We start from the raw sequence: 56,541 nt of genomic DNA, 5'->3' as shown, positions 1-56,541 counted from the left end.
ACAGACAGGCGGTGGTGCCTGCCTGTCCGGACTGACTGACGAGCCCTGGCTCAATTAAAGTTGAGCAAAAGCACCAAAAAACTACCTTGAAGGCCTCTCATGGGGCCTTTTTGTCATTTCAGTCGTGATTTTTGCTCACATTTTGTGGTGTTGTCTCACCAGTCGGGCATAATGCCCGCGCAAAAAGCGGGTTTGCTCAATTTTATTTGAGCCCGCTTTGATTATCCTTGCCCAACGTTGACCGGATGACCCCATGACCGAGGTAGCCCCCTTGCGCGACGCCAGCACACTGACCGATGAAGAGCGCCATCTGATCGCCAGCTTCGAGCCTGCGGTGGCGGCGCTGTCCGCCCTGTTTGGCCCGGGCTGCGAGGTGGTGCTGCACGCCTTTGACAGCCTGCACGCCTCCGTCATCAAGATTGCCAACGGCCACATCACCGGCCGCCAGGAGGGAGCGCCGGTCACCGACTTCGCGCTCGACAAGTTGCACAGTGCCGCCGGCAGCCAGTGGAGCAGTTATTTCTCCCGCACCCGGGAGGGCACCCTGCTGAAATCCTCGTCCATCACCATCAGCAACCGCGAGGGCAAACCCATCGGCATGCTGTGCGTGAATTTCAGCCTGGACACGCCCCTTGGCAGCCTGCTCGACACCTTTGCCCCGCCCGCAGTGCCCCCTGCCCACGGCACCGAAACCTTCGCCAGCTCGGTGGATGATCTGGTGGCGCAGGTGATCGCCAAGGTGGACAGGGATCCCGGGCTGGGCAGCAGCGTGCGCAACAAGGCGATCGTGCACCGGCTTTACGACATGGGCATCTTCGAGATCAAGGATGCCGCCCAACTGGTGGCCGAGCTGCTCGGCATCTCCCGCCATACCGTTTACCTGCATATCCGCAATCACAAGGCGGAACTGGCCGAACAACAATGACGAGCCCGCACGCGGGCGCCATGAACATGAGACACATCGCAATGAACGCACAATGGACCGACTTTATTACCCTGCTCAAGCGTGAAGTGGTGCCGGCCCTCGGCTGCACCGAGCCCATGTCGGTCGCCCTGGCGGCGGCCAACTGCCGCAAGCTGCTGGGGCAGGTACCGACCCGCACCCGCGTCTGGGTCAGCGGCAATCTGTTCAAGAACGGCATGGGGGTCGGGGTGCCCGGCACCGGCATGATCGGCCTGCCGGTGGCCGCCGCCGTCGGCATCACCGGTGGCAACCCGGATGCCGGGCTGGAGGTGCTCAAGAGCCTCACGCCGGATCAGGTCGAGGCGGCCAAGGGGCTGCTGCCCACCATAGAGGTGGATGTGAAGGATGTGCCCGACGTGCTCTACGCCGAGGTGCTGGCCGAAGTGGAGGGGCACAGCGCCCGGGTGGTGATCTGTACCGACCATACCCGCATCGTGCTGATGGAGAAGGATGGCGAGGTGCTGATGGTGCAGGACAGTGCCCCCGGGGTGCAGATCCAGCCAGCCAAGGCCGGCAAGCCCGCCATGACCCTGAAGGAGATCGTGGCCTTCGCCCTGGAGGTGCCGCTGGCCGAGATCGACTTCATCCGCGAGGCGGCCACCATGAACCAGGCGCTGGCGGACGAAGGGCTGCAGGGCTATGGCCTGCGCATCGGCAAGATCCTCACCGACCAGGTTGAACGCAAGCTGCTTTCCGACGATCTGATGACCCTGGCCATGCGCCTGTCGTCTGCAGCCTCCGATGCGCGGATGGATGGCGCCATGCTGCCCGCCATGTCCAATTCCGGTTCCGGCAACCAGGGCATTGCCGCCACCATGCCGGTGGTCGCCGCGGCCCGCTTCCTCAAGGCCGATGACGAGCAGCTAGCCCGTGCCCTGGTGATGAGCCACCTGGTGGCCATCTACATCAAAGCCTACCAGAACAAGCTCTCCGCCCTGTGTGCCGCCAGTACCGCCGCCATGGGATCGGGGGCCGCCATCACCTGGCTGCTGGGGGGCCAGTTCGAGCAGATCAGCCACTGCATCAACAACATGATTGGGGATGTTTCCGGCATCATCTGCGACGGCGCCGGCAGCGCCTGCTCCATGAAGGTCTCCACCTCCACCTCGGCGGCGGTGAAATCCTCGCTGATGGCCATCAACAACCTGCGCGTGCCCCAGAGCGAGGGGATCGTCTCGGACGACGTGGACCAGACCATCGCCAACCTGGGCCGCCTCTCCAGGGAGGGGATGCTGGATACCGACATCGAGATCATCAACATCATGCGGGCCAAGCAGCAGGGTAAGCACCAGTGACCCCGGAGTGCCGCCGTCGGCCATAAAAAAACCGGAGCCAGTGGCTCCGGTTTTTCATTGTCCGTTCGCTACTCAGCCGCGACCGAGACGGTTGTCCGGGTAGTTCTTGGCCAGCACTTCTCGGGCATGCTGGGCCAGGGTCGGCATCTTCAGCGTGTCATAGGCGTTGACCATGATTTCCAGCGCCTTCTCGGTCTCCACCGTGTCGGGATAGGTCTCGACGATCAGCTTGGCGCGGTTGGCGGCGGCGATCAGGGCGTCACGCTTGACGTAGTACTCGGCTACCCCCAGGTCATAGCGGGCAAGACGGTTCTTCAGGCCGATCATGCGGGCACGGGCATCGGCTGCATAGCTGCTGTTGGGGTAATTCTGCAGCAGGGTCTTGAAGTCCTGGAAGGCCTGACGGGCGTAGGAGGGGTCCTTGTCATCCCGATTGATGCCGAGGAAATCCTGGAAGAAGTTGTAATCCGCCGCCATGTTGGTCAGGCCGCGCATATAGAAGACGTAATCGATGTTCTTGTGCGCCGGGTTCAGGCGGATGAAACGGTCGATGTTGGCGATCGCCTGGGCGGTATCATCCTGCTTGTAGTAGGCATAGATGAGATCGAGCTGAACCTGGTTGGAGTAGGCACCGAACGGGTAACGAGAGTCCAGCGCTTCCAGCAGTTCGATGGCATTGAGGTAGTTGCCGGTATCCAGTTTGATGCGGGCTTTCTGGTACAGAACTTCCGGCGGTTCGTCGGGAACCTTGGGTTTGGTGCTGGAACAGCCAGTGATCAGGGTAGCGACCAAGGCGAGCGACATCAGCAGGTGAGACTTCTTTCCCATCAACAACATCCGGTCCATTTCCACGAAATTGGCAAAGTATCCGTTATGCTTGGCTAAAAGAAAAGCTAGAATACCCGGATTATTTCGAATTGATACCCCCGCTCAAGAGACCATACATGAGCCAGCATATTGAACTGACAGGCGAATTTCAGGATCACCAATTCGGGCAGCGACTCGACCAGGCCCTGGCCGAATTGTTTCCCGACTACTCCCGCACCCGCATCAAGGAGTGGATTTTACAGGACAGAGTGACCCTGGACGGTCAGGTTGCCAATACCCCGCGCGAGAAAGTGGTGGCCGGGCAGCAGGTGCATGTGAATGTGGAACTGGCAGACGACACCCGCTGGGATGCCCAGAACATCGAGCTCAACATCGTCTATGAAGACGAACACATCCTGGTGATCGACAAGCCGGCCGGCCTGGTGGTCCACCCGGGCGCCGGCACGCCGGACGGCACAGTGCTCAACGCCCTGCTGCACCGCTACCCCGGCATCGCCGAGGTGCCTCGTGCCGGCATAGTGCACCGTCTGGACAAGGACACCACCGGCCTGATGGTGGTGGCCAAGACCATTCCGGCCCAGACCCACCTGGTGGAGGCGCTGCAGGCGCGCCAGATCACCCGTGAGTACGAGGCCATCGCCATCGGTCACATGACTGCGGGCGGCACCGTCGATGCCCCCATCGGCCGTCATCCGACCCAGCGTACCCACATGGCCGTGGTGCCCAATGGGCGCGAGTCCGTCACCCACTACCGGGTGCACGAGAAATTCCGTGGTCACACCCGCCTGCGGCTGCGGCTGGAGACCGGTCGTACCCACCAGATCCGCGTGCACATGGCCCACATCAAGCATCCCCTGGTGGGGGATCCCGCCTACGGCGGCCGTCTGCGTCTGCTGCGCAACGCCACCCCAGAGCTGACCGAGGCCCTGCGCAACTTCCATCGCCAGGCACTGCACGCCACTATGCTGAAGCTGGCCCACCCCATCACGGGTGAGGTGATGGAGTGGCACTCCCCCACGCCGCAGGACATGGTGGATCTGATGGAGGTGCTGCGGGCGGATACCCTGGCCAACCCGGACGATCTGGTCTGGAACTGAGACAGCGGCAGTTCTGCGACTATTCCTGCCGCAACCTGCCCTCCATGATCTGACACGGGGCCCCTTGACTGGTTGCAGCCAAGGGGCCCCGCTTTCATATGACCGAAAGGAGCCACAGATGAACTGGATCGAACCCGACTGGCCCGCGCCGGGCAATGTCAGGGCCCTGTCGACCACCCGAAACGGGGGCCTGAGCGAGGGGGTCTTTGCCGGCCTGAACCTGGGGGCCCACGTGGGAGACGAGCCGGCCAGGGTCGAGGCCAACCGCACCTTGCTGCAACAGGCCGCAGGGATCCCCGGCCCTCTCAACTGGCTCAACCAGGTGCATGGCACCGCCGTGCATCCCGTGAGTCGCGAGTATGGGGGGGCGCCGGAGGCCGATGCAGCCTGTGCCCGCGAGGCCGGGCTGGGCTGTATAGTGATGACCGCCGACTGCCTGCCGGTGCTGTTCTGCGATCGGGCCGGTACCGTAGTGGCGGCCGCCCATGCCGGCTGGCGCGGGTTGCAGGGGGGCGTGCTGGAGGAGAGCATCGCGGCCATGGGCTGCGAGCCGGGGGTGATCCTCGCCTGGCTGGGCCCGGCCATAGGCCCTGCCGCCTTTGAGGTGGGCGGCGAGGTGCGCGACGCTTTTATGGCGGAGCAGGCGGAAGCGGCTGCGGCTTTCGTGCCTTCTCCCAACGAAGGGAAATGGCTGGCGGATATCTATCAGCTGGCCCGGCTGCGGCTGGCCCGTGCCGGCGTCACCGCCGTTTATGGCGGCGAGCACTGCACCTTCAGCGATTCCGAGCGTTTCTACTCCTACCGCCGCGATGGCCAGACCGGTCGCATGGCCTCCATCGTCTGGCTGGCCCCCTAACCTCTTCCCCGCCCTGCATCTTGCCGGGCGGGGGATGCTGCCTCCTTCCCGCTTTGCAGAAAAAATAACCAGGCCTGCCCCTTGAAATAGCCCGTACGGGCCTCATCTTTCATCTCAGAAAGTTATGTTGTTTGCCGCGCAAGCGGCGTCTGTCTTGAAGGGGGAGTGCAATGCGCCTCGATCGCCTGACCAGCAAATTCCAGATTGCCATTTCCGATGCCCAGTCTCTTGCACTGGGTCGTGACCACCAATTCATCGAACCCGTCCACCTGATGAGCGCCCTGCTCAATCAGGACGGCGGCTCCATTCGTCCATTGCTCGCCCTGACCGGGCTCGACATCAATGCCCTGCGCTCGCGCCTCGGTGAGGAGCTCGATCGCCTGCCCCGCGTCAGCGGCGTGGAGGGGGACGTTCAGCTCTCCAACGGCCTCGGCCGGCTGCTCAATGTCTGCGACAAGCTGGCCCAGCAGCGCAAGGATCAGTTCATCTCGTCCGAGCTGTTCGTGCTGGCGGCCCTGGACGAGAAGGGGACCCTGGGCGAGCTGCTGCGCGCCCAGGGCCTGACCAAGGAAAAACTCGAGCAGGCCATCGACAAGGTGCGCGGCGGCAAGAAGGTGGAGGATGCCAACGCCGAGGAGAACCGCCAGGCGCTGGAGAAATACACCATAGATCTCACCGAGCGGGCCGAGCTCGGCAAGCTCGACCCGGTGATCGGCCGGGATGACGAGATCCGCCGCACCATCCAGGTGCTGCAGCGCCGCACCAAGAACAACCCCGTGCTGATCGGCGCCCCGGGCGTCGGCAAGACCGCCATCGTCGAGGGGCTGGCCCAGCGCATCATCAACGGCGAGGTGCCGGAAGGGCTCAAGAACAAGCGGGTGCTCTCCCTCGACATGGGGGCCCTGGTGGCCGGGGCCAAGTATCGCGGCGAGTTCGAGGAGCGGCTCAAGGCGGTGCTCAGCGATCTGGCCAAGGAGGAGGGCAACGTCATCCTGTTCGTGGACGAGCTGCACACCATGGTCGGCGCCGGCAAGGGCGAGGGGGCCATGGACGCGGGCAACATGCTCAAACCCGCCCTGGCCCGTGGCGAGCTGCACTGTGTCGGTGCCACCACTCTGGATGAGTATCGCCAGTATGTGGAGAAGGATGCCGCCCTGGAGCGACGCTTCCAGAAGGTGCTGGTGGAGGAGCCCTCGGTAGAGGACACCATCGCCATCCTGCGCGGCCTGAAGGAGCGCTACGAGCTGCACCACCACGTGCAGATCACCGACCCCGCCATCGTCGCGGCGGCCCAGCTGTCCCACCGCTACATCGCGGATCGCCAGCTGCCGGACAAGGCCATCGACCTCATCGACGAGGCGGCGGCCAGCATCCGGCTGCAGATCGACTCCAAGCCGGAATCCCTGGACCGCCTCGAGCGACGCATCATCCAGCTCAAGCTGGAGCAGCAGGCGCTGATGAAGGAGGACGACGACGCCAGCCGCAAGCGCCTCGATCTGCTCAATCAGGAGCTGAGTGAAAAAGAGCGGGAATACAACGAGCTGGAAGAGGTGTGGAAGGCCGAGAAGGCCGCCCTCGCCGGTACCCAGCACATCAAGGCGGCGCTGGAGCAGGCCCGTCAGGATCTCGAGGTGGCGCGCCGCGCAGGCGACCTGGGCCGCATGTCCGAGCTGCAGTATGGCCGCATCCCCGAGCTTGAGAAACAGCTCGACCTCGCCACCCAGGCGGAGATGCAGGAGACCAGCCTGCTGCGCAACCGGGTCACCGACGTGGAGATTGCAGACGTCCTGGCGCGCTGGACCGGCATTCCGGTGGCGCGGATGCTGGAGGGGGAACGGGAGAAGCTGCTGCGGATGGAAGATCAGCTGCACAGCCGGGTGATCGGCCAGGAGGAGGCGGTGGACGCCGTCTCCAACGCCATTCGTCGCTCCCGTGCCGGGCTGTCGGATCCGAACCGTCCCATCGGCTCCTTCCTGTTCCTGGGCCCCACCGGGGTGGGCAAGACCGAGCTGTGCAAGGCGCTGGCGGAGTTCCTGTTCGACACCCAGGACGCCATGGTGCGCATCGACATGTCCGAATTCATGGAGAAACACAGCGTGGCCCGTCTGGTGGGGGCGCCTCCGGGATACGTGGGTTACGAGGAGGGGGGCTATCTCACCGAGGCGGTGCGCCGTCGCCCCTACTCGGTGATCCTGCTGGACGAGGTGGAGAAGGCCCACCCGGACGTGTTCAACATCCTGCTGCAGGTGCTGGACGACGGCCGCCTGACCGATGGTCAGGGCCGCACCGTGGACTTCCGCAACACCGTGGTGATCATGACCTCCAACCTCGGTTCGGATCTCATTCAGGAGCACCACTCCGAGAAGGATTACGACGAGATGAAGGCCATGCTGATGGAGGTGCTGACCCGCAGCTTCCGGCCGGAGTTCATCAACCGGATCGACGAGACCGTGGTGTTCCACCCGCTCGGCGAGGAGCACATCAAGTCCATCGCCCGCATCCAGCTCAAGAGCCTGATGAGTCGCCTGGAGTCCCAGGGCTTCGAGGTGGAGGTGAGCGAGGAGCTGCTGACCAAGCTGGTGCACGCGGGCTTCGACCCCGTCTACGGGGCGCGGCCCCTCAAGCGGGCCATCCAGCACAAGGTGGAGAACCCGCTGGCCCAGGCTCTGCTCTCGGGTCGGGTCATCCCCGGCAAGCGGCTGCTGCTCGGGGCGGACAGCAACGGTCTCACCATGACCCAGTAACCGGTTGGTCGATAAAAAACGCAGGCTCAGTGCCTGCGTTTTGTTTTGAGGGAAAATCTGATGCTCACCTTTTCCGTGCTGGTGGATGACGATGTTCATCGGCCAGGCTGTCTGCCCGAGCGGGGATTGGCGCTGCTGCTGGAGTGCGACGGCCTCAGGGTGCTGTTCGACAGCGGCCGTGGCCGTGCGCTGTACCACAACGCCACCGTGATGGGAGTCGATCTCGCTTCCCTCACTCATGTGGTGCTGTCCCACGGTCATTACGACCATGTGGGCGGGGTCGGCTCGCTGCCCCGCTATGCCACGTCCATCCCGCTGATCGCCTGTCCGGATGTGTTCAATGAGCGGGGCTACTTCCTGCCAATCCCCTTCTGGCGATGCAACCTCTATCGCCTGTCGGGGGAGCTGGCTCAGGAGTCGCTGGCGGCCAAAGGTTTGCTCCCCCACTGCTCGGCCGAGCCGGTGTGGCTCTCTGATCGTCTGGTGTTCCTCGGCAGCATTGTGCGGCGCGACAGGGCCGCCCCCTCGCTGCTCGGCTACATAGTGCGGGGCGGACAGGTGGAGAAAGACCTTATCAGCGATGATTCGGTGCTGGCCTATAAGAGTTCCAAAGGTCTTATCGTCTTTATCGGCTGCGGTCACGCCGGGGTCGAGAACATCATAGCGCGGGCCAGGGAGGTGTGTGGCGAGGAGCGGATCCACGCCGTCATCGGCGGCCTGCATCTGAAGTTTTCCGGTCCGCAGCGGGCGGCGGCGCTCGGCGCCTATTTGGAAGAGGAGGCGGTGGAGAAGCTGTTTGCCTGCCACTGTACCGGCAGCAGAAAGGCGGGACTGCCGCGTCAGCACTCGATCGGGGCCGGTTTCGAGTACAGTTTTCCGACATAAAAAACGGCAATCCGAAGATTGCCGGGAGGAATGTATTCAATGCGACCTGGCGTGGGTCGAGCGGGTCGCAGGGGCAAGCCCCGTTTTCGCAGAGGGCCGTCGAAGATGGCCTCCCGCTTACAGCCTGTCCGGACTGCGCTCGCTCAGTCCGCACTGCCACACTTGCTGGCGTCCGGCGGGCATGCCGCCGGGCGCCATCCGTTCGTTACAGCATGCCGGGGATGCGCTCCTTCATCTCGGCCGGCCAGACGCCCACCTGCACCTGACCGATATGCTCTTTTTGCAGCAGCAGCATGGCCAGACGGGATTGGCCGATGCCGCCGCCTATGGTCTGGGGCATGCGCGCTGCCAGCAGATCCTGATGCCAGTCGTACTGCAGGCGGTCCTCGTCCCCCGTAATGGCGAGCTGGCGGCGCAGGGCCTCGGCGTCGACCCGGATCCCCATGGAGGAGATCTCGAAGCTGTCTTCCAGCACCGGGTTCCACACCAGGATGTCGCCGTTCAGGCCGGCCAGCCCCAGCTCGCTCTCGCTGCTCCAGTCGTCATAGTCCGGGGCGCGCACGTCGTGGCGCTCACCGTGGGACAGGGCACCGCCGATACCGATGAGGAAGACGGCGCCCAGCTCTTTGGCGATGGCGCGCTCGCGCCCCTTGGCGTCGAGATCCGGGTAGCGGGTCAGCAACTCTTCGCTGTGGAGGAACTGGATCTCCGCCGGCAGGAAGGGGGTCAGCGCGTGCTCGGCGCAGACCGCGCGCTCTGTGGCCTTGATGGCGGACCAGATGCCGCGCACGGTTTCCTGCAGGTAGGCGAGATCCCGGCGCTCGCTCGGCATCACCTTCTCCCAGTCCCACTGGTCCACGTAGACGGAGTGGATGGGGGTGAGGCGATCCTCGTCCGGACGCAGCGCCTTCATGTGGGTGTAGATGCCTTCGCCCGGGCCGAAACCGAAGCGACCCAGGGTCTGGCGCTTCCACTTGGCCAGCGAATGCACCACTTCGTAGCTGTGCTGCGGCAGGGTCTTCACCTTGACCTGCACCGCATTCTCGTGGCCGGACAGGTTGTCCTGAGTGCCATCACCGACCCGGCTCAGGATGGGGGCTTGTACCTCCATCAGGCCCAGTTGCAGGGCGAGTTGGCGGGAGAACATCTCTTTGACGAAGCTGATCTGTTGTTGGCTGCGAATGTAGTGCTGTTTCATGCTGAATGACCTGTCTTGAACCCGTTGAATGCGGTGATTCTTCAACAGATGGTGCAAGTAATTCAATATTCGGTAATAGAAATAGGCTTTATATATTTTTTTCATCAAAATATGCGTGTAATTAATGAGGTATCGTTAACGGGAGTGCGAAAAAGTGTCAGAAAATTATCGGATCGATAATCTCGATCAGGCCATCCTCACAGCCCTGATGGAGAATGCGCGTATCCCCTATGCGGAGCTGGCCAAGCAGCTGGCGGTCAGCCCGGGCACCATCCACGTGCGGGTGGAGAAGATGAAGCAGGCGGGGATCATCGAGGGGACCAGGGTGCAGGTGAACCCCAAGAAGCTGGGTTACGACGTCTGCTGCTTTATCGGCATCAATCTGAAGAGCGCCAAGGATTATCCCTCGGCCCTGGCCAAGCTGCAGGCGCTGGATGAGGTGGTGGAGGCCTACTACACCACGGGCCACTACAGCATCTTCATGAAGGTGATGACCCGCTCCATCGACGAGTTGCAGACGGTACTGATCCACAAGATACAGACCATCGACGAGATCCAGTCCACCGAGACGCTGATTTCGCTGCAAAACCCGATCCTGCGGGATGTGAAGCCTTGAGTCGGGTGGTCTGAGGGGGGCGTAGAGCTCCCTCTCCTGTGCGAGACCCTGTTCGCGCAGCAGAATGCGACCCTGTGGGCTATGACACCCTGACCGGTGGATCAGGGTTCGATATAGGGGATGCCGTATTTGTCGTAGAGGGCTTTGAGCCGGCCGTCCCGCTTCATGTGCAGCAGTTCGGCATCATAGGCGGCCATCAGGGCCGGAGTGTCGGCATCGGCCCGGGAACGGGTCCAGACATTGAAGTAGGGGCTGGTCTTGAGGGGTTTTGGCAGGTAGTCGAGCTTGCCTTCCAGTCCCTCCTCTCTTATCTGGGTGAAGGCGGTGACCAGGGACATGGGTACCACGTCGATGCGACCGGCGATGAGTTTGCGCAGTTGCAGCTGGTTGATGGGGATCTCCTGGAAGTGATAACTCGGGTCTGTCATGGCCGCCGCGAGCTCGGGGGTATAGGAGAAGTCCCGGGTGACACCGATACGCCAGGGTTTGAGATCCGTCAGATGGTCATAGTGGATCCGGCCTGCGGACTCCTTGCGTATGAAGAAGTGCCAGCTATGGAGCATATGGGCCTGTTTGGGGTAGAGCAGATAGGCCTCCCGCTCCGGTTTGTAGGAGTGGGTCAGCAGCAGGTCATAGAAGCCGCTTTCGGCATTGCGGGTGAGCCTGGCCCCCGAATCGATGAGCTCAATCCTGATGGGGGTATGGAGCGTGCCGAAGATGGCGGTGACGAGATCCACATCCAACCCGCGAGGGTGTCCCTGTGCATCCAGCCACTTGAGAGGGGGCTCCAGGATGCCACCAATGACCAGCTCCCTGGCTGACAGCCAGCAGGGCAGCAGCAAGCAGAATACGAGCAAGCGTCGCACGTTACATCTCCTGAGCACTCGGTACGGGGTCGCATCCGGCAGGGACTGTGACCGGCACCTATCTAACTAGAGACGACCACGGATGGCAAACCCTGAAATGGGGAGGGGACAAACGAACGGTGCCGGTGGGAGGGGGGCGGGCTGCCTCGACAGGCCGCCCCGTGGCAGAGTCGGGCGGGATGGACCAGCCACTCGCCGGCTGTGGGCGGGAGGGTGGTCGGCATGACACGTGTGCGAGGTGGCCTGCTTCAGGTTGCCTGACACTGTTTCATCTGGGTGTTGAGGGCCTGCATCACCTGACGACGGCTGATGATGCCCGTCACCTTGCCTCCCTCCATCACTGGATAGACCTTGGGTCTGGCCCCGGCCATCTGGCGGGCGAGATCCACGATGTTGTCATCAGGAGAGACGAACAGCGGGGTCCGGCTCATCAGATCTTCGACCAGAGTACGGGTGTCGCAGTGATAGCTGCCCGTGAGCAGGGCGGGAATGCAATCCTGCTCGGAGAGAAATCCGACGAGGTGCTGATGGTCATCCAGTACCGGCAGGCCCCCCAGGTTTGCCCGATGGAGTCTGTCCAGCGCCTCGGCCAGACCGAGGCCGGGGTGCAGTGAGTGGGTCAATGGCTGCATATGATCGCGAATTTGTAGCATGATGGTGGCTCCATGGGGGTCGATGGGGCCACTATGCCCGGTGGCCGTGACAGGGGGCCAATGGGTTTTGCCTCGGACATCGATAGGTCATGGCCGATGAATGGGCCCTCCGTGCGATCCTGCATGGATCGGGGAGGGCGACAACCACAAGGAGAGGGTATGCGTGCATTGGTAACGGGCTGTGGCCGTCGCCTGGGATTCTATCTGTGCGAGCAGCTGGTGGCCGCTGGCTGGCAGGTGACGGGCAGCTATCGCAGCGAACGGCCCGAGCTGGATCGTCTGCGAGACGTGGGCGTCGAGCTGGTACAGGCGGACTTCACCCGGGAAGAGGAGGTGGGCGCCGTGGTGACGGCGCTGGCGGCCCATGAGGATCTTGCCCTGATCATCCACAATGCCTCTGCCTTCGAGCCCCAGGCGGCGGATCCTGCGGTGCAGCTGGCCCAGTTCGATCAGTTCTACCGGGTACACATGGCGGCTCCCTTCCAGCTCAACCGGGCGCTGGCCCCGGCCCTTGCCCGCCAGCCCAACGGGGGCATCATCCACATCACCGATATCTACATCCATGCCCCGGCGTCCCAGTTTGCCGCCTACGTGGCCACCAAGGCGGGAGCCCATTCCCTGGCCATGAGCTTTGCCCGCGAACTGGCACCCGCCGTGCGGGTCAACACCATAGAGCCTGGCCCCATCCTGTTTCTCGACGAGCACGGGGATGACTGGCGCCAGCAGGTGCTGGCGAAGACGCCGCTGGCACGGGAAGGGGGTCTGGAGCCCATCTGGCTGGCGGTACAGATGCTGATGAAGAACGACTACATGACCGGGGCCAGCATCCGGGTGGACGGGGGGCGCGCCCTCGCCGTCATCTAGGGCAAGGCGGGCCGCCATGACATGAGGCGCCTTTGGGCGCCTCATGTGTGTGAACGGCTCAAGGGTGCCGGATGGCGGCGTGTCGGGAAGGGGGGCCGGGGTGGCCGTTGCCGGGAAGCAGGGTCTCGTCTTGCTGGCAGAGATGGATGGGGGCCTGGCCGATGCGCTGCTTCGCAAACACCTTGCTGCCTGGCAGGCCGAGGGTCACCTTGCCGGAGTCCACACTGCCGCCCTGATACATCTCCGCCAGCAGATCCCCCAGGTAGGCATCCACCCCGGCCTCGGCGAAGTCATCCCGTTCGCCGCAGGCCAGTATGTCGATGTCCAGTGGCCTGTCCGTCACCTTGCACAGGGGGTTGCTGCGATCCCGGCCATGGGCCAGCTCCATGGTGACAAACTCGGCCTTGAGCTGGGCGGGGGAGAGGTCGCTCTGGACGACGAACAGGCAGTTGAGGAAATCGTGGCGCGAATGCATGCCCACGGGCTTGGTCTGGATGACGGAACTCAGGTGAAGGCGACCAAAGCGGGCCAGCAATTCGGCTACGGCCTGACTGACGTGCAGGGCGGGGTCGAGATTGGATCCAATGCTACAGAGGTAAAACATGCTTTCCATTCCTTGGGTTGGGCTCGTCTGAAATATATACGCAGCTCACGGTTATGGGATTCACTATGAATTAACATGTCGTTATCTGTTGTGATCCAACGCTGATTGGCAGAAAGGAGGTTTGCATGAGCGTAGAAATGAAATGGGCACTGTTGGCCGCGTCAGGGGCCCTTGCCATGATCATTGTCATCTGTGTGGCGTCCGTCGGCCTGGCGTGAATCCGGCCTCGGTGAGCAATCAAACCGGCTTTATGGCCGGTTTTGCTTTTTGGGGCAGTGCGGATATGCTGGCTCCCCCATGACGAATCGAGACCGCAGAAGATGACCAAGGTTCGGCCCCGCTCCCTGCTCCAGGTAGTACTGATGGGCTTCGTGCTGGTGCTGATGCCCCTGGGGGGCATGATCTGGCACGACAGTCAGGCTCTCTCCCACCTGGGCCAGCTCACCAGCGACGAGATGGAACGTGCGGTGCGGGACACTCGCCGGGCGACGCTGCTCTCCACCCAGGCCATCGATCTGGAGCGCACCCTGCGCCGCTATGCGGTCCTGGGTGATGACCGCATCCTGGCCAGTTATCGGCAGCAGCTGGTGCGCTACCGGGAACTGCTCGCGACTCATCAGGACTCCATTCCGGATGCCGAGGTCTACGGAGATCTCGAGGCGACGCTGGTCTGGCTCGATGGCCTGCAGGATCTGCGCAAGGCCAGGCAGGAGGCGACCAGCCCCCGTTTCACCGACTTCAACGAACTGAACCAGCAACTGGAAGTGGTCACCCGCAGCCAGGTGGATGAGCACGTGACCCGCATGCGGGGCGCCATCGTGGAGCTGAAACAGCAGATCTGGTGGGTCAGCGGCTTCGTGGTCGGGCTCAGCCTGCTGCTGGTGTTGCTCTTTACCTACCTCATCATCCACCCGGTACGTCAGATTGAGTCGCGGATCCTGAGTCTGGGCGCAGGCGTCGAGCCGGATCAGCGCCCGGTGGATGGCCCGGCCGAACTGGTGCTGCTGGGGGAGCGGATCAGCTGGCTGCACGACAAGCTCAAGGAGCTGGAACAGCAGAAATACCAGTTCCTGCGCCACGTATCCCACGAGCTGAAAACCCCCCTTGCCGTGCTGCGGGAGGGGGCTGATCTGCTCTCGGAGCAGCTGGTGGGGCCCCTCAACGGGGATCAGCAGGAGATCTGCCAGATGCTGGAGGAGAACAGCCGCCGTCTGCAGACCCTGATCGAGCGGCTGCTCGACTTCAATCGCCTCAGCCAGCAGGAGGTGTTCACCCTGTCCGAGGTGCCCCTGGCGCCCTTGTTGTCAGACTTGTCCGAAGAGTACCGGCTCGCGCTGGAATCCAAGCAAATCAGTGTACACTTGCCGCCCGAGCCCATCAGCCTGCGGGCAGAGCCCTACCGCCTGCGACTCATCCTCGACAATCTCTTTTCCAACGCAGTCAGCTATGGCGCCAGGGGCGGACAGATCTGGATCCGCGCCGGGGCGGGAGCGGGCGGCGGCTGGCTGGAGGTGGCCAACGAAGGGCCTGTCATCCCGCCAGACGAGCGGGAGCGCATCTTCGAGCCCTTTGAACAGGGCAGCATAGTGCGCCAGGGATTGCTGAAAGGCTCCGGCATGGGCCTCTCCATTGCCCGTGAGTCTGCCATGAGTCTGGGCGGCGAGCTCAGGCTGATCGAGGATGCCCAGGCGGATGTCTGTTTCCGGCTGGATTTGAACGTGCGCCCGAGCTGACGGGCGTGGCGGCGACCCCGCAGGTGCGGGTGGCGCCTTGACACCGAATATTGAGAGGAGCGGGCAGGTGCCTGTTCCCCACCAGGATCTGAAGTGACATTCAAGATGAAACGATTTGTGATTCCCGTATTGATGATAGGCCTGCTCGCTGGCTGTTCCCTGCTGCCTTCTACCAGCCTCACCGAGCCTTCCCAGGAGGCGATCGCCAGGCGGATGGAGTTTGCCAACAAGGAGATGCAGGTGCGCCTGCAATACTCGGACTGGCTGCTGGCCAGCCATCCCCAGCAGCGGATGCAGGAGCGCCAGCGACTGGCCGGCGCCACCGACCTCGAGAGCCGGGTCAGCCTGGCCATGGTCAACACCCACCCGTCCGAATCGGTGGCCAGCCGCCGGGCCGGGCTGGATCAGCTGAAAGCTCTGTTGCCGGAGCTCGGTCTCGATGCCCAGGCCTTCCTGCGCAGCTGGATCGCCCTCGGGGAGGAGCTGCTGGTGCGAGACAGCCGCCGCGACGATCAGAGTCAGGAGGTGAAGCGTCTGCGCCAGCAGATAGAGCAGCTCTCCGCCATCGACGAGCAGCTCAACCAGCGTAAGCTCAATGGGGGAGGTCAGCCATGACAGCTTCGGACAGCGCCGCAATGACCGCGTTTTTCGCCAAGAGGGGGTGAGAGCATGAGCCGTATTCTGCTGGTGGACGATGATGCCAGCCTGCTCAAGCTGATGAGCATGCGCCTGCGCAGCCAGGGTTACGAGGTGGATACCGCCGACAGCGCCGAAGGAGCGCTGGACAGGCTGCGCCAGCAACGGGCCGACCTGGTGCTGAGCGATCTGCGCATGGGGGGCATGGACGGGCTGGCGCTGTTCGAGCGGATCCAGTCCCAGTGGCTCGGCATGCCGGTGATCATCATGACCGCCCACGGCACCATTCCCGACGCCATCCAGGCGACCCGCTCCGGGGTGTTCAGCTTCCTCACCAAGCCCATCGACAAGGACGAGCTGCTGGTCACCATAGAGCATGCTCTCAGCCTGACCCGTCCGAAGCAGCAGCAGGAGTGGCAGTCCCTCATCCAGACCCGTAACCCGCAGATGGAGCAATTGCTGATCCAGGCGAGCAGCATCGCCACCATGGACGTGCCCGTGCTGATCCTGGGTCCCTCCGGCGTCGGCAAGGGGGTGATGACCCAGGCGCTGCACCAGGCCAGCCACCGCCGCGACAAGCCGCTGCATACCATCAACTGTGCGGCTCTGCCCTGGCCCGCGCTGGACTTGCAGCTGTTTGGCGAGGATGGCCAGTCCGGCCTGTTTGCCGAGGCCAAAGGCGGCACCCTCTTCCTCGACGAGATAGGGGATCTGTCGGAGTCACTCCAGGCCAAGTTGCTCCAGGTGCTGGCGGAGTATGGTCAGGGCACCCCCGAGGTGCGGGTCATCAGCTCCAGCCATCAGGATCTGGTGACCGCCATGGAAGAGGGGCGTTTTCGCGAGGATCTCTTCTACCGCCTCAACGTGGCCAACATCACCCTGCCGCCTCTGAGCGCCCGCAGCGAGGACATCCCCCTGCTGGCCCGTCAGGCGCTGGACGATTACCGCAACCGTCACCCCGATTGTGCCGCCCTCGGCTTCTCGCCGGAGGCGCTGGCCCTGCTGGCCGCGGCGGCCTGGCCGGGCAACGTGCGCCAGCTCTGCGGAGTGGTGGAGCAGCTCGCCAGCCTCTGCTGCAGCCCGGTGATAGGCGCGGCCATGGTGGAGTCGGCCCTGAGTGGCGGTGGTGGCGGCATTCCCTCGTTCAACGAGGCGCGGGCCGAGTTTGAAAAGGAGTACCTGATCCGGCTGCTGCGCACCACGGAGGGGAACGTGACCCTGGCGGCCAACATGGCGGGGAGAAACCGCACCGACTTCTACAAGCTGCTGAATCGGCACGGCATCGAGGCGGCCAACTTCAAGTCGAAGGGATAGAAGGGATAAATGACAGAGGGGCGGCCCGTCGATGACGGGCCGCCCCTCTGGTTTCCGACAGAATCGGTTACCTTGTCAGGCTTAGGGGCTCAGGCCGGGTCGCTGACGCCGTCGGTGGAGAGGGTCTTCTGGGAGAGCCAGAGGCCGCTCGCCTTCATCAGATAGCCAAACAGGGCGCCGATGATGAGGGAGGGCAGAATGAGCCGCCACTCGCCTGCGGCGCCGAAGGTGGCACAGCAACCTGCGAAGGTGCCGGGAATGTAGGCGAGCCACTGCTGCCTGGCCTGCACGCACATCAGGGTGGCCACCACCCCTGTCATCAGATAACCCGCCATGCCGGCCCCCCACCAGGTCTCCCCGTGGATCAGCAGGAGTGCCCACAGCATGCCGGTGGTGTTGCACAGCAGGGTCTGCAACAGCGCCTTGTAACCGCCACTCGAGGCGAAGTAGCTGGTGCAGCCGAGGAAGCCGACCCAGGAGATGAGACCGAGTGCGGCGGCCAGTCCACCCCAGACGGCGGAGAGGATCCCGGTCGTGATGGCGATGGCGAACAGTGGGCTCATGGCGTGACTCTCAGTGGTTGAATCCGGAAAAGGAGGCAGCCTACTCCGCGGTAGAGCGGCAGCAAGCGGGGGCCGGATTGTGTGTGATCCCGGTCACTCTTTGCAACTCTGGAATACGCTTGCGCTCGCGAAAAAAATTCATTGGAGGCGCCGCAGACCTTGTTCCATAGTTAGAGGCCCTGTCCTGCTCATGGAGTGAGTCTGATGGTGCCAAACGTGATCGTTCCTCTGCTGGTGTTCGTAGTGCTCTTCCTGGCCGGTACCATGGCCAAGGCACTGCCCCTTTACCAACTCATGTAATTCTGTGTGAAATAAAACTCGGCCGGGGCGGGTCTTATGGTTGTCAACCTCATCGTCCCGGGAGTTTTTTCATGTTGATCAAGCGCCGTACTTCTCATCACCCCACCGAGCAGGATGTCACGCCGGAAACCGTCTATCAGGATCGTCGCCGCATCCTGAAAGGGCTGGGCCTGGGCGTCGGTGCCGCCACCCTGGCGTTTCCGGTGAAGGCCAGCCTGCTGGATCTCTTCTCACCGGACAAGCCGGCCACCGTGGCCCCCACCAGACCCCTCGACATCCGTGCCGCGACCCGGCCAGAGGGATTGATCCTCACCCCCGAGGAGAAGGCCACCACCCACAACAATTTCTACGAGCTGGGGACCGACAAGGGGGATCCGGCCCGCAACGGCCATTACCTCAAGCCCGAGCCCTGGACCCTGAAGGTGGAAGGGGAGGTAGCCAAACCCTTCACCCTGGATGTGTGGGATCTCATCAACAAGAGCACGCTGGAGGAGCGCATCTATCGGCTGCGCTGCGTGGAGGCCTGGTCCATGGTGCTGCCCTGGAGCGGCATTGCGCTGGCTGATCTGATCCGCCGTGCCGAGCCCACCAGTCGCGCCAAGTTCGTGGCCTTCGAGACGCTCTATGATCCGGAACAGTTGCCGGGGCAGGCCTCCCGTGCTCTGGGGGGCGGCATCGATTATCCCTATGTGGAGGGCTTGCGCCTTGACGAGGCCATGCACCCCCTCTCCTTCCTCGCCATGGGGCTCTATGGCAAAACCCTGCCCGCCCAGAACGGGGCTCCCATCCGGCTGGTGGTGCCCTGGAAATACGGCTTCAAGAGTATCAAGAGCATCGTCTCCATCCGCCTGGTGGAGGAGATGCCCCCCACCACCTGGAACCTGCTGGCCCCCAACGAATATGGCTTCTACGCCAACGTCAACCCGAACGTGGATCACCCGCGCTGGAGCCAGGCGAGCGAGCGTTTCATCGGCGAGGGGGGCATCTTCGGGGCCAAGCGCCAGCCTACCCTGATGTTCAATGGCTACGGCGACGAGGTGGCGTCCCTCTATCAGGGGATGGATCTGCGTAAATGGTATTGAGACTGACGCGCTGCCCGACTGATCTCTTGCCGCCTTTTCCCCTGGTGGGAGAGGGGATGAGAAGCGGGAAAAACATGACGGGAACTGCAATATGATGCCGAGACTGAAAACAGCCCATGTCAACGGCTTGCGGGCGCTGGTGCACCTTGGTTCGTTCGGCTTTCTGCTCTGGCTGGACTATGCCGTGCCAGCCGGGTTGCTGGGGGGGGATCCGGTCCAGGGGCTGACCCATTACCTTGGCAAGGGGGCCCTCCACCTGCTGTTGCTGACCCTGCTGGTGTCGCCGCTCGCCAAGCGCTGGCGCCAGGGGCAGCTCATCAAGTTGCGCCGCCCCCTCGGGCTCTGGTGCGCCGCCTGGGCGTCCCTGCACTTCATGGTCTGGCTGGGGCTGGATCTGCAGTTCGACTGGGGGCTGATTGGCGGCGAGCTGGTGAAGCGCAGCTACATAGTGGTGGGCATGGTGGCGCTGCTGCTGTTGCTGGCGCTGAGTATCACCTCGATCCCGGCCCTGTTGCGTCGCATGGGGCCGGCCTGGCAGAAGCTGCACAACTGGATCTACGGGGTGGCTCTGCTGGTGCCGGTACACTACTGGTGGTCGGTCAAGAGCGGCTGGCAGGAGCCGCTCATCTATCTGGTGCTGGCCTGCGCCCTGCTGTGGCCACGTCGGGAAAAGCTGCTGCGCCCCTGGCGCAGGCGAGCACAAGTAGCCGGGAGGGGGGCGGCGCAACAGCCGTCACGCCCATAGCAAAAGAGGCCTATTCGGCCTCTTTTTTGGTGATCTCGCCGGTGTTGGCATCGACCTGCAACTGGACGCGCTGATCGTCGGCATTCAGGGTATCGACCTCGAATTTGTCCCCTTCCAGCTCCACTTCCCGAATGTCGTGATACCCTTGTGCCAGCAACAACTTGACCAGTCCGGCCATGTCGAGACGTGTCTGCGCCGCCCAGCCAAAGGTGGAAAAGAGGCACAAGATCAGCAGGATACTGCGTGGGATCATATTCATTCCGGATTCATGGCTGGCACACTATAAACGGCATTATGTTAGGTTTTGAGAGATGAATCACCCATGAATAGCGCGCTGCCCCTGCTTGGATTGCTGCTGCCGATGCTGGTTCAGGCGGCCCAGCCGAACGAGGCCTTGCTGCAACAGGCGGTCAGCGAGGGGCGGGTCCGCCCATTTCATGAGTTGATGGAGGTGGCCTCCCGCCTGCCGGTGCGCGTGCTGCGCGTCGATCTGGGTGAGGAGGATGGCGTCTGGCTCTACGAGCTCAGGCTCATCGACGAGGAGAACAGCGTCATCAAGGTGGGCTACCGGGCTGACAATCTGGAGATGGTGTGGCTCAAGGGTCACCATCTGGAGCGCCTGTTCGCTCCGCGCCCGCCCCCGGAAGAGGAGTAACGGCGTGAGTCCGCGAACCTACCGCCGTCCGGTTCGTCCCCCCAACCGTTGCCGGTGCCGGCACAACCCTGTTTTGGATACCCATGTATGCGCATTCTGATAGTTGAAGATGAAAAGATCCTCGCGGGCCAGCTGGCGGAACAGCTGCGTCTGTCCGGTTTCGTCACCGATCTCTGCCACGATGGCAACGAGGCGGGCTTTCTCGGCGAGACCGAACCCTATGACGCCATCATCCTGGACCTCGGTCTGCCCGGTCGCGACGGCCTGAGCGTACTGAAGGAGTGGCGTAGCAAGGGGATGGACACCCCGGTGCTGGTGCTGACCGCCCGTGGCCAGTTGCACGAGAAGATTGAAGGGCTCAACGCCGGGGCGGACGACTACCTCACCAAGCCCTTCCAGGTGGCGGAGCTGGTGGCGAGGGTGCAGGCGCTGGTGCGCCGGGCGGCGGGGAACGCCAGCTCCATCCTCGAGATCGGTGGCGTGCGTCTCGACATGGCGGCCTCCCAGGTATGGTACGAAGGAACCCCCATCAAGCTCACCGCCCACGAGTTCCGGGTGCTGGGCTACCTGATGCAGCACAGGGGCAAGGTGGTGTCCCGCAGCGAGCTGATCGACCACATCTATGCCCAGGATTTCGATCGCGACTCCAACACCGTGGAGGTGTTCATCGGCCGCATTCGCAAGAAGACCCACGCCGATCTCATCGAGACGGTGCGCGGCCTCGGCTACCGGATCAACGAATGACGCGACCGCAACCGATGGCGGGGTGGGTTGAATGAGGCTGGTACGCACCCTGCGAGGTCGGCTGGTGGTGATCGCCATGGTCTGGTGCGGTCTCTTCCTGTTCGCCACCGGCTTCAGCCTGCAGACCATGATGCGCAACTACTGGCAGGAGGCGGAGGCCGATGGCCTGCGCCTGCAGCTCTACGATCTGCTCTCCCGCCTCGAGATCCAGCCGGACGGCATGCCGGTGGTCACCGAGCCCATGGCCGACCCCCGTTATCGCCAGCCCTACTCCGGCTACTACTGGCAGCTGGAGCTGGGGGAGACGGTGGTCAGTCGCTCCCGCTCCCTGTGGGATGCCCATCTGAGTGCCCACGGCCTGAAGTCGGCTTTCGGCGATCCGGATCTCTTTGTCGGCAAGGGGCCCAACAAGGAGCCCCTGCTCATCATGACCCGTACCGTGCTGCTGCCGGGGTCTGATCGGGTCTTCACCCTGGTGATGGCCAAGGACAGCAGCGCCCTGACCCAGACCCTGAAGAAGACCCGCATCAGCCTCTTCCTCGGCCTCGGCTTCGCCGCCACCGGCCTGGTGCTCGGCTTCATGTTCCAGATCCTCTACGGCCTGCGCCCGCTGCACCTGCTGCGCCGCGAGCTGAGCCGCGTCCATCAAGGTCATCAGGAGGGGTTCCGGCTGCGCTACCCCCTGGAGATCCAGCCGCTGGTGGAGGACATCAACCGCCTGCTGCACCACTATGGCGAGCTGCTGCAACGAGCCCGCTCCCACACCGGCAACCTGGCCCACGCCCTCAAGACGCCGCTCAGCATCATGCGCAACCAGGTGACCCAGTTGCCGCCGGAGGATCAGGCAGCCCTTGGCGAGCAGCTCGACCAGATCCAGCGCCACATCGACTACCACCTCGGCAAGGCGCGGGTGACCGGCGCCGCCAAGATCCTCGGGGTGTCGACCCCGGTGCGGGCCCGGGTGGAGTACATCTGCCGCGCCTTCTCCCGCCTCTATCCCGGCAAGACGGTGGACTTGCAGGTGCCGGTCAATCTGGCGGTCGGGGTGGAGGAGCAGGACTTCGACGAGATGGTGGGCAACCTGCTGGAGAACGCCTTCAAGTGGTCCGCCAGCGAGCTGCGCATCTCCAGCGCCGAGCTGGGGGGCTGGATCACCCTGCGCATCGAGGACGACGGTCCCGGCATGAGTGAAGATCAGATCGCCAAGGCGGTGCTGCGGGGGGTGCGCCTCGACGAGAAGGTGCCGGGTTCCGGGCTCGGTCTCAACATAGTGTCAGATCTGGCGGAGGCTTACCGTGGCAGCCTCATCATGGGGCGGGCCGAGCTGGGGGGGCTCGCCGCTTCCCTCTCCCTGCCCAAGGTGGCCAGGGTCGAGTGACGGGGGGCCCCTTTTGTGCCGCCGTGCTGGCAAGGGTGCGGCACCCGGCATAAGATACGTCTCTTGTTTCAGGTGTAGGAAGGGTAGCAATGACTGACGATCCTTGGGCTTTGTGCCATCTCGATGATTCGTTCGATGCCTCGGTGCTGGGCACCAAGGGGGCCCAGATCCAGTGGTTCGAGGACAGGGATGCCCTGATCCAGTTCCTGCTGGAGGATTTTGTCGACCTGCTGGCCGACGTGGGCGAGCTGGACGAGGATCAGACCGAGAGTGCCCGCGAGCGCTTCACCCTGCTGGTGGAGCAGAGCCTGGATGATCGCACCCTGATGGATGCCATCAACGATCTCGCCTCCGGCCTGCGCCGCATTGCCTGGCTGGGGCCCCTCTCCGAACTGGCTGAGTTGAGCGACGACTTCGCAAGCGGGCTGCGAGCCTTCTTCTGGAGCCAGTATGACGGTGACGAGGATGACCCCGAGGCCTGGGTGCCGGAAGATCTCTGGCCCCAGCTGGTGGAGTGTGCCGAAGAGTACATGGTGGAAGGAGACTTCTGAGCCACCTTGTCCGCGCTCTGGCTGCAAGGCGGGTGGAGTATGCGGAAGAGTATATGGTTGAGGGTGACTTGTGATTCTGAGCCACACCACAAACTGCGATAAGAAAACGGCGCCTTGATGGCGCCGTTTTTGTTGCTCAGTCCTCTACTCAGCCGTTGGCCGGTACCTCGTGCGCCGTGTTGGCGAGCACTGGCCCGATATACTTCTCTATCTGCAATTGGGCCATGTGGCCGCAGTTGCCCTGGGCCAGACTGGACGAGCCCTCGTCGAAGGTGAGGCAGTTGACGTTGCCGTTCTTGCAGATGCTGCCCGCTTCGCCCGGCTTGGCCGGGTCATACCAGGCCCCTTCACACACCCGCACTACCCCGGGCCGGATATCGGCGGATATCAGGGCCCCCACCAGGATCTGGCCGCGCTCGTTGAAGGCCCGCACCAGATCGCCATCCTGGATGCCACGGGCCTTGGCGTCGGCGGGATGGATCATGATCGCTTCGCGGTCGGCGATGGCGAACTTGTCCCGCAGCGGGGTGTTGTCGAGCTGGGAGTGCAGCCGCTGGGTCGGGTGGGAGGTGTTGAGCGACAGCGGATAGCGCGCCGCCACCTCGCTCTTCACCCACTCCTTGGGCTCATACCACTTGGGATGACCGGTGCAGTCGGCATAACCCATCCCCGCCACCGTGTTGGAGAAGATCTCGATCTTGCCGGACGGGGTACCGAGCGGGTTGAGCAGCGGGTTTTCGCGAAAATCGGCGTGACGGATCCACTGGCGGTTGGCTTCCGGGATCGGGAAGCGGATGTAGTTGTTGGACTCCCAGAACATGTTGAACGGCGGCAGTGCCACCCGGGCGCCACGGGCCTGGGCCGCCATGCCGTCGTACATCTGTTTGAGCCACAGCATCTCGTCCTTCCCTTCGGTGTACTGCTCCTGCACGCCCAGCTTGGCGGCGATGGCGCTGAAGATGTCGAAGTCGTTGCGGGCTTCAAACTGGGGGGGGACGCACTGGTGCATGGGGAAGACGTAGCGCTGGGAGTAGTCGCCCCCCATCTCCAGGTCGTTGCGCTCATAGCTGGTGGTGGCCGGCAGCACGATGTCGGCGTGCTTGGCAGTCGCCGTCCAGTAGGGCTCGTGCACGATCACGGTCTGCGGCTTGCGCCACGCCTGCAGCAGGTTGTTGGTGTCCTGATGGTGGTGGAAGGGGTTGCCCCCCGCCACGTAGACCAGCTTGATGTCCGGATAGGTCACCTTGCGGCCGTTGAAGTCGATGGTCTTGCCCGGGTTGGCAAGGCAGTCGGCGATGCGGGCCACCGGGATCGGGGCCGGGCTGTTCTTCGGCGCATTGCCAGCGGAGATGCCCGCCAGAATGCCGCCCTTGGCGGTGGGGCTGCCACCGGAGGAGTAGTGGTAACTGAAGCCGTAGCCGCCCCCCGGCAGGCCGATCTGGCCCAGCATGGCGGCCAGAGTGACCAGCATCCAGTTGGGCTGTTCACCGTGGTGCTGACGCTGCATGCCCCAGCCCGCCATGATCATGGTGCGCTTGGCGGCCATGTCGAGGGCCAGCTGGCGGATCACCTTGGCATCGACGCCGCAGACGCTGCTCGCCCACTCGGCGCTCTTGGGCTGGCCGTCCTCTTTGCCGAGCAGATAGGCGAGGAAGGTGTCGAAGCCGACAGTGTAGCGATCGAGGAAGGCCTGATCGTGCTTCTTCTCGCTGTAGAGGGTGTGGGCCACCCCCAGCATCATGGCCACGTCGGTGTAGGCGTTCGGGGCAATCCACTCGGCGCCGACCAGCTTGGCGGTCTCGTTGTAGACGGGGTCGATGCTGATGACCCGGGTGCCTTTCTCTTTCAGCGCCTTGAAGCCGGCCTGCCCCTCGTGATCCGGCATGTTCCAGCTGTTCTTCAGGGTCACCTGGGCGTTGACCCCCCAGAGCACCACCAGTTCGGCGTGTTCCACCACGTTGGGCCAGGCGGTCTGCTGCTCGTACACCTCGATGGAGCCCATCACGTGGGACATGATCACCTGGGCCGCGCCGGTGGAGTAGTCCCCGGCATAGCCGGTGAAACCCCCGGCCAGGTTCATCAGGCGGTGCAGCAGGGTGCGGCTGTTGTGGAACATGCCCACGCTCTTCCAGCCGTAGGAACCGGCGTGGATCGCCTGGGGGCCGAAATCAGACTGGACGCGCTGGATCTCGCCGGCCACCAGGTCGATGGCCTTTTCCCAGCTCACCCGTACCCACTCGTCGGCACCGCGCAGCTCCGGTCTGGCGCCCGGGCCGTGCTCCAGCCAGCTTTTGCGCACCATGGGGTACTTGATGCGGTTCTTGGCGTGGACCTGGAACGGCGCCATGTCGATGAGGTCATTCGGTGCCGGATCGTCGGCCACCGGCTGGACCCGCACCATGCGGCCCTCGGAGACGATGGCCTCGAAGGCTCCCCAGTGGGCGCCGGTCAGGATGCCCTTCTGGGCGGGCACCAGGGTGGGGAACTGCTCAAGGGCCGTGCTGACGGCCTTGGCCAGGGCGCTTTTCGGGAAGAGACCGGCCAGCAGGGGCAGGGCGGCACAGGCCCCCAGCCCCTTGAGCAGAGTACGGCGGGAGAGGTTGGTCTGTTGGTCATTGAAAAAAGTCATGGGAGAGTCCTCTGTTCCTGCCTTAATGGGCCGCGCTCATGTCGCTGGCATGTTTCTGCACGTATTGGGTGAGCATGCGCGCCTGCTCCGGGGTGAGGGAGGTACGAGACTCCATCCCCTTGATGACGCCGATCCACTGGTTGGCGTTGAAGTGATCCAGCGCGGTGAGGCCGTGACAGCCGGTGCAGTTGTTGGACATCAGGGTGGAGGCGTATTGCCACAGCTTGCCCTGGTCGCCGATGAGCTGGCTCTGGTCAACCCAGGCGGTCAGGCTGACCTGATGCCAGGTGAGGTTGGTGGCGCTGTCGGTTTCGCTCTTGCCGGTCACGAGGGCTTTTCTGGCGGCTTCGCCGACCAGCACGCTCAGGATCCGTTTGCCGGGGGCGGCGTAGAACACCTCGCTCACACCGTCCTGCTGCCAGCCGTCGATGCGCACCTGGGTGCGGCCGTTGTCGTTGGCCAGCACTTCCACCTGGGTGGAGGGCATCAGGGTGCCTTCGTCAGTCTTGGCGCCGGCATCCAGATAGAGCGGAGTGGTGGCGATGGCATAGCGGGTGGTGACGGTGGTCGGGGTCTGGGCCGCGGCGGCGGCCAGTTCGCTGGCACCGGCGGCGGCCAGGCCGCTCATGTCCGGCATGATGTGGGCAACGCCGCGGTGGCAGTCGATGCAGGTCTGACCCTCCTTGATGGCGACCGGGTGCTCGGCGCGGGCATTGGGGCGCTGGGCCAGGATGTCCATGGCGGCGTAGCTGTGGCAACTGCGACAGGTGGCGGAGTCATTGGCCTTGAGCTGATCCCACACGGTCTGGGCCATGCGCAGCTTGTGGGCCTCGTATTTCTCCGGGGTGTCGAGGGTGCCGATCGCTTCGTGATAGATGTCCTTCACGGCGCGGATCTTGGTCCAGAGATAGGCGGCGGGTTCACTGGGGATGTGGCAGTCGGCGCACTCGGCGCGGATCCCCTTCACGTTCTGGAAGTGGACGCTGCCCTGATATTCGGCGAGCGGGGTCTGCATGGAGTGGCAGGAGACGCAGAACTCGGTGGAGCTGGTCTTGTGCAGCACGGTGACGGTGACGCCCAGTGCGGCGATCCCCAGCAGGGCCCCGAGCAGCAGAAGCCAGAACCAGGTCTTTCTCAACAGTTTTCTAAGCATGGTGACGGTGTCCTTCGAATTCGGGTATTACCAATATAGTAGTAGTCCCAGGATTCTAAGGGTTGACCTCGGTCATGGTTTTAATTTCGACATATAATTGATTTTTGGTTTTGTTATTTGTTTTGTCATGATTTTTTGAATTTAAATCTCACTTTACCCATCCAGTTGGAGCGGGATGTGCTGTGGTGAGGGCGATGCCCAAGCCGGGGCGAGGAGGCAGTACGCCACCCCGGGGCTTGGGGTTTGTGGCGAGAGGATTGTATACTGTTCACATATACAGTATTCAGGTGTATCCATCATGCGACTCTTTATCGCCGAGAAACCCAGCCTTGGCCGCGCCATCGCCGATGTCCTCCCCAAACCGCACAAGAAGGGGGATGGTTTCATCGAGACGGCGCAGGGAGACGTGGTGACCTGGTGCATCGGCCACCTGCTGGAGCAGGCCGAGCCCGATGCCTACGATGCCGCCTACAAGCAGTGGCGCATGGAATCCCTTCCCATTGTCCCGACCCAGTGGCAGCTGGTGGCCAAACCCAAGACCAAGGCCCAGCTGGCCGTCATCAAGGGGCTCATCAAGCAGGCGGACTGCGTGGTCAACGCCGGTGACCCGGACAGGGAAGGGCAACTGCTGGTGGACGAGGTGATCGACTTTCTCGGCTATCCCAAGACCAAACCGGTTCAGCGCTGCCTCATCAGCGATCTCAATCCCCCCGCCGTGCGCCGCGCCCTCGACAAGCTCAGAGACAACAAGGAGTTCGTGCCGCTGGCGGTGTCGGCGCTGGCCCGTAGCCGTGCCGACTGGCTCTATGGCATCAACATGACCCGGGCCTATACCCTGCTTGGCCGCAAGGGGGGCTGCAGCGAACTGCTGTCGGTGGGTCGGGTACAGACCCCCTTGCTCGGTCTGGTGGTGCGCCGGGATCTCGAGATCGAGGCCTTCGTTCCCAAGCCGTTCTACGAGGTGATGGCCCATCTGTTGACCCAGGGCAACGAACGTTTCACCGCCAGGTGGCTGCCATCGGAGGCATGTCTGCCCTGGCAGGATGAGGAGGGACGGGTGCTCAACCGGGCGCTGGCCGCCAAGGTGGTGGAGCGGATCCAGGGGCAACCCGCCCGGGTGGAGGCGGTGGAGGAGCAGGCGCGCAAGCAGGCGGCGCCGCTCCCCTACAACCTCTCCAGCCTGCAGATCGACGCGGCCAAGCGCTTTGGCATGGATGCCAAGCGGGTGCTGGATATCTGCCAGAGCCTCTACGAGCGGCACAAGCTCATCACCTATCCCAGATCCGACAGCCGCCATCTGCCGAGCGAGCACTTCAACCGGGCCGGCCAGGTGCGGGAGGCCATCGCCAGCACGGCCCCTGCGCTGGCCAGGGCGGTCGCCGAAGCGGATGGCAGGATCCGCAGCAAGGCGTGGAACGACAGCAAGGTGGATGCCCACCACGCCATCATTCCCACCGAGAAGAGGGGGAAGGAGGCGAGCCTGGGGGCCGACGAGGCGAAGCTTTACGGCCTGATTGCCCGCCAGTATCTGCTGCAGTTCTACCCGCCGTTCGAGTACAACGACAGCAAGGTGTTGCTGCGCATCGCCGGAGGGCTGTTCCAGGCCAAGGCGCGCCGCATCCTCAAGGCGGGCTGGAAGGCGCTGCTCGGAGTGGAAGAGGATGACGAGGAGGAGGCGGGAACCCTGCCTGCCCTGAAAGAGGGGGAGGAACTGCTGTGCGAGCGGGGGGAGCTGCTGGAGAAGATGACCCAGCCCCCCAAGCCGTTTACCGATGCCACCCTGCTGGCTGCCATGACCGGCATCGCCCGTTATGTGCAGGATCCCGAGATCCGCAAGACCCTGCGGGAGACCGACGGTCTGGGCACCGAGGCGACCCGGGCCGGGATCATCGATCTGCTGTTCAAGCGCCGCTTCCTGGTGCGCCAGGGCAAGAGCATCAAGGCCACCCCGACCGGGCGAGCCCTGGTCCAGGCGCTGCCCACGACCGCCACGACACCGGACATGACGGCACTGTGGGAGCAGAGTCTGGGTCAGATCGCCGAACGTCACGGCAGCTACCAGCAGTTCATGGGGCCGCTCACCGAGCAGCTCAACGGCCTGATCGAGGGGGCGCGGCAGGATTCCGGCGCCAGCTTCAGCGCGCTGCCCAAGGCGGCGCCCGGTGACAGCAAGCAACGCTTTGCCCGCCGCAAGCGGACTGGGTCCACCGCCGCACGCCCCCGCACGAGCACGGGCAAGAGTGCTCGTGCGGGGAAGAGTCCTGGAAAGAGCACTGGTAAGGGGACGACCAGGGGCAAGGCTGCCTGAGGCTGGTGCGCGCCGTGATCACATAAAAATAAGAAGAGGGGCCAGTGGCCCCTCTTTGCATGGATGGAGCGGCTTACCCCGTGTAGACGCTCTCTTCCGGATAAAGGATGCGGGTCTCCACCGGGCGGGCCAGCATGATGGCCAGGGTGAGGGGCCCCAGACGACCGCAGATCATCACCAGCACCAGGATCAGTTTGCCCGGTTCGCTCAGAGAAGCGGTGATGCCGGTGGACAGTCCCACGGTGGCAAAGGCCGAGATGGTCTCGAACATGATCTTGTCGAATGATTGCGACTCCGTGAGCATCAGCAGGAACATCGCCAGCATCAGCACCATGGTACTGACGATGATGATGGCCAGGGAGCGGGTCACTATCTGGGGTGACAGGGTGCGGCCGAAGGCGGTGACATGGGGGCGCTTGGTCAGAAACGCCCGGGTCGCCAGCAGGACGACGGCAAAGGTGGTGACCTTGATACCGCCCCCGGTCGAGGTCGCCCCGGCACCGATGAACATCAGCATCATCATGAACAGCAGGGAGGCCGGTACCATCTGGCCGATATCCACCGTGTTGAAGCCCGCCGTGCGCGCGGTGGCCGACTGGAAGAAGGCTGCCAACCACTGGCTCCCGAAGGAGGCGTTGCCCAGGGTGCCAGGGTTGTTGTGCTCCAGCAGCCAGAACATCAGGGTCCCCAGCAGCAGCAGGGCAGGGGTCATCAGCAGCATCAGCTTGCTGTGCAGTTTCAGCTTGCGCCAGCGGCGGTTGCGCACCAGGTCGACGATGACGGTGAAGCCTACCCCCCCCAGGATCAGCAGGGCCGGTATGGTCAGGCTGATGATGGGGTCATCCCGGTAGTCCATGAGGTTGTTGGCAAACAGCGAGAAGCCGGCGTTGTTGAAAGCCGACACCGCGTGGAAGAAGCTGACGTAGAGGCCGTGGCCCCAGCCCATGTCGGGCACCCAGCGAATGGCCATGATGGCGGTGCCGATCAGCTGGGCAATCAGGGCGAACAGGACGATGCGTTTCACCAGCTGGACGATGTTGACGGATCCCTCCTGGCCCAGTGCCTCCTTGGCCAGCACCTGCTGGCGCAGCCCGACCCGCTTGCTGAACATGGCGATGAGCAGCAGTGTCATGGTCATCTGGCCGAGACCACCAATCTCCATCAATATCAACAGGATGATCTGCCCCTGCAGGGTGAAGGCGGTGCCGGTATCCACCACCCCGAGGCCGGTCACGCTGATGGCGGAGGTGGCGGTGAACAGGGCGTTGATGACGGTGACCTCACCCTTGTGGCTGGAGGGCTGGACCAGAAACAGGGTACCAACCAGCAGGATGATGAGGAAACTGCCCAGGATGAGCTTGGCCTCGCTCCAGCGGGAGTTGTCTTCCCGATGCAGGGTGAAGGCGTAGTTGCTGCGCCAGTTGATCATAGGGTGTCGAGCCAGTGATCGATGGCGTGCTTGTTGCCGGCCAGGATCAGGATGTCACCGAGTTGCAGCTCCATCTTGCCGGTCAGGACGTTGTGCAGCACCTCACCCCGCTTGATGGCCAACAGCTGGAAATCGCTTTGCTGCAGCAGGCGCAAGTCGGCCAGGGTGCGGGTGTTTTGCTGCAAGCCGATCACGAACTCGGTCAGCACCATGTCGTGACCCAGCTCCAGGTAGTCGAACAGCCGGTTGTCCAGCATGCTCTGGGCCACCCGGCGGCCCATGTCCCACTCCGGGTTGATCACCTTGTCCGCGCCCACCTTCTGCAGGATCTTGGCGTGGAACTTGTCGCGGGCCTTGACCCAGACCTTCTTCACGCCCGCCTCTTTCAGCACCAGCGTGGTCAGGATGCTGGTCTCCAGGTTGTCGCCGATGGCGACAAAGACGATGTCGAAATTCGCCAGGCCCAGTTCGGCGACCGTGGCCTCGTCGGTGGCATCGGCCACGATGACGTGGTTGCAGAGGGTGGCTATCTGGCGGGTCTTGCTCTCGTCGATGTCGATGGCCAGTACCTCGGCATTCTGGCGCTGCAACTCTTCGCACAAGGCGCTGCCAAACAGGCCCAGGCCGATGACGGCGAATTGATTGTTCATGCATGCTTCCTCAGCGGGATGAAGGGGTTACTCTACTCCAGAGCCCTGAGTCCGAAAAGTGTCCGGGTTTTTTGTCCCGGGGGATCTGGGGTAAACTGCGCCCTTGTCCTTGTCGGAACACACAGATGAAACTCACCCCCCACGCCTCCCTGTCGACCCTCAATACTCTGGGCCTGGATGCACACTGCCTCTGGCTGGCCGATGTGACCCGGCCGGATGATCTCGCGCAACTGCGGACCAACCCGGAGTTGGCCACCTTGCCGCGCCTGGTGCTGGGAGGAGGAAGCAACATCCTGTTCTGCGATGACTTTGCCGGTCTGGTGATCCACAACGGCCTGAAAGGGATCACGCTGCACGAGGAGTCCGAGCACTGGCTGCTGCACGTGGCGGCAGGTGAAAACTGGCACAAGCTGGTATGCCACGCCCTGCAACAGGGCTGGCACGGGCTGGAGAACCTGGCACTCATTCCCGGGACGGTCGGGGCGGCCCCGGTACAGAACATCGGTGCCTACGGGGTCGAGCTGGCCAGCGTCTGTGCCTACGTGGAGGCGTTCAACTGGCAGAGTGGCGAGGTTGAGCGCATCGCGGCGGCCGATTGCCGGTTCGGTTACCGTGACAGCATCTTCAAGCACGACTATCAGGACTCCCATTTCATCACCGCCGTCGGTCTGCGCCTGTCCAAGGCATGGCGTCCGGTCGCCGGTTATGGCCCGCTGGCGGCGCTGGGGGATACCCCTTCGCCACAGGCCATTTTCGACACCGTCTGTGCCACCCGCATGGCCAAGCTGCCGGATCCGGCGGTGCTGGGCAACGCGGGCAGTTTCTTCAAAAACCCTGTGGTGCACGCTGCCCTGGCCGAGACCCTGAAACAGCAATACCCGCAGATGCCCTGCTACCCCGCAGCAGAAGGGCAGGCAAAGCTGGCTGCTGGCTGGCTCATCGATCAGTGCGGTCTCAAGGGGTTTGCCATCGGTCGTGCCGCCGTGCATCAGGAGCAGGCGCTGGTGCTGGTCAATCTGGGGGGCGCCAGCGCCATGGAGCTCATCGCGCTGGCGGCCCACGTCCGCGACAGCGTGGAACACCAGTTCGGTGTGGTGCTGGAACATGAGGTGCGCTTCATGGGGCGCAGTGGTGAAACCTGGCTCGACGAGATACTGGCATGATCCTGACCCCCGTCAGACAGACCCTGATCACCCTGCTCAGCGACGGCCAGTTCCATTCCGGTGAGCAGCTGGGCGAGCGCCTTGGCATCAGCCGGGCGGCGGTGAGCAAGCACATGGCCGCGCTCAAGGATCTGGGGCTGGATCTCTTCAGCTTGACCGGCAAGGGCTATCGGCTGGCGGTGCCCATGGCCCTCTATGACGAGGGGCGGCTGCAGGCAGAGGCACCGATGGCACCGGTGCACTGCTTCCCTGTCATCGACTCCACCAACCAGTACCTGCTGGAGCGGGTCAACACCCTGAGCTCCGGCGAAAGCTGTCTGGCCGAGTGCCAGACCGCCGGGCGGGGACGTCGTGGCAAACCCTGGGTTTCTCCCTTCGGTTGCCAGCTGATCCTGAGCATGTACTGGCGGCTTGAGCAGGGCATGGCGGCCGCCATGGGACTGAGTCTCGCGGTCGGCGTGGCGGTGGTCGAGGCGCTGGAGTCCCTCGGTTATCCCGGGGTCGAGCTCAAGTGGCCGAACGACCTCTATTACCAGGGCCGCAAGCTGGCGGGCATCCTGGTGGAGATGAGCGGCAGTGCGGGTGCCAGCTGCCATCTGGTGATCGGGGTCGGCCTCAATCTGGCGATGCCGAGTCGGGAGGGGGAGAAGATCGATCAGGCCTGGTCCGAGCTGCGCCATATCCAGCCCGAGCTGGTGGATCGCAACGAGCTGGCCGCCTGCGTGCTGCTGCACCTGCAGCAGGCCATGCAGACCTTCGAACAGACGGGACTGGCGAGTTTCGTCGAGAGCTGGAACCGGCTCGACCACTTCGCCGGCCAGCCGGTGAAGCTGCTGATGGGAGAGCAGGTGATCCGCGGGATTGCCCGGGGGATCGACGAACGCGGAGCCCTGCGTCTGGAGACGGAAGAGGGGCTCAAGCTCTATCTGGGAGGGGAACTCTCCTTGCGGCGGGGGGACTGAGCCCATACGCTCATGACGACTGAATGAAAGAGGGGGCCTGCGGGCCCCCTCTTCCATGTATGCACTGCGACAGTGGTCACTTGCGCAGCTTGATCTGCTCGATGGCGTGCTCATTGCCCTTGGTGAGGATGAGGTTGGCCCGCTCCCGGGTCGGCAAGATGTTCTCTTGCAGGTTCAGGTAGTTGATATCCTGCCAGATGTTGTTGGCGATCTCGGTCGCCTCGCTTTCGGCCAGCTTGGCGTAGTGGTGGAAATAGGAGTCGGGATCCGAGAAGGCGCCGTTGCGGAATTTGAGAAAACGATCGATGTACCAGGTGCGCAGCAGCTCGGCATCGGCATCCACATAGATGGAAAAGTCGACGAAGTCCGACACGAACACGCGATGAGGGTCCTGGGGATAGTCCATGCCGCTTTGCAGCACATTGAGCCCTTCTAGGATCAGGATGTCCGGCTGCTCCACCACCTTCTTCTCGTCGGGCAGGATGTCATAGATGAGGTGGGAGTAAACGGGGGCCTCGACCTTCTCGTGGCCGGCGCGGATATTGGCGACAAACTCCACCAGATGGCGGATGTCATAAGACTCGGGGAACCCCTTGCGGCGCATCAGGCCACGGGCTTCCAGCTCCTTGTTGGGAAACAGGAAGCCGTCGGTGGTGACCAGCTCCACCCTGGGGTGCTCCGGCCAGCGCTCCAGCAGTGCCTGAAGGATACGGGCCGTGGTGCTCTTTCCCCCCGCCACGCTGCCGGCGATACTGATGATATAGGTGCCCTTGCCGCGGGACTGACCGAGAAACTGCTCCAGCACCCGGCTGCGGCGCTGCTTGGCCTTGACGTAGAGATTGAGGAGACGGGAGAGGGGCAGATAGATCTCTTCCACTTCCCGCAATGACACCTTCTCGTTGATCCCGCGCAGGGTCTGCAGATCGTGCTCGGTCAGGGTCAGGGGGACCGCATCGCGCAATAACGCCCATTGTTCGCGGGTGAATTGCAAATAGGGGTTATGCTCTGTCGTCATGGTGTCATCACTGTTTCTTGGGCAGGGCGACCATACACCAAGGGATCGGGAGCGACAAGGGACGCGTCCGGTCGGGACGGAGAAGGCGCGTTTTTTTGCCTGGATCCTGGCATAAATGCACATTTTGCAAGGTGCAATGGTTGCATCCCCAAAATCCTTACCATAAAATGCGCGACGCTTGGATGTCTGTCGTCTATTTGCCGAGCAAAAGCGACAAAAACAACGGGTGCAAGCAGAATTACCGTTGTGGCATTTATGCAACTGGAGGGGTTCCCGAGCGGCCAAAGGGATCAGACTGTAAATCTGACGGCTCTGCCTTCGAAGGTTCGAATCCTTCTCCCTCCACCATATTTCTCTGCGGTTTGAGTTCTTTGGGTTAGAGAAATGCGGGCATCGTATAATGGCTATTACCTCAGCCTTCCAAGCTGATGATGCGGGTTCGATTCCCGCTGCCCGCTCCAAGATGCTGATATGGCTCAGGTAATTCTGAGAGCCACACCTTAGGGTGAGTTCGGCAATCGAACCAGCCTGTCAGCACCAACCTCTCTACTCCCCTTGATTCAAATCCATCATATAAACTGTTCTGTGGTTAGCTTGCCACCGCGTACTCAGCGTTAGTTTAGAGGGACGATCATGTCTAAAGAAAAATTTGAGCGTAATAAACCGCACGTTAACGTGGGTACCATCGGCCACGTTGACCACGGTAAAACCACCCTGACCGCCGCCATCACCAACGTGCTGGCCAAGCACTTCGGTGGTAAAGCTTTCGCCTTCGACCAGATCGACAAGGCACCGGAAGAGCGTGAGCGTGGTATCACCATCAACACCTCCCACGTAGAATACGACACTGCTACCCGCCACTACGCTCACGTAGATTGCCCGGGTCACGCCGACTACGTTAAAAACATGATCACCGGTGCTGCCCAGATGGACGGCGCAATCCTGGTAGTAGCAGCGACTGACGGCCCGATGCCGCAGACTCGTGAGCACATCCTGCTGGGTCGTCAGGTAGGCGTTCCGTACATCATCGTGTTCATGAACAAGTGCGACATGGTAGATGACGAAGAGCTGCTGGAACTGGTCGAGATGGAAGTTCGCGAACTGCTGTCCGAGTACGACTTCCCGGGTGATGACCTGCCGGTAGTCCGTGGTTCCGCACTGAAAGCGCTGGAAGGCGAAGCTCAGTGGGAAGAGAAGATCCTGGAACTGGCTGGCCACCTGGACACTTACATTCCGGAGCCGGAGCGTGCCATTGACCAGCCGTTCCTGATGCCTATCGAAGACGTATTCTCCATCGCAGGCCGTGGTACCGTAGTTACCGGTCGTGTAGAGCGCGGTATCGTCAAGGTTGGTGAAGAAGTGGAAATCGTTGGTATCAAAGATACCACCAAGACCACCTGTACCGGCGTTGAAATGTTCCGCAAACTGCTGGACGAAGGTCGTGCAGGTGAGAACGTTGGCGCGCTGCTGCGTGGCGTGAAGCGTGAAGACGTAGAGCGTGGTCAGGTACTGGCCAAGCCGGGCACCATCAAGCCGCACACCAAGTTCGAATCCGAAGTGTACGTGCTGTCCAAAGAAGAAGGTGGTCGTCACACCCCGTTCTTCAAGGGCTACCGTCCGCAGTTCTACTTCCGTACTACCGACGTGACCGGTACCATCGAACTGCCGGAAGGCGTAGAGATGGTCATGCCGGGCGACAACATCAAGATGGTTGTTACCCTGATTGCGCCGATCGCGATGGACGACGGCCTGCGTTTCGCCATCCGTGAAGGTGGCCGTACCGTAGGTGCTGGTGTTGTAGCCAAAGTTATCGCTTAATCTTGGCTTACATAAATAAAGCAAAGCCCCTATAATAGGGGCTTTCTTATGCAGGGGCGTAGTTCGAATTGGTAGAACAGCGGTCTCCAAAACCGATGGTTGCGGGTTCGAGTCCTGCCGCCCCTGCCATATACCTCGTCTCGTACGGGGCTTTTGTGTCTTTGGTTACGTCAGATACAGGTGGGTTGTATGAGTGTTAGTTCTGAGGGTCAGGGCGGAAGCAAGGATACCCTGCTTTGGGGCCTGGTTTTCATCATCCTGGCGGCCGCTGTAGTGGGCAATTACCTGCTGAGCGACGTTATTGCTGCCGTCCGCGCCCTGGGTGTGGTCGTTGTCATCGCTGCTGCCGGTGCAGTGGCCCTGCAAACCACCAAGGGCAAGGCAACACTGGCGTTTGCCCGTGAGTCTCGCCTGGAAGTCCGCAAGGTCGTATGGCCGACCCGTCAGGAAGCCATTCAGACAACCCTGATTGTGCTGGCGGTGACTGCCGTGATGGGGCTGCTGCTGTTCGTGTTGGACGGCGCCTTGGTCTGGTTGGTCAACTTGATTACCGGTGTGTAAGGATAAGCCATGACTGAACAACGTGAACAGCGTATGAGATGGTATGTCGTGCAGGCATTTTCCGGCTACGAAGGCCGTGTTGCCAAATCCCTGCGTGAACATATCAAGATGCATGGCATGGAAGAGCTGTTTGGTGAAGTGCTGGTCCCGACCGAAGAAGTAGTCGAGATGCGTGCTGGCCAGAAGCGCAAGAGTGAGCGCAAATTTTTCCCGGGATACGTCCTGGTCCAGATGGTGATGGATGAAACCACATGGCACTTGGTACGCAATGTACCACGTGTAATGGGTTTCATCGGCGGTACCTCCGATCGCCCTGCTCCTATCTCCGATAAAGAAGCGGATGCCATCCTCAATCGTCTGCAAGATGCCCACGACAAGCCGCGTCCGAAAACCCTGTTTGAACCGGGTGAGATGGTCCGGGTTGCCGATGGTCCGTTCGCCGACTTCAACGGTACCGTTGAAGAGGTGGACTACGAAAAGAGCCGCGTGAAGGTCTCCGTACTCATCTTCGGCCGCTCAACGCCGGTAGAACTGGATTTTGGTCAGGTCGAAAAAGGCTGATTAATCTCTGTACGTTTAACGGTTGTCAGGGGCAGCGATTATCTCTATAATTCGCTGCCCCTTTATTTGTTGGGGAGCCGTTTGCAGGAGCATGTCTCCGAGGCGTTAGAACCCATTTTTGAGGTATTTTTGTAATGGCTAAGAAAGTCACAGCTTATATCAAGCTGCAAGTTAAGGCTGGCAGTGCTAACCCCAGCCCTCCCGTTGGTCCTGCTCTGGGTCAGCACGGTGTGAACATCATGGAATTCTGTAAGGCATTCAACGCTCGTACAGAAAAGCTGGAAAAAGGTTCTCCGACTCCGGTCGTGATCACCGTTTACAGCGACCGTTCCTTCACCTTCGAAACCAAGACTCCGCCCGCTTCCTTCCTGCTGAAGAAAGCCGCTGGTATCCAGTCTGGTTCCGCCAAGCCGAACAAAGACAAGGTTGGTAAGGTGACTGTGGCTCAGCTGCAAGAAATCGCCAAGACCAAAGAGCCGGATATGACTGGTGCCGATCTGGATGCAAAAGTACGTTGCATCGCCGGTTCCGCTCGTTCCATGGGCCTGGTAGTGGAGGAGTAAGACAATGGCTAAACTGTCCAAGCGTATGCGCGTTATTCGCGAAAAAGTTGACGGTACCAAAGAGTACTCCATCAACGAAGCCATTGCCCTGCTGAAAGAACTGGCTACCGCCAAGTTCGTTGAAAGCGTTGACGTTGCCGTTAACCTGGGTATCGATGCTCGTAAATCCGACCAGAACGTACGTGGTGCAACTGTACTGCCGCACGGTACCGGTCGTGACATCCGTGTCGCCGTGTTCACCCAGGGTGCCAATGCCGAAGCCGCCAAGGCTGCCGGTGCTGAACTGGTTGGTATGGACGACCTGGCCGAGCTGGTCAAGAAAGGCGAGATGAACTTCGACGTCGTCATCGCATCCCCGGATGCCATGCGTGTTGTTGGTCAACTGGGCCAGATCCTGGGCCCGCGCGGTCTGATGCCGAACCCGAAAGTGGGTACCGTCACTCCGAACGTAGCCGAAGCCGTCAAGAACGCCAAGGCTGGTCAGGTTCGTTACCGTAACGACAAGAACGGTATCATTCATACCACTCTGGGCAAGGTCTCTTTCAACGAAGTTCAGCTGAAAGAAAACCTGGAAGCGCTGCTGGTTGCCTTGAAGAAGGCCAAGCCGTCCTCCGCCAAGGGTGTATTCATCAAGAAAGTCAGCATCTCCACCACCATGGGTGCCGGTGTTGCCGTAGACCAAGCTTCCCTGGAAGCTCAGGCCTAATTGATGGGTTTTACAAGGCGCAAAATTTAATCTATAATTTTGCGCCTTGATTGGTTGGGGGTTTCGACCTCCGTCCAAGACCGCAGGAGGCCGCAAAGCCTTAATTCTTCCTGCGTAGACGGTGCCGGAAACCCAGCGAGAAAGATTCTTTCTCTTCTGGAATCCTGCTACCGCATCGTTCCCCTCTGTTGTAAAGGTAGGGGGGATGTGTCAGTACTGGGTCAATAGACCCGGATTCAATCCAGGAGTTAAGCCAATGGCATTGGGACTCGAAGACAAAAAGGCAATTGTTGCTGAAGTCAACGAAGCTGCCAAAGGCGCTCTTTCTGCAGTTGTAGCCGATTCTCGCGGCGTCACTGTAGAGAAGATGACCGTCCTGCGTAAGACCGCTCGTGAAGCTGGTGTGTATATGCGCGTTGTGCGTAACACCCTGCTGCGTCGCGCGGTAGAAGGTACCGAATACGAGTGCCTGAACGACGCATTTACCGGTCCTACCTTGATTGCTTTCTCTAACGAACACCCGGGCGCTGCCGCTCGTCTGTTCAAAGAGTTTGCCAAAGCGAACCAAAAGTTCGAAATCAAGGCTGGCGCTTTTAACGGTGAGTTTATCGCCGCAGCACAAATTGATCGTCTGGCCACGCTGCCGACTTACGAAGAAGCAATTGCGAAGTTGATGGCTACCATGAAGGAAGCCTCTGCTGGCAAGCTGGTTCGTACTATCGCTGCTGTTCGCGACCAGAAACAAGCTGCTGCTTGATTCTCGCCTATCTAGGCTGTTTGAGTTTATTCAACATCAGGAATTTTTGTCATGTCTATCACTAAAGACCAAATCATCGAAGCCGTTGCTTCCATGTCCGTAATGGAAGTTGTTGAGCTGATCGAAGCTATGGAAGAGAAGTTCGGTGTTTCTGCCGCTGCTGCCGTCATGGCCGGCCCGGCTGCTGCTGAAGCAGTAGAAGAGAAGACCGAGTTCGACGTAGTTCTGACTGCTGCTGGCGCCAACAAAGTTGCCGTCATCAAGGCCGTTCGTGGCGCTACCGGTCTGGGCCTGAAAGAAGCCAAGGACCTGGTAGAAGCTGCTCCGACCAATCTGAAAGAAGCCGTGTCCAAGGACGAAGCTGAAGCTCTGAAGAAAGAGCTGGAAGCTGCCGGTGCTTCTGTTGAGATCAAATAATCTGCATTTATGTAGATTAGCCTGATAAAACAGGCTAAGGCTGGTGAATCTTTATTCACCAGCCTTTTTGCGCTGTAGACTGAGAGTATTTCACACCGTTCACGACTCTCGGTGCACCAGCAATCCGGACCGCCTCATCGTCCGGGCCAACACAAAACGGTGTTGAGACAGAGCTGTCCCGTGGGGACAGAGTGGGTCACTTATCAGCGAGCTGAGGAACCCTATGGTTTACTCTTATACCGAAAAAAAACGCATACGTAAGGACTTCGGTAAGCGAGACCAGGTACTGGACACGCCTTATCTGTTGTCCATTCAGCTGGACTCCTTCAAGCAGTTCATCGAGGCTGACCCGGAAGGTGAGTACGGCCTAGAAGCCGCCTTCCGTAGCGTTTTCCCGATCACCAGTTACTCCGGTAGTGCTGAGCTTCAGTATGTCAGCTATCGCCTGGGTGAGCCGGTATTTGACGTAAAAGAATGCCAGATCCGTGGAGTGACCTACTCCGCGCCGCTGCGTGTCAAGCTTCGTATGGTTCTGTACGACCGTGAAGCAGCTGCCGGCACCGTCAAAGACATCAAGGAACAAGAAGTTTACATGGGCGAAATTCCGCTCATGACCGAGAACGGCACCTTTGTCATCAATGGTACCGAGCGGGTCATCGTCTCCCAGCTGCACCGCAGCCCGGGCGTCTTCTTCGACCACGATAAAGGCAAAACACATTCATCCGGTAAGGTGCTTTATAACGCTCGCGTTATCCCCTACCGTGGCTCCTGGCTGGACTTCGAGTTCGATGCGAAAGACAACCTGTTTGTCCGTATCGACCGTCGTCGTAAACTGCCAGCCTCCATTATTCTGCGCGCCCTGGACTTCAGTTCCGAAGAAATCCTGGCCACCTTCTTCGAGACCATCGGTTTCGAAGTCAAGGATGGCAAGTTGATGATGGATCTGGTGCCCGAGCGCCTGCGTGGCGAGACCGCGACCTTCGACATCATTGCCAATGGCGCCGTGGTGGTTGAAACCGGTCGTCGTGTCACTGCCCGTCACATCCGTCAGCTGGAAAAAGACGGCATCACCCAGATCGAGGTGCCGGTAGAGTATGTTGTTGGCAAAGTTGCAGCCAAGAACTACGCGCACCCGCAGACTGGTGAGATGGTTGTCACTGCCAACCAGGCGCTGAGCCTGGAAGCGGTTGCCAACCTGTCCCAAGCCGGCTTCAAGCACTTCGAGGTTCTGTTCACCAACGAACTGGATCACGGTGCCTACATGTCCGAGACCCTGCGTATCGACTCCAGCTCCAGCCGCCTGGAAGCCCTGGTCGAGATCTATCGCATGATGCGTCCGGGCGAGCCGCCCACTCGTGAAGCGGCCGAGCAGCTGTTCGAGAACCTGTTCTTCTCTTCCGAGCGTTACGACCTGTCTACCGTAGGTCGGATGAAGTTCAACCGCCGTTTGGGTCGTGAAGACGAGACTGGCGTTGGCGTGCTGACCAAGGACGATATCGTCGAGGTCATGAAGCGCCTGATCGACATCCGTAACGGTAACGACGAAGTGGACGATATCGACCACCTTGGTAACCGTCGTATTCGTTCCGTCGGTGAAATGGCCGAGAACCAGTTCCGTGTCGGTCTGGTCCGTGTCGAGCGTGCGGTGAAGGAGCGCCTGTCTCTGGGCGATCTGGACACCCTGATGCCGCAGGATCTGATCAACGCCAAACCGATCTCCGCCGCGGTCAAAGAGTTCTTCGGTTCCAGCCAGCTGTCCCAGTTCATGGACCAGAACAACCCGCTGTCCGAAGTGACCCACAAGCGCCGTATCTCCGCGCTGGGCCCGGGCGGTCTGACCCGTGAGCGTGCCGGTTTCGAAGTTCGAGACGTACACCCGACCCACTACGGTCGTCTGTGCCCCATCGAAACGCCGGAAGGTCCGAACATCGGTCTGATCAACTCGCTGTCCGTGTATTCCCGCACCAATGAGTACGGTTTCCTCGAAACCCCGTACCGCAAGGTGATCGACGGTGTGATCACCGACGAAGTGGATTACCTGTCTGCGATTGAAGAAGGCAAGTACGTGATCGCACAGGCCAACGCCGCGACCACCGAAGATGGCCGTCTGAAAGATGAATTGATCCCGTGCCGTCACAAAGGTGAATCCACCTTTATGAACGCCGACCAGATCCAGTACATGGACGTGAGCCCGCAACAGATCGTCTCTGTGGCAGCGGCCCTGATCCCGTTCCTGGAACACGATGACGCGAACCGCGCATTGATGGGTTCAAACATGCAACGTCAGGCTGTACCGACCCTGCGCGCCGACAAGCCGCTGGTTGGTACCGGTATGGAACGCGCAGTGGCCGTTGACTCCGGTGTGACCGTAGTGGCCAAGCGTGGCGGCATGATCGACTATGTCGATGCCTCCCGTATCGTTATCAAGGTCAACGAAGATGAGCTGCTGCCTGGCGAAGCCGGCATCGACATCTACAGCCTGACCAAATACACCCGTTCCAACCAGAACACCTGTATCAACCAGCGTCCGTGCGTGATGTTGGGCGAGCCGGTGATGGCTGGCGACGTACTGGCTGACGGCCCGTCCACCGATCTCGGTGAACTGGCGCTGGGTCAGAACCTGCGCGTCGCGTTCATGCCGTGGAACGGTTACAACTTCGAAGACTCGATCCTGGTGAACGAGCGTGTTGTTCAGGAAGATCGCCTGACCACCATTCACATCCAGGAACTGGCCTGTATCTCCCGTGACACCAAGCTGGGTCCGGAAGAGATCACTGCTGACATCCCGAACGTGGGTGAAGCCGCTCTGTCCAAGCTGGACGAGTCCGGTATCGTCTACGTGGGTGCCGAAGTGAAGGGCGGCGACATTCTGGTCGGCAAGGTGACTCCGAAAGGTGAAACCCAGCTGACCCCGGAAGAGAAGCTGCTGCGCGCCATCTTCGGTGAGAAGGCGTCCGACGTGAAGGACTCTTCCCTGCGAGTGCCGAACGGTGTGTACGGTACCGTGGTTGACGTGCAGGTCTTTACCCGCGATGGCGTGGAAAAAGACAAGCGCGCCAAAGAAATCGAAGAGATGCAGTTGAAGGAAGCGAAGAAGGACTTGACCGAAGAGTTCAAGATCCTGGAAGACGGCATTTTCGGCCGTTCCCGCAACCTGCTGCTGGCCGCCGGTTACAGCGAAGATCGTCTGAACAAGCTCGATCGTTCCAAGTGGTTTGAGCTGGCCATCGAAGATGAAGCCAAGCAAATCGAGCTGGAGCAGATCGCTGAACAGCACGTTGAGCTGAAGGCCGAGTTCGACAAGAAATTCGAGAACAAGCGTCGCAAGATCATCCAGGGCGATGACCTGGCGCCGGGCGTACTGAAGATCGTCAAGGTCTATCTGGCCGTCAAGCGTCGCATCCAGCCGGGTGACAAGATGGCGGGCCGTCACGGTAACAAGGGTGTTATCTCCAAGATCTGTCCGGTCGAGGATATGCCCCATGACGAGTACGGCCGTCCGGTCGACATCGTACTGAACCCGCTGGGTGTACCGTCTCGTATGAACATCGGTCAGATCCTCGAAGTGCACCTGGGCCTCGCGGCCAAGGGCATCGGCGAGAAGATCGACCGCATGATCAAAGAACAGCGCGAGCTGCACGAGATGCGCGAGTTCCTGCAACAGGTCTATGACTTGGGCGAGAAGGACTCCCAGCAAGTGAACATTGCTGAACTGTCTGACGACGACGTGCGTACCCTGGTGGGTAACCTGCGTAAGGGTCTGCCGGTGGCTACACCTGTCTTTGATGGTGCCAAAGAGCGCGAAATCAAAGCCTTGCTGAAGCTGGCCGATCTGCCGGAATCCGGTCAGATCTCCCTGTTCGACGGTCGTACCGGTAACGCCTTCGAGCGCAAGGTCACCGTGGGTTACATGTACATGCTGAAGCTGAACCACCTGGTAGACGACAAGATGCACGCGCGTTCTACCGGTTCCTACAGCCTGGTTACCCAGCAGCCGCTGGGTGGTAAGGCGCAGTTCGGTGGTCAGCGGTTCGGTGAGATGGAAGTGTGGGCCCTGGAGGCTTACGGTGCGGCATATACCCTGCAGGAAATGCTGACCGTCAAGTCTGACGATGTGAACGGCCGTACCAAGATGTACAAGAACATCGTGGATGGCGACCACCGTATGGAGCCGGGCATGCCCGAATCCTTCAACGTATTGCTGAAGGAAATCCGCTCTCTGGGTATCAACATCGAGCTGGACGAAGAGTAAGAGCTCGCTCTTATTGTTCGAGAATTGACGTGGGCGCCCCGCTGTTTCGGCAGCCGGGGCGCCGAGGTTAGACTCCTGACAGGGGAAACACGTGAAAGACTTACTCAAGTTTTTGAAGGCTCAGACCAAGACCGAAGAGTTTGACAGTATCAAGATCGGTCTGGCCTCTCCTGACATGATCCGCTCCTGGTCATTCGGTGAGGTCAAAAAGCCTGAGACCATCAACTACCGGACTTTCAAGCCGGAGCGTGATGGTCTGTTCTGCGCCCGTATCTTCGGACCGGTGAAGGACTACGAGTGTCTGTGCGGCAAGTACAAGCGCCTGAAACACCGTGGTGTGATCTGCGAGAAGTGCGGTGTAGAAGTGACCCAGACCAAGGTCCGTCGTGAGCGCATGGGCCACATCGAGCTGGCCAGCCCGACTGCCCACATCTGGTTCCTGAAGTCCCTGCCGTCCCGTATCGGTCTGCTGCTGGACATGACCCTGCGTGACATCGAGCGCGTGCTGTATTTCGAATCCTATGTAGTGATCGAACCCGGCATGACCAACCTCGAGCGCAGCCAGATGCTCTCCGAAGAGAACTATCTGGACGCACTGGAAGAGTGGGGCGACGAATTCGACGCCAAGATGGGTGCCGAGGCCATTCTGGCTCTGCTGCGCGCCATCGATCTGGAAGGCGAAGTCAAAGCCATGCGTGAGGAGCTGGATCAGACCAACTCCGAGACCAAGCGCAAGAAGACCACCAAGCGTCTGAAGCTGATGGAAGCCTTCCTGCAATCCGGCAACAAGCCGGAGTGGATGATCATGACAGTGCTGCCCGTGCTGCCGCCGGACCTGCGTCCGCTGGTACCGCTGGACGGCGGCCGTTTCGCGACCTCCGATCTGAACGATCTGTACCGTCGCGTGATCAACCGTAACAACCGCTTGAAGCGTCTGCTGGATCTGGCTGCGCCGGACATCATCGTGCGCAACGAAAAGCGCATGCTGCAAGAGTCCGTGGATGCCCTGCTGGACAACGGCCGTCGTGGTCGTGCCATCACCGGTTCCAACAAGCGCCCGCTGAAATCCCTGGCCGACATGATCAAGGGTAAGCAAGGTCGTTTCCGTCAGAACCTACTGGGTAAGCGTGTCGACTACTCTGGTCGTTCCGTTATCACCGTAGGTCCGACCCTGCGTCTGCATCAGTGTGGTCTGCCGAAGAAGATGGCACTTGAGCTGTTCAAGCCCTTCATCTACGGCAAGCTGGAATCCCGCGGTCTGGCGACCACCATCAAGGCCGCCAAGAAGATGGTGGAGCGCGAGGAAGCCGTCGTTTGGGACATCCTGGACGAAGTGATCCGCGAACACCCGGTTCTGCTGAACCGTGCACCGACCCTGCACCGTCTGGGTATCCAGGCGTTTGAACCGACCCTGATCGAAGGGAAGGCCATCCAGCTGCACCCGCTGGTTTGTGCTGCGTATAACGCGGACTTCGACGGTGACCAGATGGCGGTCCACGTACCGCTGACCCTGGAAGCCCAGCTGGAAGCGCGCGCCCTGATGATGTCCACCAACAACATCCTGTCGCCTGCCTCCGGTGAGCCGATCATCGTTCCTTCCCAGGACGTGGTCTTGGGTCTGTACTACATGACCCGTGCCCGTATCAACGCCAAGGGCGAAGGTATGGTGCTGTCCGGTCCGAAAGAGGCCGAGAAGGTCTACCGTGCCGGTCTGGCCGACCTGCATGCTCGCGTCAAGTGCCGCATCACCGAGTACGTGAAGAACGAAGCCGGTGAGCTGGTTGCCAAGACCGAGATGAAGAACACCACCGTTGGTCGTGCGATCCTGAGCCTGATCCTGCCCAAAGGCATGGAGTACGCGCTGATTGACGAGCCCAAGGTACTGACTGCTGCAGAGCAGGCTGACCTGGACGCCAACCCGCAGAACTGGATCAAGTGCGTCTCCAACAAGGCGCTGGGCAAAAAGCTCATCTCCCGTCTGCTGAACACCTGCTATCGCAAGCAGGGCCTGAAGGATACCGTCATCTTCGCTGACCAGCTGATGTATACCGGTTTCCACTACGCGGCCCTGTCCGGTGCCTCTGTTGGTATCGATGACATGGTCATCCCGGATGCCAAGAAAGACATCATCGCTGCTGCAGAAGCCGAAGTCGCCGAGATCCAGGACCAGTTCCTGTCCGGTCTGGTGACCGCGGGCGAACGTTACAACAAGGTTATCGATATCTGGGCCAGCGCGAACGATCGCGTCTCCAAGGCCATGATGGACAACCTTTCCAAGGAGCGTAACGTCAACTCCCTGGGCGATGAGGAAGAGCAGGCCTCCTTCAACAGCATCTTCATGATGGCCGACTCTGGTGCGCGGGGCTCCGCCGCCCAGATCCGTCAGCTGGCCGGTATGCGTGGCCTGATGGCGAAGCCGGATGGCTCCATCATCGAAACGCCGATCGTGGCGAACTTCCGTGAAGGTCTGAACGTACTGCAGTACTTCATCTCCACTCACGGTGCTCGTAAAGGTCTGGCAGATACCGCACTGAAGACAGCGAACTCCGGTTACCTGACCCGTCGTCTGGTTGATGTGGCCCAGGACATGGTGATCACCGAGGACGATTGCGGCACTACCGACGGTCTGTGGATGACTCCGCTGATCGAGGGTGGCGACGTGGTCGAGCCGCTGCGTGAGCGCGTGCTGGGTCGTGTGGTGGCCGAAGACGTGATCAAGCCGGGTACCGAGGATGAAGTGCTGGTAGCACGCAACACCCTGCTCGACGAGCAGCTGTGTGACCTGCTGGAGCGCAACTCCGTCGACCGCGTGAAGGTACGTTCTGCCATCACCTGTGAGACCGACTTCGGTAACTGTGCTCACTGCTACGGCCGTGATCTGGCCCGTGGTCACCTGGTTAACAAGGGTGAGGCTGTCGGTGTTATCGCCGCTCAGTCCATCGGTGAACCGGGTACCCAGCTGACGATGCGTACCTTCCACATCGGTGGTGCCGCATCCCGAGCGGCTGCCGAGAGCAGCATCCAGGTGAAGAACACCGGTAGCATCAAGTTGCAGAACGCCAAGTTCGTTCTGAACAACTCTGACAAGCTGGTTATCACCTCCCGTTCTACCGAGCTGACCATCATGGACGAGATGGGCCGTACCAAGGAAAGCCACAAGCTGCCTTACGGTTCCGTGCTGGAAGTGAAGGATGGCGAAGCGGTGAACGCCGGTGATACCGTCGCGAACTGGGACCCGCACACCCACCCGATCATCACCGAAGTGGCGGGTCGTCTGCACTTCGAACACATGATCGACGGTGTGACCATCACTCGTCAGACTGACGAGCTGACCGGCCTCTCTTCCATCGTCGTACTGGATGTCAACGAGCGTCCGAGCGCCGGTAAAGAGATGCGTCCGACCGTGAAACTGGTCGATCTGAATGGCAAGGATGTGATGATCCCGGGCACCGACGTTCCCGCCCAGTACTTCCTGCCGGGCAAGGCGATCGTGAACCTGGAAGATGGTGCCAACGTGGGCGTGGGTGACGCGGTTGCGCGTATCCCGCAAGAGTCCAGTGGTACCAAGGACATCACCGGTGGTCTGCCGCGCGTTGCGGATCTGTTCGAAGCACGTCAGCCGAAAGAGCCGGCCATCCTGGCCGAGATCTCCGGTACCATCTCCTTCGGGAAAGAGACCAAGGGCAAACGTCGTCTGGTCATCACCCCGACCGATGGTGGCGAGATCTATGAAGAGATGATTCCGAAATGGCGTCACCTCAACGTGTTCGAAGGTGAAAAAGTTGAGAAGGGTGAAGTGCTGGCGGACGGTCCCGAATCTGCTCACGACATCCTGCGTCTGCGCGGTATCAGCCCGGTCGCCAACTACATCGCCAACGAAGTGCAGGACGTTTACCGTCTGCAAGGCGTTAAGATCAACGACAAGCACATCGAAGTCATCGTGCGTCAGATGCTTCGCAAGTGCGAGATCCTGAGCGCTGGCGACACCGACCTGATCGAAGGTGAACAGGTTGAAGTGGCCCGTGTGAAGATTGCCAACCGTAAACTGGTTGCCGAAGGGAAGACCCCGGCTACCTACCGTCATATCCTGATGGGTATTACCAAGGCATCTCTGAGCACCGAGTCCTTCATCTCCGCGGCTTCCTTCCAGGAGACCACCCGCGTGCTGACCGAAGCAGCCGTTGGTGGCAAGCGTGATGAACTGCGCGGCCTGAAAGAGAACGTGATCGTGGGTCGTCTGATCCCGGCTGGTACCGGCTTTGCCTACCACCACAGCCGCATCAACCAGCGTGCCGCCGCCGCCCGTGCTGTCGGTGTGCCGCAGGTGACTGCCGATGAAGCTCAGCAAAACCTGGCGGATCTGCTCAACGCAGCCGGCAGTTTTGACGAAGAGTAATCTTCCGCAGCAGTGCTCGAAAAGGGCCCCTTCTAGGGGCCCTTTTTTTATTTCCCATCCGGCGCCCAGCGTGCACTGGGCTGGGGCAGGGGGATGATCCAGTGCAAGGTTATAGAGCAAAAAATCAAAAAAAGTTGACATTGCCCCGTCGCAACTGAAAACTCGGGAAAGTTGAATGGGTATTACAGGGGTAGAACATGGCTGTCGGTATCGAGGAACTACTGCTTCCCGAAGAGCAACTGAGCGGTCGCGCTTTTACAGACGAAGACAGGGAGCTGTTGCGTTCATATGGGGGCCTTATCGAAGGCCTGGCCGATCTGTTCGGCAAGCACTGCGAGGTGGTGCTCCACTCCCTGGAAAATCTGCATGAGTCCGTGATCCAAATCGCGAATGGTTTCAATACGGGTCGAACTCTGGGGGCGCCGATCACCGATCTCGCCCTGCGGATGCTCAAGGACATCGAGAGCACGGGTCAGGATCACACCCAGAGTTATTTTGCCCGCAGTCGGACCGGTGCCTTGATGAAGTCGAGCACCATCGCCATCCGTAACCGCGACAAGCAGGTGATCGGCCTTATCTGCATCAATTTGCACATCAATGCGCCTTTCCACGAGTTCGTGGCCGAATTCTTCCCGACACCACAGCAGGTGGAGCGGCAATCACCGGAGACCTTCGCCAACAGCGTCGAAGAGCTGGTTGCCCAGACGGTGGACAACACCATCGACGAGATCAATCGTGATCCCTCCGTGGCCAACAATGCGAAGAACCGTTTTATCGTGACCCAGTTGTTCGAGAAGGGCATATTTGATATCAAGGACTCGATCAACCTGGTCGCCGACAAGCTGAATATTTCCAAACATACCGTGTATCTCTACATCCGACAGCGCAAGCAGGGTGAAGAAGAGAGCGAGTAAGCGCCATAGATAGGGGATAGATAACAATGGCTAAAGAAGTGATTGCAACCGACAAGGCGCCTGCCGCAATTGGCCCTTATGTCCAGGCTACCAAGCTGGGTGAGCTGGTCTTTACCTCCGGGCAGATCCCGCTCGATCCGGCCACCATGGACATCGTTGCCGGTGGCATCGAGGCTCAGGCAGAGCAGGTGATGAAGAATCTGGTCGCAGTCTTGAAAGCCGCAGGGGCCGATACCAGCAAGGTACTGAAGACCACTTGCTTCCTGAGTGACATGAACAACTTCGTGGCCTTCAACCAGGTGTATGCCCGCTACTTTGGCGAATCCGCTCCGGCACGTTCCTGCGTGGAGGTCGCTCGTCTGCCCAAGGATGTGCTGGTCGAAGTCGAAGCCATCGCTTACGTCTGAGCCTGTTTCATTGGAAAAGCCCCTCCCAGGAGGGGCTTTTGCGTCTGTGAGGTAGAATGGATACACCGCTGTGCAGGAGTGCGATCATGAGTCTGAATTTTGCTCTGCTGGTCACCGGGCCCGCCTATGGCACCCAGACGGCCAGCACGGCCTATCGTTTTGCCCTGAGTCTGGTCGAGCAGGGACACCGCTTGTCCCACCTCTTCTTCTATCAGGAGGGGGTGTGCAATGCCAATGGCCTCCATGCGCCAGCTAGCGATGAGACCGACCTGGTGGCATTGTGGCGCGAGTTGGCCATCCAGCAGGGTATCCGCATCGATGTGTGTGTGGCTGCGGCCATGCGCCGTGGCGTGCTGAATGAGCAGGAGGCCAAGGGAATGGGACGGGAGCATTTCAATCTGGAAGCGCCATTCTGCCTGAGCGGGCTCGGTCAGTTGGCGGAAGCCGCACTGACCGCTGATCGCTTCGTTCAGTTCTAGGGGGACAAAATGACCAGAATAGCGTTTATCTCACGGCGTGGTCCCCATGGTTCGGCGAGTGGTCGGGAGGGGCTGGATGCTCTGCTGGCCACCTCTGCATTGACGGAGTCCCTGGCACTCTTTCTGGTGGGGGATGGCGTGATGCAACTGGTGAGGGAGCAATCACCACACGCCATATTGCAGCGTCACTACGCCCCGACCTTCAAGATGCTGGAACTGTATGACATCGAAGAGATCTATGTCTGTGCGGTGTCACTGGCTGAGCGAGGACTGACGGCGGCGGATCTGCTAATCCCAGTGATTCCGCTCTCTCCTGCGGAAATTCGCCGTAGCTGGGCGGGTTTCACCGCCCACATCTGCTTCTGAGGTACCCGTGATACAGCTGATATTGAACTCTCCCTTCATGAGCCTGGATCTCGAGTTGGCGTTGCGTTACCGCATGGAAGGGGATCTGGTGGTGTTGATGCAGGATGCCGTGATGGCGGCTGCTGCCCCCGGGTGGTGCGAGCGCTTGGCAGAGGTCCCCCTGTACGTCATGAAGGAAGACCTGCAAGCGAGAGGCTTGTCATCCGGGGTCGGGATGGAACTCGATATGCCGGGTTTGATCAGGTTGATCGCCGAGCACGGATCACCGCAGACCTGGGGCGGTTAGGCTTGGTTTTCCTTTTTATCTCAGTTGTTTAGCATAATGTCATTCGAGTGTCATTTGCCATTTCGGTGTGCAAATTGTATAAATCTTGACTCCCCAGACAACAGGGCATAAAATTTCGCGTCCCCGTATCTGCGGGGAGGATTTTTCACACGTTTATGAAGTCATTATCAGGAGCCTTTTGATGGCAACTATTAACCAGTTGGTTCGCAAGCCACGCATCAAGCTCGTTGTGAAAAGCAACGTGCCGGCGCTGGAAGCGTGCCCTCAGAAGCGTGGCGTATGCACCCGTGTATACACCACCACCCCGAAGAAGCCTAACTCTGCACTGCGTAAAGTATGCCGTGTACGTCTGACCAACGGCTTCGAAGTCACCTCCTACATTGGTGGTGAAGGTCACAACCTGCAAGAGCACTCTGTTGTTCTGATCCGTGGCGGTCGTGTAAAAGACTTGCCAGGTGTTCGTTATCACACCGTTCGTGGTGCGTTGGACTGTGCCGGTGTTAAAGACCGTAAGCAGGCTCGCTCCAAGTACGGCGTGAAGCGTCCGAAAGCTTAATGGTTCTCCGTTAAGTAAGGCCAAACGTTAATTCGTTTCTAGTTAGATAACTTTCTAGTTTTGGGTAACCCCTGAAGTTACGGAGAATTTGAAATGCCAAGACGTCGTGTTGTTGGTCAGCGTAAAATCCTGCCGGATCCCAAGTTCGGATCTGAGCTGCTGGCTAAATTTGTCAACGTAGTAATGGTTGACGGTAAGAAATCTGTTGCAGAAGCCATCGTTTATGGCGCCCTGGACATCATTGCCACCAAATCTGGCAAAGAGCACCTGGCCCTGTTCGAAGTCGCTCTGGACAACATTCGTCCGGCGGTCGAGGTTAAATCTCGTCGCGTCGGTGGTGCAACCTATCAGGTGCCGGTAGAAGTTCGTCCGGTACGTCGCAATGCTCTGGCAATGCGCTGGTTGGTTGATGCCGCTCGTAAACGTGGTGAAAAATCAATGGCTCAGCGTTTGGCTGGCGAGCTGCTGGATGCCGCTGACAATAAGGGTTCGTCTGTCAAGAAACGTGAAGACGTTCACCGTATGGCTGAAGCGAACAAGGCCTTCGCTCACTTCCGCTGGTAATCCGCTTGCGCAGGGTCTTATGACTCTGCGCACCTTTAATTATCTGGGGACAAGCGCCCTAGTAAGAGGATGACAATGGCTCGTACAACCCCCATTGAGCGTTATCGTAATATCGGTATCTCCGCTCACATCGACGCCGGTAAGACTACTACTACCGAGCGCGTTCTGTTTTACACCGGTGTAAGTCACAAGATCGGTGAAGTTCACGATGGCGCCGCCACCATGGACTGGATGGAACAGGAACAAGAGCGTGGTATCACCATCACCTCCGCCGCGACCACCGCTTTCTGGTCCGGTATGGGTAAACAATTCCAACCGCACCGTATCAACATCATCGATACCCCGGGCCACGTTGACTTTACTATCGAAGTAGAGCGTTCTATGCGTGTTCTGGATGGCGCCGTGATGGTGTACTGTGCCGTAGGTGGCGTACAGCCCCAGTCTGAAACCGTATGGCGTCAGGCTAACAAGTACAAGGTTCCCCGTATCGCGTTCGTCAACAAGATGGACCGTACCGGTGCCAACTTCCTGCGCTGCGTTGAGCACATCAAGACCCGTCTGAAAGGTAACCCGGTTCCTCTGCAACTGAACATCGGTTCCGAAGAGAACTTCAAGGGCGTTATCGATCTGGTCAAGATGAAAGCCATCAACTGGAGCGAAGCTGACCAGGGCGTATCCTTCGACTACGAAGACGTCCCGGCCGAGCTGCTGGAGCAGGCGCAAGAAATGCGCATGAACCTGGTTGAAGCCGCTGCTGAAGCGTCTGAAGACCTGATGGAAAAATACCTGGGTGGTGAAGAACTGACTGAAGAAGAGATCAAGAAAGCTCTGCGTCAGCGTGTTCTGAACAACGAAATCATCCTGGTTACCTGTGGCTCCGCGTTCAAGAACAAGGGCGTACAGGCCATGCTGGATGCCGTGGTCGAGTACCTGCCGGCTCCGACCGACGTTGCTGCTATCGACGGTCTGAAGCTGGATGGCGAGACCAAGGACGAGCGTCACGCTTCCGATGACGAGCCGTTCTCTGCTCTGGCATTCAAGATTGCTACCGACCCGTTCGTGGGCAACCTGACCTTCTTCCGTGTTTACTCCGGTGTGGTCAACTCCGGTGACTCCGTGCTGAACTCCGTTAAAGAGAAGCGCGAGCGTTTCGGCCGTATCGTTCAGATGCATGCCAACAAGCGTGAAGAGATCAAAGAAGTTCGCGCAGGCGACATCGCTGCTGCCATCGGCCTGAAGGACGTCACCACCGGTGATACCCTGTGTGACGAAAGCGCACCGATCATCCTGGAGCGTATGGAATTCCCGGAGCCGGTAATCTCCATCGCCGTTGAGCCGAAATCCAAGGCTGACCAGGAGAAGATGGGTCTGGCTCTGGGCCGTCTGGCTCAGGAAGATCCGTCCTTCCGCGTATGGACCGACGAAGAATCTGGTCAAACCATCATCGCCGGTATGGGTGAGCTGCACCTGGACATCATCGTTGACCGTATGCGTCGCGAGTTCAAGGTAGAAGCCAACGTAGGTAAGCCGCAGGTTGCCTACCGTGAAACCATCCGCAACACCGTCAAGGATATCGAAGGCAAGCATGCCAAGCAGTCCGGTGGTCGTGGTCAGTACGGTCACGTCGTTATCGACATGTACCCGCTGGAAGAAGGCAAAGCCTACGAATTCGTCAACGACATCAAGGGTGGCGTGATTCCGGGCGAATTCATCCCGGGTGTTGACAAGGGTATCCGCGAGCAGCTGAAGTCCGGCCCGCTGGCAGGCTATCCGGTAATGGATCTGGGTGTGCGTCTGCACTTCGGTTCCTACCACGATGTCGACTCTTCCGAACTGGCGTTCAAGATCGCTGCTTCTCTGGCGTTCAAGGCTGGCTTCATGAAGGCCAACCCGGTACTGCTCGAACCGATCATGAAGGTCGAAGTCGAGACTCCGGAAGACTACATGGGCGACGTGATCGGTGACCTGAACCGTCGTCGCGGCCTGATCGAAGGCATGGAAGATGGCCCGTCCGGCAAGATCGTACGTGCGTTGGTGCCGCTGGCCGAAATGTTCGGTTACGCCACCTCCCTGCGTTCTGCTACCCAGGGTCGTGCTTCCTACGCCATGGAATTCGCCAAGTATCACGATGCCCCGACCAACGTCGCCCAGGCCGTGATCGAAGAGCGCAAATCCAAGTAATTTAAGATTCCCCGCCTACGACGGTAGGCGGGTTTAACCTAGAAGGACTACGTCGTGTCTAAAGAAAAATTTGAGCGTAATAAACCGCACGTAAACGTCGGCACCATCGGCCACGTTGACCACGGTAAAACCACCCTGACCGCCGCCATCACCAACGTGCTGGCCAAGCACTTCGGTGGTAAAGCTTTCGCCTTCGACCAGATCGACAAGGCACCGGAAGAGCGTGAGCGTGGTATCACCATCAACACCTCCCACGTAGAATACGACACTGCTACCCGCCACTACGCTCACGTAGATTGCCCGGGTCACGCCGACTACGTTAAAAACATGATCACCGGTGCTGCCCAGATGGACGGCGCAATCCTGGTAGTAGCAGCGACTGACGGCCCGATGCCGCAGACTCGTGAGCACATCCTGCTGGGTCGTCAGGTAGGCGTTCCGTACATCATCGTGTTCATGAACAAGTGCGACATGGTAGATGACGAAGAGCTGTTGGAACTGGTCGAGATGGAAGTTCGCGAACTGCTGTCCGAGTACGACTTCCCGGGTGATGACCTGCCGGTAGTCCGTGGTTCCGCACTGAAAGCGCTGGAAGGCGAAGCTCAGTGGGAAGAGAAGATCCTGGAGCTGGCTGGCCACCTGGACACCTACATTCCGGAGCCGGAGCGTGCCATCGACCAGCCGTTCCTGATGCCTATCGAAGACGTCTTCTCCATCGCAGGCCGTGGTACCGTAGTAACCGGTCGTGTAGAGCGCGGTATCGTCAAGGTTGGTGAAGAAGTGGAAATCGTTGGTATCAAAGATACCACCAAGACCACCTGTACCGGCGTTGAAATGTTCCGCAAACTGCTGGACGAAGGTCGTGCAGGTGAGAACGTTGGCGCGCTGCTGCGTGGCGTGAAGCGTGAAGACGTAGAGCGTGGTCAGGTACTGGCCAAGCCGGGCACCATCAAGCCGCACACCAAGTTCGAATCCGAAGTGTACGTGCTGTCCAAGGAAGAAGGTGGTCGTCACACTCCGTTCTTCAAGGGCTACCGTCCGCAGTTCTACTTCCGTACTACCGACGTGACCGGTACCATCGAACTGCCGGAAGGCGTAGAGATGGTAATGCCGGGCGACAACATCAAGATGGTTGTTACCCTGATTGCGCCGATCGCGATGGACGACGGCCTGCGTTTCGCCATCCGTGAAGGTGGCCGTACCGTAGGTGCTGGTGTTGTAGCTAAAGTTATCGCTTAATCGATACTTTATATGCACACATGAAAGGGGTGGCTTCGGCCACCCCTTTTACTTTTGGGGCTTTAATTGGCCTGTGAGATACTTTTGCGAAATCATCTATAGAGGTAGCTGCTGTGAGTAAACCCGCCATTTTTCTGGATCGCGATGGTGTCATCAACAAAGACACGGGTTATGTCAGCCAGGTTGATGACTTCCATTTTCTGCCCGGGGTGATTGAGGCCATGCAATTGCTGAAGAAAAAAGGCTATTTGCTGGTCGTGGTGACCAACCAATCCGGTATCGCCCGCGGTTACTTCACGGAAGATGACTTCATGAACCTGACCGAGTGGATGGATTGGTCATTGGCCGATCGGGATGTGGATCTCGATGGTATCTACTTCTGCCCCCATCACCCGGATCACGGCGCCCCTTGCGACTGCCGCAAACCGGAACCCGGCATGCTGCTGTTGGCGCAGCAAGAGTTGGGCATCGACATGGACCGCTCTTATATGGTGGGTGACAAACCTTCGGACCTGAAAGCCGCCATCAATGCCAAGGTCGGTCACAAGATAATGGTCAGAACAGGCAAGCCGATTACTGATGCGGGGATTGAGCTGGCCGATGCCATCTACGACAACCTGCATGATTTTGCCGTTGCAGCGCCTGTCACAGGCTGATTTCGCTGGATTAAGATGCTTTTTGGTGGCTTTGTGAGCGGTTGAACGGTGAAAGCCATCTTTTTGCAATTATCCTCTTGCCAGAACGAATTCGCTCCCTATAATGCGCCTCCATCGACAGGGCAAGCGGCAACGCAAACAAGCCAGTCGGTGCCTCGAAAAAGCCTCGTAAAATAAGGCTTGACTCGAGAAGGCGGTTGAGTAGAATGCCACTCCCGCAGCAGCCAAAAGCTGTGTCGCTCTTTAACAATTTGAATCAAGCAATCTGTGTGGGCACTCACAGCATCGAGCATCAAAAACAATTTTTGATATCAATGTCTGATGAAGTGACCAAAGCAACGAAAGTTGCAGCAGTTAATTCAGCAATTCATTGAGCCGCTTT

52 protein-coding genes and 3 tRNA genes are annotated in these 56,541 nt (G+C 60.5%); 43 read left to right on the top strand and 12 right to left on the bottom strand.

Going from position 1 to position 56,541, the window contains the following annotated elements:
* The first annotated feature begins 253 nt into the window (after positions 1-253).
* Both C3418_RS00280 and C3418_RS00275 read left to right on the top strand, forming a co-directional pair.
* Complete coding sequence (locus tag C3418_RS00280; protein WP_039039625.1) at positions 254-925, top strand: transcriptional regulator; 672 nt, start codon at positions 254-256, stop codon at positions 923-925.
* 26 nt (positions 926-951) lie between these two features.
* Positions 952-2,259 carry a serine dehydratase subunit alpha family protein gene (locus tag C3418_RS00275; RefSeq protein ID WP_049636093.1) on the top strand — a complete coding sequence of 436 codons (1,308 nt, stop codon included), beginning with the start codon at positions 952-954 and terminating at the stop codon, positions 2,257-2,259.
* 72 nt (positions 2,260-2,331) lie between these two features.
* Here the strand turns inward: C3418_RS00275 and C3418_RS00270 are convergent, their stop codons facing one another.
* Positions 2,332-3,087 (bottom strand): outer membrane protein assembly factor BamD, encoded by a 756-nt coding sequence (locus tag C3418_RS00270; RefSeq protein WP_039039695.1) that lies wholly within the window; start codon positions 3,085-3,087, stop codon positions 2,332-2,334.
* Positions 3,088-3,203: 116 nt separating this feature from the next.
* On the opposite strand from C3418_RS00270, the gene rluD reads away from it, so the two are divergent.
* The 4 genes from rluD (at position 3,204) to C3418_RS00250 (ending at position 8,669) form a co-directional block, all read left to right on the top strand.
* Positions 3,204-4,184, top strand: a complete 981-nt coding sequence (gene rluD / locus C3418_RS00265) for a 23S rRNA pseudouridine(1911/1915/1917) synthase RluD (RefSeq protein WP_042078785.1) — start codon at positions 3,204-3,206, stop codon at positions 4,182-4,184.
* 118 nt (positions 4,185-4,302) lie between these two features.
* A complete protein-coding gene (pgeF, locus tag C3418_RS00260; RefSeq protein WP_103857753.1) occupies positions 4,303-5,040 on the top strand; it encodes a peptidoglycan editing factor PgeF in 738 nt (245 codons plus the stop codon).
* A gap of 170 nt (positions 5,041-5,210) precedes the next feature.
* Positions 5,211-7,784, top strand: coding sequence for an ATP-dependent chaperone ClpB (clpB, locus tag C3418_RS00255; RefSeq protein ID WP_103857752.1), 2,574 nt, complete (start codon positions 5,211-5,213; stop codon positions 7,782-7,784).
* A 60-nt stretch (positions 7,785-7,844) separates the two neighbouring features.
* Entirely contained in the window at positions 7,845-8,669 is an 825-nt protein-coding gene (locus C3418_RS00250; RefSeq protein ID WP_103857751.1) for an MBL fold metallo-hydrolase, read from the top strand.
* Positions 8,670-8,874: 205 nt separating this feature from the next.
* On the opposite strand, the gene asnA is transcribed toward C3418_RS00250, so the two are convergent.
* On the bottom strand, positions 8,875-9,867 hold the full coding sequence (gene asnA, locus C3418_RS00245) for an aspartate--ammonia ligase (RefSeq protein ID WP_042078789.1): 993 nt from the start codon (positions 9,865-9,867) through the stop codon (positions 8,875-8,877).
* 154 nt (positions 9,868-10,021) lie between these two features.
* Here asnA and asnC point away from each other — a divergent pair, with 154 nt between their 5' ends.
* Positions 10,022-10,483 (top strand): transcriptional regulator AsnC, encoded by a 462-nt coding sequence (gene asnC / locus C3418_RS00240; protein ID WP_041211931.1) that lies wholly within the window; start codon positions 10,022-10,024, stop codon positions 10,481-10,483.
* 101 nt (positions 10,484-10,584) lie between these two features.
* On the opposite strand, the gene C3418_RS00235 is transcribed toward asnC, so the two are convergent.
* Positions 10,585-11,340, bottom strand: a complete 756-nt coding sequence (locus C3418_RS00235; RefSeq protein WP_233466804.1) for an ABC transporter substrate-binding protein — start codon at positions 11,338-11,340, stop codon at positions 10,585-10,587.
* Between the two features lie 257 nt (positions 11,341-11,597).
* Positions 11,598-12,002: a CBS domain-containing protein gene (locus C3418_RS00230; protein ID WP_029314862.1), complete on the bottom strand. Its 405-nt coding sequence runs from the start codon at positions 12,000-12,002 to the stop codon at positions 11,598-11,600.
* Positions 12,003-12,161: 159 nt separating this feature from the next.
* Between C3418_RS00230 and C3418_RS00225 the strand changes: the two genes are divergently transcribed.
* Positions 12,162-12,866 carry an SDR family oxidoreductase gene (locus tag C3418_RS00225; protein WP_103857750.1) on the top strand — a complete coding sequence of 235 codons (705 nt, stop codon included), beginning with the start codon at positions 12,162-12,164 and terminating at the stop codon, positions 12,864-12,866.
* A gap of 58 nt (positions 12,867-12,924) precedes the next feature.
* Here C3418_RS00225 and folK read toward each other — a convergent pair whose 3' ends face one another.
* Complete coding sequence (gene folK / locus C3418_RS00220; protein WP_103857749.1) at positions 12,925-13,470, bottom strand: 2-amino-4-hydroxy-6-hydroxymethyldihydropteridine diphosphokinase; 546 nt, start codon at positions 13,468-13,470, stop codon at positions 12,925-12,927.
* Positions 13,471-13,595: 125 nt separating this feature from the next.
* Between folK and C3418_RS00215 the strand changes: the two genes are divergently transcribed.
* From C3418_RS00215 to C3418_RS00200, 4 genes are all read left to right on the top strand, one after another.
* Positions 13,596-13,688 (top strand): YnhF family membrane protein, encoded by a 93-nt coding sequence (locus tag C3418_RS00215; protein ID WP_010675981.1) that lies wholly within the window; start codon positions 13,596-13,598, stop codon positions 13,686-13,688.
* Positions 13,689-13,790: 102 nt separating this feature from the next.
* On the top strand, positions 13,791-15,203 hold the full coding sequence (locus tag C3418_RS00210) for a sensor histidine kinase KdpD (protein ID WP_043153927.1): 1,413 nt from the start codon (positions 13,791-13,793) through the stop codon (positions 15,201-15,203).
* Between the two features lie 105 nt (positions 15,204-15,308).
* The gene (locus tag C3418_RS00205; RefSeq protein ID WP_039039694.1) at positions 15,309-15,818 is read left to right on the top strand and encodes a hypothetical protein; all 510 of its coding nucleotides are present in this window, start codon (positions 15,309-15,311) and stop codon (positions 15,816-15,818) included.
* Positions 15,819-15,872: 54 nt separating this feature from the next.
* Complete coding sequence (locus tag C3418_RS00200; RefSeq protein ID WP_041211929.1) at positions 15,873-17,153, top strand: sigma 54-interacting transcriptional regulator; 1,281 nt, start codon at positions 15,873-15,875, stop codon at positions 17,151-17,153.
* An 89-nt stretch (positions 17,154-17,242) separates the two neighbouring features.
* Here C3418_RS00200 and C3418_RS00195 read toward each other — a convergent pair whose 3' ends face one another.
* A complete protein-coding gene (locus C3418_RS00195) occupies positions 17,243-17,716 on the bottom strand; it encodes a DUF1097 domain-containing protein (RefSeq protein WP_039039614.1) in 474 nt (157 codons plus the stop codon).
* Between the two features lie 371 nt (positions 17,717-18,087).
* On the opposite strand from C3418_RS00195, the gene msrP reads away from it, so the two are divergent.
* Together msrP and msrQ are read left to right on the top strand one after the other, a co-directional pair.
* Positions 18,088-19,098: a protein-methionine-sulfoxide reductase catalytic subunit MsrP gene (msrP, locus tag C3418_RS00185; RefSeq protein ID WP_103857748.1), complete on the top strand. Its 1,011-nt coding sequence runs from the start codon at positions 18,088-18,090 to the stop codon at positions 19,096-19,098.
* A gap of 91 nt (positions 19,099-19,189) precedes the next feature.
* Positions 19,190-19,843, top strand: a complete 654-nt coding sequence (gene msrQ / locus C3418_RS00180) for a protein-methionine-sulfoxide reductase heme-binding subunit MsrQ (protein WP_103857747.1) — start codon at positions 19,190-19,192, stop codon at positions 19,841-19,843.
* Positions 19,844-19,853: 10 nt separating this feature from the next.
* On the opposite strand, the gene C3418_RS00175 is transcribed toward msrQ, so the two are convergent.
* A complete protein-coding gene (locus C3418_RS00175) occupies positions 19,854-20,102 on the bottom strand; it encodes a PepSY domain-containing protein (RefSeq protein WP_010675973.1) in 249 nt (82 codons plus the stop codon).
* A 63-nt stretch (positions 20,103-20,165) separates the two neighbouring features.
* Between C3418_RS00175 and C3418_RS00170 the strand changes: the two genes are divergently transcribed.
* The 4 genes from C3418_RS00170 to C3418_RS00155 all read left to right on the top strand — a co-directional run bounded on the left by C3418_RS00170 (position 20,166) and on the right by C3418_RS00155 (position 23,171).
* Positions 20,166-20,498, top strand: a complete 333-nt coding sequence (locus tag C3418_RS00170; RefSeq protein ID WP_010675972.1) for a PepSY domain-containing protein — start codon at positions 20,166-20,168, stop codon at positions 20,496-20,498.
* A gap of 87 nt (positions 20,499-20,585) precedes the next feature.
* Complete coding sequence (locus tag C3418_RS00165; RefSeq protein WP_005332666.1) at positions 20,586-21,242, top strand: response regulator transcription factor; 657 nt, start codon at positions 20,586-20,588, stop codon at positions 21,240-21,242.
* 31 nt (positions 21,243-21,273) lie between these two features.
* Positions 21,274-22,620, top strand: coding sequence for a sensor histidine kinase (locus tag C3418_RS00160; protein WP_010675971.1), 1,347 nt, complete (start codon positions 21,274-21,276; stop codon positions 22,618-22,620).
* An 89-nt stretch (positions 22,621-22,709) separates the two neighbouring features.
* Positions 22,710-23,171, top strand: a complete 462-nt coding sequence (locus C3418_RS00155) for a hypothetical protein (protein ID WP_010675970.1) — start codon at positions 22,710-22,712, stop codon at positions 23,169-23,171.
* A gap of 148 nt (positions 23,172-23,319) precedes the next feature.
* On the opposite strand, the gene torA is transcribed toward C3418_RS00155, so the two are convergent.
* Both torA and C3418_RS00145 read right to left on the bottom strand, forming a co-directional pair.
* The gene (torA, locus tag C3418_RS00150; RefSeq protein WP_103857746.1) at positions 23,320-25,800 is read right to left on the bottom strand and encodes a trimethylamine-N-oxide reductase TorA; all 2,481 of its coding nucleotides are present in this window, start codon (positions 25,798-25,800) and stop codon (positions 23,320-23,322) included.
* A 22-nt stretch (positions 25,801-25,822) separates the two neighbouring features.
* Positions 25,823-26,953, bottom strand: coding sequence for a NapC/NirT family cytochrome c (locus tag C3418_RS00145; protein ID WP_103857745.1), 1,131 nt, complete (start codon positions 26,951-26,953; stop codon positions 25,823-25,825).
* Positions 26,954-27,251: 298 nt separating this feature from the next.
* Between C3418_RS00145 and C3418_RS00140 the strand changes: the two genes are divergently transcribed.
* Positions 27,252-29,261: a DNA topoisomerase III gene (locus C3418_RS00140; protein ID WP_103857744.1), complete on the top strand. Its 2,010-nt coding sequence runs from the start codon at positions 27,252-27,254 to the stop codon at positions 29,259-29,261.
* A 73-nt stretch (positions 29,262-29,334) separates the two neighbouring features.
* Here C3418_RS00140 and C3418_RS00135 read toward each other — a convergent pair whose 3' ends face one another.
* Together C3418_RS00135 and C3418_RS00130 are read right to left on the bottom strand one after the other, a co-directional pair.
* Entirely contained in the window at positions 29,335-30,690 is a 1,356-nt protein-coding gene (locus C3418_RS00135) for a TrkH family potassium uptake protein (protein ID WP_103857743.1), read from the bottom strand.
* Positions 30,687-31,340: a TrkA family potassium uptake protein gene (locus tag C3418_RS00130; protein WP_010675965.1), complete on the bottom strand. Its 654-nt coding sequence runs from the start codon at positions 31,338-31,340 to the stop codon at positions 30,687-30,689. The genes C3418_RS00135 and C3418_RS00130 overlap by 4 nt, the downstream gene beginning before the upstream one ends.
* A gap of 125 nt (positions 31,341-31,465) precedes the next feature.
* Between C3418_RS00130 and murB the strand changes: the two genes are divergently transcribed.
* Together murB and birA are read left to right on the top strand one after the other, a co-directional pair.
* Positions 31,466-32,503 (top strand): UDP-N-acetylmuramate dehydrogenase, encoded by a 1,038-nt coding sequence (murB, locus tag C3418_RS00125; protein ID WP_103857742.1) that lies wholly within the window; start codon positions 31,466-31,468, stop codon positions 32,501-32,503.
* On the top strand, positions 32,500-33,465 hold the full coding sequence (gene birA / locus C3418_RS00120; protein ID WP_103857741.1) for a bifunctional biotin--[acetyl-CoA-carboxylase] ligase/biotin operon repressor BirA: 966 nt from the start codon (positions 32,500-32,502) through the stop codon (positions 33,463-33,465). The genes murB and birA overlap by 4 nt, the downstream gene beginning before the upstream one ends.
* Positions 33,466-33,541: 76 nt before the next feature.
* On the opposite strand, the gene coaA is transcribed toward birA, so the two are convergent.
* Positions 33,542-34,480 (bottom strand): type I pantothenate kinase, encoded by a 939-nt coding sequence (gene coaA, locus C3418_RS00115; protein WP_103857740.1) that lies wholly within the window; start codon positions 34,478-34,480, stop codon positions 33,542-33,544.
* Between the two features lie 263 nt (positions 34,481-34,743).
* Here coaA and C3418_RS00110 point away from each other — a divergent pair.
* The 22 genes from C3418_RS00110 (at position 34,744) to gmhB (ending at position 56,159) form a co-directional block, all read left to right on the top strand.
* Positions 34,744-34,828, top strand: a tRNA-Tyr gene (locus C3418_RS00110).
* Positions 34,829-34,866: 38 nt separating this feature from the next.
* Positions 34,867-34,941: transfer RNA gene (locus tag C3418_RS00105), tRNA-Gly, on the top strand.
* A 172-nt stretch (positions 34,942-35,113) separates the two neighbouring features.
* Positions 35,114-36,298: an elongation factor Tu gene (gene tuf / locus C3418_RS00100; RefSeq protein WP_005306325.1), complete on the top strand. Its 1,185-nt coding sequence runs from the start codon at positions 35,114-35,116 to the stop codon at positions 36,296-36,298.
* A 52-nt stretch (positions 36,299-36,350) separates the two neighbouring features.
* Positions 36,351-36,427: transfer RNA gene (locus C3418_RS00095), tRNA-Trp, on the top strand.
* A 60-nt stretch (positions 36,428-36,487) separates the two neighbouring features.
* On the top strand, positions 36,488-36,859 hold the full coding sequence (gene secE, locus C3418_RS00090) for a preprotein translocase subunit SecE (protein WP_010675960.1): 372 nt from the start codon (positions 36,488-36,490) through the stop codon (positions 36,857-36,859).
* A gap of 33 nt (positions 36,860-36,892) precedes the next feature.
* The gene (gene nusG, locus C3418_RS00085; RefSeq protein WP_197055467.1) at positions 36,893-37,420 is read left to right on the top strand and encodes a transcription termination/antitermination protein NusG; all 528 of its coding nucleotides are present in this window, start codon (positions 36,893-36,895) and stop codon (positions 37,418-37,420) included.
* 134 nt (positions 37,421-37,554) lie between these two features.
* Entirely contained in the window at positions 37,555-37,983 is a 429-nt protein-coding gene (rplK, locus tag C3418_RS00080) for a 50S ribosomal protein L11 (protein ID WP_005306313.1), read from the top strand.
* A gap of 4 nt (positions 37,984-37,987) precedes the next feature.
* Positions 37,988-38,689 carry a 50S ribosomal protein L1 gene (gene rplA, locus C3418_RS00075; protein WP_010675958.1) on the top strand — a complete coding sequence of 234 codons (702 nt, stop codon included), beginning with the start codon at positions 37,988-37,990 and terminating at the stop codon, positions 38,687-38,689.
* A gap of 256 nt (positions 38,690-38,945) precedes the next feature.
* Positions 38,946-39,446 carry a 50S ribosomal protein L10 gene (rplJ, locus tag C3418_RS00070; RefSeq protein ID WP_042016252.1) on the top strand — a complete coding sequence of 167 codons (501 nt, stop codon included), beginning with the start codon at positions 38,946-38,948 and terminating at the stop codon, positions 39,444-39,446.
* 51 nt (positions 39,447-39,497) lie between these two features.
* A complete protein-coding gene (rplL, locus tag C3418_RS00065; protein WP_010675957.1) occupies positions 39,498-39,863 on the top strand; it encodes a 50S ribosomal protein L7/L12 in 366 nt (121 codons plus the stop codon).
* Positions 39,864-40,086: 223 nt separating this feature from the next.
* Positions 40,087-44,115 carry a DNA-directed RNA polymerase subunit beta gene (rpoB, locus tag C3418_RS00060; protein WP_010675956.1) on the top strand — a complete coding sequence of 1,343 codons (4,029 nt, stop codon included), beginning with the start codon at positions 40,087-40,089 and terminating at the stop codon, positions 44,113-44,115.
* 91 nt (positions 44,116-44,206) lie between these two features.
* Positions 44,207-48,511, top strand: a complete 4,305-nt coding sequence (gene rpoC / locus C3418_RS00055) for a DNA-directed RNA polymerase subunit beta' (RefSeq protein WP_010675955.1) — start codon at positions 44,207-44,209, stop codon at positions 48,509-48,511.
* Between the two features lie 197 nt (positions 48,512-48,708).
* Positions 48,709-49,425 carry a transcriptional regulator gene (locus C3418_RS00050; protein WP_103857739.1) on the top strand — a complete coding sequence of 239 codons (717 nt, stop codon included), beginning with the start codon at positions 48,709-48,711 and terminating at the stop codon, positions 49,423-49,425.
* Positions 49,426-49,451: 26 nt separating this feature from the next.
* Entirely contained in the window at positions 49,452-49,832 is a 381-nt protein-coding gene (locus C3418_RS00045; protein ID WP_010675953.1) for a RidA family protein, read from the top strand.
* An 86-nt stretch (positions 49,833-49,918) separates the two neighbouring features.
* Positions 49,919-50,311: a sulfurtransferase complex subunit TusD gene (gene tusD / locus C3418_RS00040; protein ID WP_103857738.1), complete on the top strand. Its 393-nt coding sequence runs from the start codon at positions 49,919-49,921 to the stop codon at positions 50,309-50,311.
* Positions 50,312-50,320: 9 nt separating this feature from the next.
* Positions 50,321-50,677 (top strand): sulfurtransferase complex subunit TusC, encoded by a 357-nt coding sequence (tusC, locus tag C3418_RS00035; RefSeq protein WP_103857737.1) that lies wholly within the window; start codon positions 50,321-50,323, stop codon positions 50,675-50,677.
* Between the two features lie 7 nt (positions 50,678-50,684).
* Entirely contained in the window at positions 50,685-50,963 is a 279-nt protein-coding gene (gene tusB / locus C3418_RS00030) for a sulfurtransferase complex subunit TusB (protein ID WP_103857736.1), read from the top strand.
* 181 nt (positions 50,964-51,144) lie between these two features.
* A complete protein-coding gene (rpsL, locus tag C3418_RS00025) occupies positions 51,145-51,519 on the top strand; it encodes a 30S ribosomal protein S12 (RefSeq protein WP_005306278.1) in 375 nt (124 codons plus the stop codon).
* A 93-nt stretch (positions 51,520-51,612) separates the two neighbouring features.
* Complete coding sequence (gene rpsG / locus C3418_RS00020) at positions 51,613-52,083, top strand: 30S ribosomal protein S7 (protein ID WP_010675949.1); 471 nt, start codon at positions 51,613-51,615, stop codon at positions 52,081-52,083.
* A 75-nt stretch (positions 52,084-52,158) separates the two neighbouring features.
* Positions 52,159-54,264, top strand: a complete 2,106-nt coding sequence (fusA, locus tag C3418_RS00015) for an elongation factor G (protein ID WP_010675948.1) — start codon at positions 52,159-52,161, stop codon at positions 54,262-54,264.
* Positions 54,265-54,318: 54 nt separating this feature from the next.
* Positions 54,319-55,503 (top strand): elongation factor Tu, encoded by a 1,185-nt coding sequence (gene tuf / locus C3418_RS00010; RefSeq protein ID WP_005306325.1) that lies wholly within the window; start codon positions 54,319-54,321, stop codon positions 55,501-55,503.
* Positions 55,504-55,616: 113 nt separating this feature from the next.
* Complete coding sequence (gene gmhB, locus C3418_RS00005) at positions 55,617-56,159, top strand: D-glycero-beta-D-manno-heptose 1,7-bisphosphate 7-phosphatase (RefSeq protein ID WP_010675946.1); 543 nt, start codon at positions 55,617-55,619, stop codon at positions 56,157-56,159.
* Positions 56,160-56,541: the final 382 nt, after the last annotated feature.

This window comes from Aeromonas sp. ASNIH8 (genome assembly GCF_002919855.1).
In the GTDB taxonomy this organism is placed as follows: domain Bacteria; phylum Pseudomonadota; class Gammaproteobacteria; order Enterobacterales; family Aeromonadaceae; genus Aeromonas; species Aeromonas caviae.
This window is presented reverse-complemented; position numbering and strand designations above follow the sequence as displayed.

Excerpts from the sequence above, each read along its gene's own strand:
- C3418_RS00280 (WP_039039625.1), top strand. The coding sequence starts at position 254 with ATGACCGAGGTAGCCCCCTTGCGCGACGCCAGCACACTGACCGATGAA.
- C3418_RS00275 (WP_049636093.1), top strand. The coding sequence starts at position 952 with ATGAGACACATCGCAATGAACGCACAATGGACCGACTTTATTACCCTG.
- C3418_RS00270 (WP_039039695.1), bottom strand. The coding sequence starts at position 3,087 with ATGGGAAAGAAGTCTCACCTGCTGATGTCGCTCGCCTTGGTCGCTACC.
- rluD (WP_042078785.1), top strand. The coding sequence starts at position 3,204 with ATGAGCCAGCATATTGAACTGACAGGCGAATTTCAGGATCACCAATTC.
- pgeF (WP_103857753.1), top strand. The coding sequence starts at position 4,303 with ATGAACTGGATCGAACCCGACTGGCCCGCGCCGGGCAATGTCAGGGCC.
- clpB (WP_103857752.1), top strand. The coding sequence starts at position 5,211 with ATGCGCCTCGATCGCCTGACCAGCAAATTCCAGATTGCCATTTCCGAT.
- C3418_RS00250 (WP_103857751.1), top strand. The coding sequence starts at position 7,845 with ATGCTCACCTTTTCCGTGCTGGTGGATGACGATGTTCATCGGCCAGGC.
- asnA (WP_042078789.1), bottom strand. The coding sequence starts at position 9,867 with ATGAAACAGCACTACATTCGCAGCCAACAACAGATCAGCTTCGTCAAA.
- C3418_RS00230 (WP_029314862.1), bottom strand. The coding sequence starts at position 12,002 with ATGCTACAAATTCGCGATCATATGCAGCCATTGACCCACTCACTGCAC.
- C3418_RS00225 (WP_103857750.1), top strand. The coding sequence starts at position 12,162 with ATGCGTGCATTGGTAACGGGCTGTGGCCGTCGCCTGGGATTCTATCTG.
- folK (WP_103857749.1), bottom strand. The coding sequence starts at position 13,470 with ATGTTTTACCTCTGTAGCATTGGATCCAATCTCGACCCCGCCCTGCAC.
- C3418_RS00215 (WP_010675981.1), top strand. The coding sequence starts at position 13,596 with ATGAGCGTAGAAATGAAATGGGCACTGTTGGCCGCGTCAGGGGCCCTT.
- C3418_RS00210 (WP_043153927.1), top strand. The coding sequence starts at position 13,791 with ATGACCAAGGTTCGGCCCCGCTCCCTGCTCCAGGTAGTACTGATGGGC.
- C3418_RS00205 (WP_039039694.1), top strand. The coding sequence starts at position 15,309 with ATGAAACGATTTGTGATTCCCGTATTGATGATAGGCCTGCTCGCTGGC.
- C3418_RS00200 (WP_041211929.1), top strand. The coding sequence starts at position 15,873 with ATGAGCCGTATTCTGCTGGTGGACGATGATGCCAGCCTGCTCAAGCTG.
- C3418_RS00195 (WP_039039614.1), bottom strand. The coding sequence starts at position 17,716 with ATGAGCCCACTGTTCGCCATCGCCATCACGACCGGGATCCTCTCCGCC.
- msrP (WP_103857748.1), top strand. The coding sequence starts at position 18,088 with ATGTTGATCAAGCGCCGTACTTCTCATCACCCCACCGAGCAGGATGTC.
- msrQ (WP_103857747.1), top strand. The coding sequence starts at position 19,190 with ATGATGCCGAGACTGAAAACAGCCCATGTCAACGGCTTGCGGGCGCTG.
- C3418_RS00175 (WP_010675973.1), bottom strand. The coding sequence starts at position 20,102 with ATGAATATGATCCCACGCAGTATCCTGCTGATCTTGTGCCTCTTTTCC.
- C3418_RS00170 (WP_010675972.1), top strand. The coding sequence starts at position 20,166 with ATGAATAGCGCGCTGCCCCTGCTTGGATTGCTGCTGCCGATGCTGGTT.
- C3418_RS00165 (WP_005332666.1), top strand. The coding sequence starts at position 20,586 with ATGCGCATTCTGATAGTTGAAGATGAAAAGATCCTCGCGGGCCAGCTG.
- C3418_RS00160 (WP_010675971.1), top strand. The coding sequence starts at position 21,274 with ATGAGGCTGGTACGCACCCTGCGAGGTCGGCTGGTGGTGATCGCCATG.
- C3418_RS00155 (WP_010675970.1), top strand. The coding sequence starts at position 22,710 with ATGACTGACGATCCTTGGGCTTTGTGCCATCTCGATGATTCGTTCGAT.
- torA (WP_103857746.1), bottom strand. The coding sequence starts at position 25,800 with ATGACTTTTTTCAATGACCAACAGACCAACCTCTCCCGCCGTACTCTG.
- C3418_RS00145 (WP_103857745.1), bottom strand. The coding sequence starts at position 26,953 with ATGCTTAGAAAACTGTTGAGAAAGACCTGGTTCTGGCTTCTGCTGCTC.
- C3418_RS00140 (WP_103857744.1), top strand. The coding sequence starts at position 27,252 with ATGCGACTCTTTATCGCCGAGAAACCCAGCCTTGGCCGCGCCATCGCC.
- C3418_RS00135 (WP_103857743.1), bottom strand. The coding sequence starts at position 30,690 with ATGATCAACTGGCGCAGCAACTACGCCTTCACCCTGCATCGGGAAGAC.
- C3418_RS00130 (WP_010675965.1), bottom strand. The coding sequence starts at position 31,340 with ATGAACAATCAATTCGCCGTCATCGGCCTGGGCCTGTTTGGCAGCGCC.
- murB (WP_103857742.1), top strand. The coding sequence starts at position 31,466 with ATGAAACTCACCCCCCACGCCTCCCTGTCGACCCTCAATACTCTGGGC.
- birA (WP_103857741.1), top strand. The coding sequence starts at position 32,500 with ATGATCCTGACCCCCGTCAGACAGACCCTGATCACCCTGCTCAGCGAC.
- coaA (WP_103857740.1), bottom strand. The coding sequence starts at position 34,480 with ATGACGACAGAGCATAACCCCTATTTGCAATTCACCCGCGAACAATGG.
- tuf (WP_005306325.1), top strand. The coding sequence starts at position 35,114 with ATGTCTAAAGAAAAATTTGAGCGTAATAAACCGCACGTTAACGTGGGT.
- secE (WP_010675960.1), top strand. The coding sequence starts at position 36,488 with ATGAGTGTTAGTTCTGAGGGTCAGGGCGGAAGCAAGGATACCCTGCTT.
- nusG (WP_197055467.1), top strand. The coding sequence starts at position 36,893 with ATGAGATGGTATGTCGTGCAGGCATTTTCCGGCTACGAAGGCCGTGTT.
- rplK (WP_005306313.1), top strand. The coding sequence starts at position 37,555 with ATGGCTAAGAAAGTCACAGCTTATATCAAGCTGCAAGTTAAGGCTGGC.
- rplA (WP_010675958.1), top strand. The coding sequence starts at position 37,988 with ATGGCTAAACTGTCCAAGCGTATGCGCGTTATTCGCGAAAAAGTTGAC.
- rplJ (WP_042016252.1), top strand. The coding sequence starts at position 38,946 with ATGGCATTGGGACTCGAAGACAAAAAGGCAATTGTTGCTGAAGTCAAC.
- rplL (WP_010675957.1), top strand. The coding sequence starts at position 39,498 with ATGTCTATCACTAAAGACCAAATCATCGAAGCCGTTGCTTCCATGTCC.
- rpoB (WP_010675956.1), top strand. The coding sequence starts at position 40,087 with ATGGTTTACTCTTATACCGAAAAAAAACGCATACGTAAGGACTTCGGT.
- C3418_RS00050 (WP_103857739.1), top strand. The coding sequence starts at position 48,709 with ATGGCTGTCGGTATCGAGGAACTACTGCTTCCCGAAGAGCAACTGAGC.
- C3418_RS00045 (WP_010675953.1), top strand. The coding sequence starts at position 49,452 with ATGGCTAAAGAAGTGATTGCAACCGACAAGGCGCCTGCCGCAATTGGC.
- tusD (WP_103857738.1), top strand. The coding sequence starts at position 49,919 with ATGAGTCTGAATTTTGCTCTGCTGGTCACCGGGCCCGCCTATGGCACC.
- tusC (WP_103857737.1), top strand. The coding sequence starts at position 50,321 with ATGACCAGAATAGCGTTTATCTCACGGCGTGGTCCCCATGGTTCGGCG.
- rpsL (WP_005306278.1), top strand. The coding sequence starts at position 51,145 with ATGGCAACTATTAACCAGTTGGTTCGCAAGCCACGCATCAAGCTCGTT.
- rpsG (WP_010675949.1), top strand. The coding sequence starts at position 51,613 with ATGCCAAGACGTCGTGTTGTTGGTCAGCGTAAAATCCTGCCGGATCCC.
- fusA (WP_010675948.1), top strand. The coding sequence starts at position 52,159 with ATGGCTCGTACAACCCCCATTGAGCGTTATCGTAATATCGGTATCTCC.